Here is a 57,671-nt window from a genome sequence, read left to right as displayed (position 1 = left end):
GCCTTAGCTTGTGCTTGAACCGCAGTTAAAACTGCTACTTTTGCTTCTTGATCTGTTTGAGCTGTAAGAGCTGCTTGGTAAGCAGCCTGAGCTGCGGCTAGTTTAGTTTTAGCTTGTTCCAAGTTTTCTTCTGCATTTTCAAGATTTGACAATGACTCTTTAGCCATTTGCAATGCTGCTTCAGCATCTGTAACAGCTTTTTCAAGATTAGTCTTTCTTTCTTTTGCTGCATTCAAAGCTGCGTCTAGCTGAGCCAACTTATCTGATTCAGTTTTTAGAGCTTCTTGAGCTGCGGCAACTGTCGCTTGAACAGCAGTCAGAGCTGCTTGGGCCTGAGTTAATTTTTCTGCTTTAGTCTTGTCATCCAAGTTTGAGTTTTGCAGGGCTGCTTGTGCTGCTGCCAAATCCGCTTGATCAGCTGCCAAATCCGCTTGAGCTGCAGCAAGAGCTGCTTGGGCCTGAGCAGTTGCTGACTCACCTGCTTGAGCTTGTGCCTGAGCCAGTTGCTGGTTGGCTTGCTCTAGAGCTGCAGCCTTCCGATTGTAAGTAGTCTGAGCAACTCCCTTAGATGCCAGAGCCAGTTGATTAGCCTTGAAGGCAGCGTCATAGGCAGTTTGAGCCTGAGCTACTTCCTGTGGATCTACTTTTGCTGTTGCAGCTTTGCCTGTAATCGGGCTGGCATTGAAGTTCTTTTTGCTGGCATATTTGACTTGATCTTCTGACACCATGGTGAAATGGGCCATAGTGATGTCACCTTCCATTGAGAAATCGACTCCCAGATAGTTTTTCTGGCGACCAGTATTGAGACCAGAAATAGATGTAGCATGCAGCCATTCATAGCCATTAAACATGAATTCAACAACAGAATCATAGATTCGTCTCTTCATTTCAGCCACACTCATTTGGCCAGCTTTTTCTCTCCAAATATAAGCGTTTTCATAATACTGGAGACCTTTGCTCTCTTGCTCAGCACTTGTGGTCATTAAACCATATTCACGCGCTACGCGGTTAATTGCTTTAGCATCGTGATGGTATTTCTCCATCAAATCCCAGTTCCAGTTGTCTTTGCGATATTCTGTCGCCACCTTATCAGCGAAATCAATTGATGACGGTGTCACAGCCACTTCACCAGTTCCCATCTGAGCACGCAGCTGGTTGATGAGTTCTGAAGCAAACTGTGAAAGTTCCTGACGAACATTCTGTGGAATATTGTTGGTATCAATCAAAGCTTTGCTATCTGTAGGATCTGCTACATAACGATTGAGAGCCTTAGCACTGGCATTAAGTGCAGCCAGTCTATTTTGAATCTCATTAGTTTTTTGCTCTGATAAATTCGGTGCGATTAGCTCTCTCAAGGCTGCAATGTATTCCGGCGTCATTGACACACGGTTTTTATTGCTAGAAGCTTCAGTAGTAATTTTTCCAGCTTGAGCCTTTTGCAAAGCCTGTTGAGCTTGGTTCAGATCCGACTGAGTCTTCTCAGCTGCAGCAGTTTTTTCCTGCAAGTTCTTTTGAGAAGCATCACGAGCCGTCTTAGCCTGAGTCTGGTTGGTCTGAGCTTTTGCAACCTCAGCCTGCTTCTGACTGTCAGTCTGACGAGCTGTAGCTACTTTTGCTTGAGCTGTTTCAACAGCAGACTGGTCAGCTGCCACCTTGTCTTGGGCTGCTTTCACATTTTTTTCTGCTTTAGCTGTAGCGTCCCCACTTAGGTTGGCCTGAGCTTCCTTCACGTCATTTTGAGCTTTAGCAAGACGTCCTTCTTGAGTTTTCGCTTGCTCTTGAGCTTCTTTAGTCTTGGCTGCCTGGGCATCGCGCTCAGCTTCAGCCGTCTTAGTTGCTTGGTCAGCTTTAGCCAATTCTGACTTGTTGCTGTCCACTTGAGCTTTTTGATTGCTCTCTTCTTGCTTAGCTGTTTCAATAGCTTCCGGACCAGCTTTATCAGCTGCCTCCTGTGCCCGGTTAGCTTCAGCTTGTGCTTGCTCGACCTGACTTTGAGCGGCAGCAGTATTTGCTTGAGCTTGAGCCAAATCAGCTTTCACTTGTGCAACATTGCTGTCGGCTTCTTTTACAAGAGCCTGAGCAGCATCTACCTGTTCTTTCGAAACAGATTCATCCTTTTGTGTGTTTTCTGCCTGTGGTTGGCTTTGACTAACGGGCGCATCAGAATAAGACTGATTATCAACTAATTGATCAGCCTGAACTCCTTCTGCGAGCACCAAAGACAATGCCGCTGCACTGACAGAAAAAGCACTAAGTGTCTTTTTCATTGTCAATATAATCTCCTCCACTTTTTCATCATTGTTAAAAACATTGACAAACACATTCTACCATGTTTGTCTTCTGGAAGGAAGACGCTAACACATTTTTTTAAGCATTTTTGGACAGATACATAAAAAATGTTGGACAAATTCCTAAAAAATGTCGGTAAAACCGCCTATAATTTTTACCAACCGACCTCAAATTCGTTTTCCAGAGCATCTTGATTTTTTTATTTTTTCAATTCAAAGACAGCCATAAGACTAAAAAATATGTAAATTTGATAAGAAAAAGGCCGGAACCTTGTCCAACCTTTTTGTAGCATCCGCTTATTAACGGCGATATTGGCGCAAGAAGCGCGTCATTTTCTCTTGGATTTGAGCTAGCTCATCTACTCGAGGCAGATAAACGATTCGGAAATGATCTGGGTCCTTCCAGTTAAAGCCTCGTCCATGGACGAGAAGGACTTTTTCCTGCTTGAGGAAATTGAGCACAAACTGCTCATCATCGTCGATATGATACATGTTCCGGTCAATTTTTGGGAAAATATAGAGACCAGCTTTAGGTTTTACAGCTGACAGTCCCGGGATGTCCTGAATAGCCTGATAGATGAAATTACGCTGCTCATAGATACGACCACCTGGCAAAAGCAGTTCATCCACAGACTGATGACCGCCAAGTGAGGTTTGGACGACTTGCTGAGCCAAGACATTGGAGCACAGGCGCATGTTGGAGAGCATGTTTAACCCTTCGATATAACCCTTAACATGATGCTTAGGTCCAGATAGCACCATCCAGCCAACACGGAAGCCTGCGATTCGGTGCGACTTAGAAAGACCATTCATGCTGACACAGAAGATATCAGGAGCCAGACTAGCCACAGACGTATGGACATTGCCATCCATCACCATGCGGTCGTAGATTTCATCCGCAAAGATAATGAGATTATTTTGACGAGCAATTTCCACAATTTCCAGCAGCAATTCCTTAGGATAAAGCGCTCCCGTTGGATTGTTTGGGTTGATGATAATGATAGCCTTGGTATTAGATGTGATTTTTGACTTGATATCGTCAATATCTGGATACCATTCTGCCTGCTCATCACAGACATAATGAACAGCATTCCCACCAGCCAGACTAACTGCAGCCGTCCAGAGTGGATAGTCTGGCATTGGTACCAGCACCTCGTCCCCATCATCCAGCAAGCCCTGCATGGACATGACAATCAGCTCGCTGACACCATTTCCCAGATAAATATCATCAATATCTACATTAGGAAAATTCTTAAGCTGGCAATACTGCATGATAGCCTTACGGGCTGAAAAAATCCCCTTGGAGTCAGAGTAGCCCTCACTGTCACGCGCATTCATAATCAAATCATGAATGACCTCATCAGGAGCGGTAAAACCAAATTCAGCCGGATTTCCAGTATTGAGGCGGAGAATCTTTTCGCCATTGGCCCGCATGCGCATAGCTTCATCCAGAACTGGACCGCGAATATCATAGGCAACATGTTCCAGCTTGCTGGACTTGTCAAATTCTTTCATTCTTATTTTTCCTCTATTCATCAGAATGTTATCATTATACCACCAGAAAAAGCGATTGACAACAATAAAATAAACTCACTTTTCATCTAATTAAAAAGAGAATTATAGGACAAAAAGCCCCATTCTTTTTCTAATCCCTCAAAGTAAAGGAATCTTTTTCGGCTTGCAATTTTCTGACAGCATTTCCATTTTATCTTTACTTTTTTTCTGAAAAGGGTTACAATAGAAACAAGAAAATAGTTGCAAATCACTCGGACGTTATGGACTGATTGATTTTTGGTCAGCCCAATCATTCTGTGAATGATGCGACGTCCTTTGCCGACCATTTTAGAGGAGGTAGCTCTATGACTCAGAAATATGAAAACATTATGGTTGCTGTGGATGGTTCTCACGAATCCGAACTAGCCTTTGAAAAGGGTGTTAACGTAGCTCTCCGAAACGGCTCTCGTCTCACTATCGCCCACGTCATTGATACCCGGGCTTTGCAAAGTGTCTCAACCTTTGATGCAGATGTTTACGAGGACTTACAGGAAGATGCCAAAAAGCTGACAGCTGAGCTGAAAGAAAAGGCTCAAAAATCCGGTATCAAGTATGTTGACATTGTCATTGAGATGGGCAATCCCAAGACTCTCTTGGCTACAGATATCCCAGAAGAGCATAAGGTAGATCTAATCATGGTCGGTGCTACCGGTCTCAATGCCTTTGAACGGCTGCTAGTTGGATCTTCATCTGAATATATCCTGCGCCACGCCAAGGTTGACTTGCTGGTGGTCAGAGACCCAGAAAAAACTTTATAAAAACTAGAGCAGATGACTGCTCTAGTTTTGTTCTTTCTGCTCTATGCTATGCTGGTAGGCCTGAATCTGTCGTTCCAGTTCTTCTTTGATAGCTCCTTCGGGAGCGTATTTTTCTTCCCAGTCATCTGGTTTGAGAATTTTATGGGTGACGGGGTCAAAGTGAGCTTTCCCGTCTGGGAAAATTTTGCCCATATTAGCCCGATGGACAATATCGAACAGCTGCTCTGGATCTACTCCCATCAGGACAAAACTGCCATAAGTAAAATAAAGAGTATCAATCAAGGCATCTACCTGACCGACTAGAGAAACCTCAGCCTGACTCTTAGAGCGAACCTTGTCAGCAGCCTTGTCAAGCGCTTGATGGAGATAGGCTACAGAACTGTTAAAGTCTTCCTCTGAGTTACTAGCTGCTCGCAGAAACTCTACCAGCTCTTCCAGTTTGAAGCCTGCCCGATAGCGAGCGTCCTGAGGCATCCAGGCAATAGGCTCTTCCTGAGTGCTTTCATCCATGACACTATGGAACTCTTTAACCTTATTAAAGTGATGGTCGCTGCTGGTAAAGACCTTTTCCCTCGCTAGGATACCAAAATGCTCCAGAGCCTTATGAATCCCATCCTGACTATTGCTGCTAGTTGTATGCTTGGCCACTTCCTTGACCGAGCTGGTCCCATTTCCCATAGCAATGGATAGGCCAACTCCCGATAGCATTTCCAAGTCATTGTCAGAGTCGCCGAAGGCCATGACCTGATGAATGTCAAAGCCGTATTCCTTGCCGACTCGGCGAATTCCCTCTAGCTTAGACGTGTCTTTATTGATAATATCGACCGCATAGGGGCTGCTGCGGGTAAATTTCAAATCAGGGAAGTCTGCTTCAATCTTACGGCTTTCTTCTGGGCTTGCCAAAATCAATGCTTGGTAAATTGGCTCCTGTATCAACTGCAGGAGATCCTTTTCATGCTGTGGTAAGGCCTTACTGATAACCTTATTAAATCCATGACTGACTGTTCGCGCCATTCGCTTAGGGATGAAGCGGCTAGTCCACTGGGAGAAAGGGCTCATGCCGAAGGACATAATCTTGGAGCCCAGCATAGCCTCAGCCGTCCCCAAGGAAATTTCTTTCCGATGCTTCTTAGCATAGGCGATCAAATCCCGCAAACTCTGCTTGTCAATGGGACTGGCAGAAATCACTCTGTCTCTTGAAAAAATGTACTGGCCATTATAGGTCACAGCAAAATCTAAGTCCAATTGCTCCATAAAAGGTTTGACAAAGAAAGGACCGCGGCCGGTTGCCAAACCGACTAATATTCCTTGCTCCTTTAAACTCTGAATAGCCTTTTCTGTAGATTTCAAAACCGTTCGACTGTCATTGACCAGTGTCCCATCAATATCAAAAAAGACGGCCTTTACTTCCATTGATTTTCTCATTCTTTCCTTTTATGATACAATAAATTATAACACAAAAATGACATACAATCACATGAATTGCAGAAAAGAAAAGCTGGAGTAATATCTATGCAACAGGATTGAAAACTCTATGAAAACAGAATGTAAGCTTTCAAATCTGCATCATAACTACAAGGAGAAAAAAGATTTATGACAAAGAAAATCTTGGTCCTGCACACAGGAGGAACCATTTCCATGCAGGCTGACGGCTCTGGGGCTGTCGTTACCAATGCTGATAACCCCATGAACCATGTGACAGTTCCGCTTGAAGGGATTGAGACAGAAGTCATTGACTTTTTTAACATTCCCAGTCCCCATATCACGCCCCAGCATATGCTCAAGCTCTACCAGAAAATCAAAGCCAGTGCTAACCAATTTGACGGAGTGGTCATTACTCATGGGACGGACACTTTAGAAGAGACGGCTTACTTTCTGGATACTATGCAGCTGCCGAAGATTCCGGTCGTTCTGACCGGGGCTATGCGCAGTTCCAATGAGCTGGGGAGCGACGGAGTCTATAACTACCTGACAGCCCTGCGGGTGGCTAGTGATGAAAAAGCCTGTGATAAAGGCGTGCTTGTCGTTATGAATGACGAGGCACATGCTGCCAAGTATGTGACCAAGACCCACACGACCAATGTCAGCACCTTCCAAACGCCTACTCACGGACCGCTCGGCTTGATTATGAAACAGGAGATTCTCTATTTTAAGACAGCGGAGCCTCGAGTCCGCTTTGACTTGAACAGCATCTCTGGTCTAGTGCCCATCATTCCAGCTTATGCAGGTATGAAGACAGAGCTTCTGGATATGCTGGATTTAGACAAGATAGATGGCCTCATCATAGAGGCATTCGGTGCTGGCAATCTTCCCAAGGAAGTGGCTGAAAAACTGGCTGATATGATAGCAGCCGGACTGCCAATTGCTCTGGTCTCTCGCTGCTTTAACGGGATCGCTGAGCCAGTCTATGCTTATGAAGGCGGCGGCGTTCAGCTGCACCAGGCTGGTATCTTCTTCGTCAAAGAGCTCAATGCTCAAAAAGCCAGAATCAAACTGCTCATCGCCCTGAATGCTGGACTCAAAGACCAAGAACTCCGGGATTATATGGAAGGCTGAGAGAAAAAGTTCCTATTTATTTTCTTTAAATCAAAAAGTGCTAAGGTTGCTTAGCACTTTTTGACTCTTTCATATTCTAAAACTGGGCAAATTCATTGAATCGCTGATCTTAGAAGATAACCTCAAACAGAGACTCTAGAATTTCAAAAATATAATCACTTACCATAGGTCACCTCCATTTTCTGAGCTTGCTTAAATGTCTTCGGATAGTGGACTTTGATTGTAACTTTCATAGTTTTTACCTCGCTTATCATTCATTCTTTAAGAGCAAAAACGAAACCCTTGGAGCGTTTGACCTCAAGTTTGACACTTAATCTTTTTGTTCTTACTTGGATATAAGGATACAGCCCTAAACTTAAGAATCTCTTATAGATTTCTTAGGGAAAGCTTATAGTCAAAGAAGTCCAGCAGCAATCCTTATCTACTATTTGAAACGAACAAGTCTTTTCTGCCACATACAAAAAAACTTCACCGATTGGGTGAAGCTTATGATTTGTTAGGAGATCTATGATGAAAAAATTCTAAATTATTCTGCTTCTTTGAGTGGCTCATACCTCGCAAGTCTTCTAGTCTTCAAGCTTTGGTTACAGGATTTTAAGGGATGTTTACATTGTCATTGGTCCTACCTCTTTCTTTGATTTGACAATAGTATAATCCCTCAAACTTAAAGCCTACTTATAAATAACTTGCAGGAAACTTAATCCAAAGAACTCTTAATCTAGGTAATCTCGCTTGTCCAAATGAAGAGCAATCAAGTGCCAACTAGGATCTGTCCGCCAGTTCGGATCAGCTGTAATCTGACTGGCAACCTTTCTGGCTTCTTCTAAAATCGGATAATCTTCTACGATGTCTGCCACTTGAAACTCAGGAATACCAGACTGCCGAGTGCCAAAGATTTCTCCAGAGCCTCGCATTTTCAAATCCTCCTCAGCCAGCAGGAAACCATCGGTCGTCTCAGTCATGATTTTCATGCGGCGCTTGCCCGACTCCGTCTTAGGATTGGCAACCAAGACCGCATAAGACTGCTTGCTGCCTCGGCCGACACGGCCTCTCAGCTGATGAAGCTGGCTGAGTCCGAAGCGGTCCGCATCCATAATGACCATCACCGTAGCATTGGGGACGTTGACTCCGACCTCAATGACCGTGGTAGAGACCAGAATATCAGTCCGTCCTTCCTTGAAGTCCTGCATAATCGTCTCTTTTTCCTCGCTCTTCATCTTGCCATGAAGCAGAGCCACTTGGGCCTGCCGACCAAAATAGGCTGTCAGTTCTTCTTCTAGGGCAATGGCATTCTTAAGATCCAGCGCCTCAGACTCCTCAATCAAGGGAGAAATAAAATAGACCTGAGCACCCTTGTGGAGCTCTTTTTTCAGCCAGTCGAGGACGACTTCCAACTGCTCATGCTTGACCCAGCGGGTGATGATAGGTTTGCGTCCCGCCGGCATCTGGTCAATAATGGACACATCCATATCACCAAATGCTGTGATAGCAAGGGTTCTGGGAATAGGCGTCGCCGTCATCATGAGGACATCAGGATTGTCTCCCTTTTCCCGTAAAATCCGGCGCTGCTCCACCCCAAAGCGATGCTGCTCGTCAATAATGACCAAGCCCAACGCATGGTAACGGACTCCTTCCTGAATCAGGGCATGGGTTCCGACAATCATGTCCACCTGACCCTTTTCAATCGCTGCCAAGGTTTCCCGGCGTTCAGCTGCTTTCCTTCCCCCAGTAAGCAGGGCCAGCTTCAGTTCTGGAAATATCTGAGATAGGCTGTCAAAATGCTGCTCAGCCAAAATTTCTGTTGGAACCATCAGAGCTGACTGAAAGCCAGCTGTATAAACAGCATACATAGCCAAACCAGCGACTACTGTCTTTCCGCTTCCCACATCGCCCTGCAGCAGGCGATTCATGTGTCCAGGCGACCGCAAATCCTGCAAAATCTCTGTCAGACTGCGCTCCTGAGCTGAAGTCAGCTCAAAAGGCAAGCTCTTCTTTTTCTCGGCTACAGCATCCGACTGCCAATCAATCTTCAATCCATTGCTGACAGCCTTGGTTTCTCTCTTTAGCACCTGCAGCTGCATTTGAAAATAAAAGAGTTCTTCAAATTTGACCCGCCGAAGAGCCTGCTTGTAATCACCCAAGTCCTTTGGAAAATGCATGGCTCGCACAGCCTCCACTCTGCTCACCAGCTGGTAGCGTTCCAGCAGAGACTGGGGCACATTTTCCTCTAAGAGCAATTCCAATCCTTGGTCAAAGGCAGTCTTAATCAGCTTGACCAGACTGGCCTGACTAATTCCCTGAGCCAGCCGATAGACAGGCTGCAAGTCGTCCTCTACCTGAGCCATAAGTTTCATGCCAGTCAGACTAGCCTTGGCTTTGTCCCACTTGCCAAAGACGGCTAAATTAGCTCCCACTTCAATCTTGTCCGCCAGATAAGGCTGGTTAAAGAAATTAACTGCCAGAGCGACTTCTCCCTGCTTGATGGTAAAGCGCAGGCGATTGCGTTTGTAGCCATAATACTGGACATTGGCTGGGGTCACGACCTGACCAGAAACAACCGCCTTTTCCCCATCCTCCAAGTCTAGGACATTCTTACTCTTAAAATCCTCATAACGAAAAGGAAAATAAAGCAGCAAATCCTGCAAGGTTTCTAGACCCAGCTTGGCAAATTTTTCTGCTGATTTCGGTCCCACACCAGGCAGAACCGTCAAAGGTTGGTGTAAATTCATAATTCCTCTTTCAGTTCTGATACTGCTGCGGTGCTGACATCACAGACAGGGGGGCCAGGCTAGAACATTATCAAATACTCCAAGTGTTTCCCTGCATTAATCTTCTTAGTCTTTATAGACCCTCGGTACACGGTCGCTAATCAAGCAGACCACCTCATAGTTAATGGTGCCACGCTTTTCTGCCACATCTGTCGCCGCAATGGTCTCCGCTCCGCTATTTCCAATCAACACAACAGACGTGCCAAGGGGATAAGCCTGAGGCAGGCGCACTGTAATCTGGTCCATGGAAACGCGGCCAACAATAGGGCAACGCTGACCATCAATCAAGACATCAAAGCCCTGCATATCGCGTGTCCAGCCATCCGCATAACCCAAAGGAATGGTACCAATCCACTCTTGAGACTTGCTGGTGTAGGTAGCTCCATAGCCAACATCTGCTCCAGCCTCTACTTCCTTGACATGCACCAATTCTGAGACCAGCGACAGAGCTGGCTTGAATTCATAAGGAAGTTCCAAGACTCTTCCGCTGGGGTTGAGACCATAGATGATATCACCGAGCCGAACTGCATTTAGAACGGTCTCGCTGTGCCAGAGAGAGGTGGCGGAATTACTAGCGTGAACGAGAGGAGGTACATTGTCCAGCTCAGATAAAATCTGATGAAAACGAGTCAGCTGGGCTTCAAACTTTTGGTGCTCCGCTTCATCTGCCGTTGCAAAGTGGGTAAAAATTCCCTCCGCGACAGCCCCAGCAGCCTGCAAGCGATGGATTGCCTCCTGAGCTTCCTGACTATCTCGAAAACCAATCCGCCCCATACCAGAGTCAATCTTGATATGAAAATTCAATCCAGTCAAGTCTTCTTCAGCATCTAAAGCTAGATCCAGCCATTCTAAACTGGCTACGGTCAGAGATACCTTTTCATTTCTAGCCAGCGGAAGCGCAGCCAAATCTGACACTCCTAGCACCAGAATTTTTTTTCCAATACCAGCTGAGAGCAGCTCCAAGGCTTCATCAATATTAGACACACAAAATCCATCTACGAGGGGGTCAATGTGCTTAGAAACCTCAATAGATCCGTGGCCATAAGCATTGGCTTTAACGACAGCCCACTTCTCTGTCGTCTGAGGCAGACGGGCACTCAGTTGTCTAATATTAAAAGCAATGGCAGCTAAATCAATCACTGCCTTGCTGGGTCTATGCAGACTAGCTTTCATCATTTTCCTCCAAAATTACGCTGGCTGTAACTAAGCCAGCAGCATGGCTGAGCGAAATCCAAACCTTGCCAGTAAAAGGTGAACGACTGAAATAAGGCGCTCCCTGACGGTCGTTTAAAATCTCCAAGTCCTGAAACCTGAGCTTACCAATGCCGGTTCCCCAAGCTTTAGAAAATGCCTCCTTGGCAGCCCAACGGCCAGCCAGAAATTCGATTTTCCGCTTGCCGGATAACTCCTCAAAACGAGAAAGCTCCGCCTCGGTCAGCACCTTCCTTACAAAGCGGGCATTTTTCAGATAGGCTCGCTCAATGGCAGCCAACTCTTCTATATCAATTCCGTGTCCTTTTATCATATCATTCTCTGGAAAGGCGACAAAACTCAGCTGGGCCGCCAGCTGAGTTCGTCTTCACCCGACAGTTAGTCCTCTTTACAGGTCAAGACTGTCCCTTTCAATTTTCCTTATTTATCTAAAGTGTTGTAAATTTCTTCAATGAGCTGAACAGTATTGTCCCAGCCCAGGCAAGGATCGGTGATGGATTTACCAAAGACTTCCGGCTCATTTTGCCGGCCATCCTCCAGATAAGACTCAATCATAAAACCACGAACCGCTCTCTTAATATTTTCGTTCCAATCCCGATTCAGCAAGGTCTGACGCACAATCCTAATCTGTTCCAGATACTGCTTGCCAGAGTTATCGTGATTGGTATCGATGACGATGAAAGGATTCTCCAAGCCCATCTTTTCATAGTAGAAAATGGCATCCAGCATATTTTCATAGTAGAAATTTGGAATGTTCTTACCGTATTCATTGGTCGCCCCACGCAGAATAACGTGAGCCAAAGGATTCCCAGAGGTTTCTACTTCCTGGCCGTGAAAAAGGAAAGTCTGCTTATTTTGTGCCGCATAGACAGCATTAAACATAACACCAAGATTGCCAGAAGTTGGATTTTTCATGCCGACCGGAGCGTCAATACCCGACGCCACAAAACGGTGCTCCTGGTCTTCGACTGAGCGGGCACCCACAGCATGATAGCTAACCAAGTCGTCTACCAACACAAGATTGGACGGATAGAGCATCTCATCAGCCGTCGTCAGACCAGTCTCTGTAATGACGCGATAGTGCAGCTGACGAACTGCCTGCAAACCATTGATAAGGCTAGGTGCTTTAGAAGTATCCGGTTGATGAACCAAGCCCTTATAGCCATCCCCATTGGTCCGCGGCTTAGCAGTATAGACCCGCATGACGATAAAAATCTTATCCGCGACCTTCTTCTGCAGCTCTGACAAACGGCGGGCATACTCCAGCACAGCCTCTTCATTGTCCGATGAGCAAGGGCCAATCACCAAGAGAATACGCTCGTCTTCTCCACTAAGAATCTCAGCTAGTTCTTGGTCTCGCTTGTTTTTATGAGCCAAGGCCTGACCAGTCAGTCTGGTTCTGGACTTAATCTGCTCAATGTCAATCTTCTGACCTTTTTCAATAAATGCCATACTATTTTCCTAATGTATCATAAATTTCACGAACTAGCTGTTCTGTATTAGCCCAGCCCAGACAAGGGTCAGTAATGGACTTACCAAAGACTTCTGGCTCGTCCTGACGGCCATCTTCCAGATAAGACTCGATCATAAAGCCACGTACTGTAGCCTTAATCTTTTCATTCCAGTCCCGGTTAATCAGAGTCTGGCGAACGATACGCACCTGTTCCAGATACTGCTTACCAGAGTTATCATGATTGGTATCAATGATGATAAAGGGATTTTCTAAGCCCATTTTTTCATACTGGGCAATGGTATCCAGCAGGTTATCATAATAGTAATTGGGAATATTCTTGCCGTATTCATTCAGAGCACCGCGCAAGATGGCATGCGCCAAGGGATTGCCAGATGTTTCTACTTCCTTACCAGCGAATAGGAAACTCTGCTTGTTCTGAGCTGCATAGATACCGTTAAACATGACATTGAGATTGCCAGAAGTCGGATTTTTCAAGCCAGTCGGTAGATCCGCTCCACTAGCTACAAAGCGGTGCTGCTGGTCTTCGACCGAGCGAGCTCCTACAGCCATGTAAGAAATCAAATCATCTACCAGAGGCAGATTTTCTGGATAGAGCATCTCATCAGCCGTGGTCATGCCTGTCTCAGAAATAACCCGATAGTGCAGATTGCGGACTGCCTTAATGCCGTTAATCAGACTAGGAGCGGCCGTCGCATTAGGCTGATGAATAAGTCCTTTATAACCATCTCCATTCGTCCGAGGCTTGGCAGTATAAACACGCATGACCATAAAGATGCGATCTTTTACTTCTTCTTGAAGAGCAGATAGACGCTTGGCATACTCCAGCACCGCTTCTTCATTATCTGAAGAGCAGGGACCGATAACCAAGAGAATGCGGTCATCCTGACCACGCAGAATTGCTTCTAACTCTCGGTCACGCTTTTCCTTGCGAGCGAGCATGTCGCCTTCTAGCTTAGCAAGTTGGCGAACTTCTGCCACATCAATGGGTTGACTGGTTGCTTTAAAGGTCATCTATTCTCCTTCTTTTATACTTACTTTTTACGGCCGTGACAGTTCTTGAACTTCTTGCCAGAGCCACATGGACAAGGGTCATTTCTCTTTACATTAGACAGGTTTACATTCTCAGGCATATTTGGCGCCTTGGCAGAGATATTGCGGGTAGCTGTGGTACTGATAGCCCGCTCGGTCCGAGGGCGCTCTTGCTCATGAATCTGCGCTTTCATCATCAGACGAGTCACATCGAATTCAATGGAGCCAATCATGTCGTTGAACATACGGAAGCTTTCTGCTTGATATTCGACAACTGGGTTATTTTGTGCATAACCGCGCAGTCCAACAGCATTTCGCAGCTGGTCAAGGGCGTCGATATGGTCAGTCCACTTGCTGTCCACCACGCGCAGAATCAAGACCTTCTGGAATTCACGCACAGCTTCTTCGTCTCGCAGCTTAGCAATCTGACTGTCATAGACTTCCAATGCACGTTCAAACAGATAATCTTTGATTTCTTGGTCAGATTTGCCTTCCAAATCGCTGTCAGAAATAGAATCTTCTGAAACCAAGTTATACTTAGCAAAGTTTAAAATCGCTTCAATCTTATCATCCTGATCAGAGTGGCTGCTGCCATCAACGATACGGTTAATCGTCCGTTTAATCATAGCATGGATTTCAGGACTGAGGTCACGGTCAGCAGTAATGACATCGTGGCGCTCAGCATAGATAATTTCCCGCTGCTCACGCATCACGTCATCATACTGCAAGACTTGTTTCCGCGTATCGTAGTTATTTCCTTCGACACGCTTCTGAGCTGCCTCTACCTGACGGGTCAGCATGCCAGACTTGATAACAGAATCTTCGTCACTAAGGTTCATCCGATCCAAGAGGGCTTTAATGCGCTCTGAGCCAAAGCGACGCATCAGCTCATCTTCCAGTGACAGGTAGAACTGTGACTCACCTGGATCACCCTGACGGCCTGAACGTCCGCGCAGCTGATTGTCAATCCGGCGGCTTTCATGGCGTTCTGTACCGATAACACAGAGACCGCCCAGTTCGCGAACACCTTCACCCAACTTGATATCAGTTCCCCGTCCGGCCATATTGGTTGCAATAGTAACCGCCCCACGTTGTCCAGCATTCATGATAATTTGCGCTTCTTTATAGTGATTTTTCGCATTAAGAACTTCGTGAGGAACCCCAGCTTCTACCAATTTCTTAGAAATATAGTCACTGGTCTCAACCGCAACGGTACCAACCAGAACTGGCTGGCCTTTTTCATGACGCTCTTTAACATCCTGAACAACTGCCTTAAACTTAGAATCAATACTTGGGTAGAGCAGGTCAGAATGGTCAATACGAGCTACCGGACGGTTGGTTGGAATCGGAATAACACGAATGTTGTATGTTTCGCGGAACTCTTCTTCCTCCGTCTTAGCTGTACCTGTCATCCCAGACAGCTTCTTATACATACGGAAGAGGTTCTGATAAGTAATGGAGGCAGAGGTCTTTGTTTCTTCCTGAATCGGCACACCTTCTTTGGCTTCAATCGCTTGGTGGAGACCGTCAGAGTAACGGCGGCCTTCCATTGTCCGACCAGTAAACTGATCGACAATCAGAATTTCCTGATCTTCACTGACCACATAGTCAATGTCAAGGAGCATGATGTAGTTAGCTCGCAGAGCATTGTCGATAAAGTGAGTCAGGGCAACATTTTCAATATCGTAGAGATTGTCCAGCTTGAAGTAGCTTTCTGCCTTGTCAATCCCTGAGTCAGACAGACCAATCGTCTTAGACTGAACATCAATGATGTAGTCGTCCTTATCCAGAGATTTGACATAGTGGTCAGCCATATGATAAAGCTGGTTAGTATCTGAAGAAACCGGTCCGGATACGATCAACGGTGTCCGAGCTTCGTCAATCAGGATTGAGTCCACCTCATCGACCAAGGCATAGTTGAGTGGGCGCTGTACCATGTTTTCAGCGCGGACTACCATGTTATCACGCAGGTAGTCAAAGCCGATCTCAGCATTGGTTGAATAGGTAATGTCGCAAGCGTATGCTTCTTTCTTCTCAGATGGAGACTTAGCCGCCAGATTGATACCGACAGAAAGGCCTAGCCAAGAGTAGAGTTCACCCATTTCGGTCGCGTCACGCTCAGTCAGATATTCATTGACTGTGACAACGTGTACTCCTTTACCTGCAAGGGCATTTAAGTAAACTGGCATTGTCGCAGTCAAGGTTTTTCCTTCACCGGTACGCATCTCTGGAACATCACCATGATGGAGAACAATCCCTCCCATAACCTGAACCTTATAAGGGAAAAGGCCCAACACTCGCTTAGCTCCTTCACGGACAACCGCAAAAGCTTCAAATAAGAGCTGATCTAAAGTTTCGCCATCAGCATAGCGTTTCTTGAATTCTTCTGTTTTTGCCTGAAGTTCTTCATCAGACAAAGCTGCCATTTCGTCTTCATAAGCCAAGACCTTGTCAGCCATTTTTTCTAATTTTCTTAATTCACCTTTATCATTTTCAATGATAGTCTTTAAAATATTCGCCATTTTTTTCCTTACTATATAATAATCTTTCTGATTTTTAGAATGTTCTTTTCATTATAGCATGTTTTCCTATATCTTTCAAGAATGAAAAAATCAAAAAAGCTCCATTAGACTGTGCTTACAGAACTGGGAGATAGCAAGATATTCGAGGATAAAAAAGAAAAGGCAGAGGTCTTACTCTGTCTTTTCAAATACGAATAACTGATAGACGATTCATCTTCTTTTTGACCTAGTTAAAGTCTAGTAAGCGCATGGTGTCTTGGGCAATCATCAATTCTTCGTTGGTTGGAAGAATGAGAATTTTAGCCTGCGACTGGGAATTTTGAATAAAGAGCTGTCCTTGCTCGTTAGCTGCCTGATTCAAAGAAAGTCCTAAGCAATTGAGCTTTTGAACGACCAAGCTGCGGATCAAGGTTGAATTCTCCCCGATTCCAGCAGTGAAAACCAAGGCATCCAGACCATCTAAATCTGTGATGTAGCTTGCAATGGTCTGAGCGATACGGTTGATAAACATATTGACTGCTAGACTAGCTTTTTCATCGCCTCTGTCACAAGCTTCCAGAACATCTCTTAAATCATTGCTGATCTGAGAGATAGCCAGCAGTCCGGATTCTTTATTGAGGACATCGCTTAATTGCTGAGCTGATAATTTTTCCTGTTCTAGCAGGAAAGGAAGAATCATGGGATCTATGTCACCGGAGCGAGAGCCCATCATCAGACCAGCCAAGGGTGTGAATCCCATCGAAGTATTGACAGACTGACCATTTTTAATGGCGCAGATACTAGCACCATTGCCCAAATGGCAGTTGATAATCTTCAAATGCTCCGCAGCTTCTCCTTGCCCTTCCCAAATCTCCTTTACCTTTTGAGCAATATACTTGTGACTTGTTCCGTGGAAACCATACTTTCTCAAACCGTATTTATGATAATATTCCCAGGAAAGAGGATAGAGATAATAGGCTTCTGAAAGGCTTTGATGAAAGGCAGTATCAAAGACAGCGACTTGTGCTGTCTCTGGCAGCGCCTTTTGAAAAGCTCGAATTCCGACTAGATTGACAGGATTATGGCTAGGAGCTAGGAAAGACAGCTTTTCAATAATAGAGAGAACTTGCTCGTCTATCAAAGCAGAATCATCAAAGGATTCTCCGCCATGGGCTACGCGATGACCGACTCCATCTATCTCGTCCAGAGATGCAATCAGCTTCCGCTCCAAAAGAAAGTCAAGCAAGTAATCCACGGCAAATTGATGTGAAGGGATGGCCAGCAGTTCCTTTTCTTTTTGACCTTCAAATTCAATCTTAAAAATACCTTCCTTTAAGCCAATCTTTTCAAAAATCCCTTTCACCAAAAGGCTTTCATCAGGCATACTGAGCAGTTGAAATTTTAATGACGAACTGCCCGCATTAATCGCAAAAATTTTTTTAGACATATTTTTCTCCTGAGCAATGAAAACAGTGATTTTTTCAAATAACGTTTTTTGAAAACTGAAATTTTCCATTGCTACTTGTTAGATAAATAAGCTAGCTTCAACTGGTCGGCTAGCTTATTTACTATTTTATATATTACATAGCATTGACTGCCAAGACAGCCAAGACAGCGCCGATAGTCGGTCCTACAATTGGCACCCAAGCATAAGCCCAGTTTGCATCTCCTTTATTCGGAACTGGCAAGAGGGCATAAGCAAGGCGCGGACCGAAGTCCCGAGCTGGGTTGAGGGCAAAACCTGTCGTCGAACCCAAAGACAAGCCGACCGCCATAATGAGGAAGCCAACTAAGAGTGGAGTGAGTCCAGGCGTGATTTCGCCGTGCGTTATCATCAAAAGTGCAAAGATGAAGAAGAAAGTCGCAACGATCTCGCTGAGCAAATTAAATGCTGGATTCTGGATGGCTGGTCCAGTAGCAAATACGCCAACTGAGTTGCCTTCTTCTGCCTTGGTTTGTTTGAAATGGGGATAATAGAAGAGCACTACAATAGCCGCTCCGACAAAAGCCCCTAGAATCTGAGCGATGATATAGCCCACCACTTGTTCCCAAGGGAAGATGCCACCCACCGCAAAGGCAATAGTGACAGCTGGGTTAAGGTGACCGCCAGTATTATAAAATCCTGCCGTATAGACACCCAAGGTCACTGCCAAGCCCCAGCCAAATACAACGGTAAACCAATTGGGAGCGAAACCTTTTGCAAGACTCTTATTAAGACTAATAGACGCTCCGATTCCATTCCCAAAAACCATCAGAACCATGGTGCCTAAAAATTCACCTAGATATTTTTCCATACTCCATACTCCTTCATTTCGAAATACTTTATACTCTCTCCTCTATATTGCTTCTACAGCGCAATATAGAGTCTAAGAAAGTATAAGAGAAATATGCTCGTGAAATAGGAGAAAATCCCTAGCTCCAAAGCATGGATTGCAAGCGGTATTCTCTCCTCTGATATTATTTAATTTGCTAGATTGCTTCTCTACAGTCCTACAGCATACTCAGCAATGGACTGGTCTTCCTCAGAACTTCCTCCGCTGACGCCGATACCGCCAATCATCTCTGACTGGCAATAAACAGGAATGCCACCAGCTAAACTAACAACCTTATTGTCAGTCATCGTTTCCAGCTGATAGAGCCACTGGCCAGGCTGAGTTAAAAGTGCTAAATCCTTGGACTGCATCCTCATGCCAACAGCTGTGTAAGCTTTCTTATAAGCCATATCGTTACTCACTAACAAGGCATTTTCCATACGATAGGTCATCACGACTTGTGCTGCTGGATCAACCACCGTTATCACGACGGCTAGTCCCAGCTCTTCAGCCTTGTGTCTGGCCCTTGTTACCAATTCCCAGGCATCCTGATAGATATTTGTGAAAAGAACAGGCTCTTTATCCAGTAAGGTTTGGCATCTGGCAAGGACTTTTTGGATGATGATGTCCTGAAATTCTGAGTTTCCTTCCCAGCTTGATAGTTCTGGACTGCTGAGCTCGTCTTTCTCTCTATCTCTAGCCATCCATTTCACCTCTTTTCAGTAGTTAGCTCGGCCATCTTTTTGAATCGATCGGAACAAGTCAAAAAGATGTTTCTAACAGGTCAGATTTTTTAAACGGGACTCCCTTGACCAAACGCGCTGCATTTGAGCCAAATAGGCGCAAGACGTGGTCCGGTATAGCGGAATAATCTTTGATACGATAGATAAATTTTTCGAGTGGCAAGTTACGATAATGAAGAACGGCATCTCGCCCGTCACAGGCAATCCCTACTAAAAGCTGGGATTGAGTTGCAGCCACATGCGCTAGTGATACAGGATCGCTAGGTTCATCTGGGCAGACCAGACTGAAAGGGATACCTTCCTCTTCGATACCGTAGCCGATTTGTGCTACCTTATCCGCAGGAGCATTGTCCGTAGCTATCAGCCTAATGGTTGGCTTTCTAGTATAAGCTAATTCCATAGTCAGCCCCCCATTTCTCTCTAACATAGGTCAAAATCAGTCCGGTCGCTACTGCATTTCGAGGTCCCACCAAGCCACGCACATTGCCTCGACCAGCTACAATGGCATGCTGAGAGAGGGCTTCGGTCACTAGCTGAGGTATTTCAAAGTCCAAAGCTGAGCCACCTACGATGACAACGAAAGGAATGTCTCGAATATTCTGAGTAGGGCTGACACGCTTGAGAGCTCGCACCGCATTGGTAACAAAGACTCTTTCCTTGGCAGACTGCCGAACAAGTTTGATTTTCTCAATAGAGTAGTCTCCGTCATCAATAGGAACAAATTCATCATTTTCCTTGACGATGACAACTCTGGCAAACAAATCTCCAGACAACGGCTTGTCAAAAAATTGAACAGTGCCGTCTTCATGCCGGATATGGAAAAGACTTTCTACCTTGGCCAGAGGATAACGTTTGATGTCCTCTGCCAGATGATGATTTTCCAGTCCCAACTCCGAATTGATCAGCATGGTTACCATATCACCGGCACCGGCTAGATGGACAGCCAAGATTTGACCCCTGCTATCAATAATGGAAGCATCTGTCGAGCCTGCTCCCAAGTCCAAAATCGCTAAAGGGCGATCCGTCCCTGGTGTAGTCAGGGCCCCGAGGATAGCTGATTCAGCTTCTGCTCCGCCGATTTCTACAGTGATACCCAGCTCACGTTCGACTTCTTGGGCAATGATGGACATTTGTAGCTTGTCAGAATTTACCATAGAGGCAATGCCGACAGCCTGCTCCATAGAAAATTCTCCAGCCACACCACCGCGCACAGAAATCGGAGCAAAAGTATTGACGGCCAGTAAGTCACGGATATAAATATCGGAAGGCTCTTTCTCGGTCAGGTCAGCCATGGTTTGACGAACCTTCTCCAGCATACCACCAACATTGGTGCCCGCCTCTCCAACAACATTGCTAATCTCGCCAGCGTAAACGATTTTCTCCATAATCTCATCGGCACCCTTGGAAATATCCACCTTTAAGGTATGCTCCTTGCCGATAATTTGGATACTGCCTGCTGGAATCGTCCGAGCCTGAACATCACCTGCTGGTGTCTTAATTACGACAGCCGAGCGGTTACCAATGAGGGCACGGGCAATGGGAACGATGCTTTTCGTCTCTTCTGCACTCAAGCCAAAGACTGTCGCAATGCCATAGGGATTGGATAATTGAGAAATCACCTTCCCCTGCTCCACCACTTCAACAGCAGCTTGCATGCCCAAAGGAACCTTGTCAATAAAAAGTATCTCATCCACGATTGGAATCTTCTGGCTAATGCGGTTATTGACCAGAACCCCATCATCCGCCTGCAGAATGGCAGCGGTAATCTGATAGCCCTTGGCTAAATAGGCATTGATCAGCTGGGCAACCAAGTCAAAATCAATGATCTTCGGCACTACCACGATGTATTTCCCATCAATCGGATGATGAACCAAGTCGAGAATATCTACTGTCAGTCCAATCCCCAGACCCAGACCGCCTGGAGTACGGGGATTATGACCAATCATGGTAGACTCTGTAATGACTGTCTCTGTGATGGTTTCCATGGCAACATCACCGATAACAGGCGTCGCTTCATTGATCCGAATCAAATCAACTTGTCCCAACTCAAGCGGTGTTTGCTCCATCAATTTTCTCAGAGATTGATAAATTCCGTGGACATTTTCCTTGGTCCCCTTGATGCCTGTTGTATCCGCAATGGCTGAGGCAAGAAAGTGAATGCTTCCATCATCTTGCACTTCAGCTAAGGCAGACTCGGTCGAAGAATTTCCTATGTCTACTCCAATGATTCGTTTCACATTTTCACCTCCGCCAAGATTAGGCTATTTTGAGCAGCATTTATAAAAGCAGTGATAATAATCTTTTTTCAACCCAAAATAGCCTTGATAAAACCAAATTAGTTGTCGCCTTTCAACTTCTTGCGGCGCTCATAATTTTCAGCAGCTTCTCTGACAAAGCCCGCACAGATAACAGCTCCATATTGGTTTTCCAATTCATTGGCAATGTCCAATAATTCCTGTTTGGAAGACCGGTAAGGGCGCAGGGCATTGTAGATTTCCAGCACACGCGCATCCGGAACCTTGGTCAGTTCCGCAGCCCGAGAAAAGTTATACTGGATTGCTTCGCGGCCGGCATTCTTAGCAATTTCACCTTGCTTGATCAAAATCTCCGGCTTAATCCGCAAATCCTCTGCAGTCACATAGCCAGACAAGATATTTTCCAGTGTAATATCTTCGAATTTCTTATCCTGACCAACCTTTATCCAGTCTGGGTGTTTTTTAGAAATAGGATAATCAGCCGCTGTCGCTTCATCAGAACTGACAGGACGACTGGCTGCTCCTTGACTAGCTGAGCCGCTGTCGCTTAGCTCGGCTAATATTTGTTTTACTAATGTTTCTACTGATTCACTCATTCTGATTTCTCCTTGTAGACATCATATGCATTAAATCACCTGACATTCATCAGCTGGTTTTCCTCTTTTAACCAGTTTCGTTTCCTTGATATGCAGCAAGGCTGAGTATGCCTGGTACTTAGGACGAGCCATTTGGTCGTTAAGGGTTGGCACCGGATTTGGTGTTTCACCCTTGGCATACTTAGCAGCATTTTTACCAATCAAACGATAGGTTTCAGGAGTTAACAAAGGTGCCTGTGGGAAGAGTTCCAGATTACTGAGCGGTGGCAAATCACGTTGGTGAATAACCGTTGTTCCCTTAGACTGAACACCGATAGAAATGCCAGAACCAGACAAGTGGTCTCCTTCTACTGCTACAAAGGCAACGTCAGAAGAACGATAGACCTTGACAATGCGAGCCTTGAGCCCTTCTTCTTCGATACCAGCCACCAGCTGACGCAGTACTTCCGTATGAGGAATGTCCACCATCGTCTTCACCTGCTGTTCTCCAAAGGCAGGTCCAACTGCAATAACGACCTCATCCGTTGACTGGCTAGGCTTAGCCACACCAACTGTACGGATGACAGCTTTTTCATTGGACACAGACTTTGTGGCAGGCTTTTCGCTTGTTTTAGCAGCTGTTTCGTTGGTATTGGCGCTCATCTCTTTCATCACTTCTGCAATAATGGAGCGCAGTAAAGTTTCATTTATCTCTGTCATCTTAGCTCCTCCTATACATCACGCGGGTCAATCGCTTTAGGAATGTCTTTGACTTTTTCCCATTCTTCGCCGACCAGACGATGGCCTGTACCGACACCAACATAGTCATTCGGTGAATTCACCGCTGAAATAACATTCCAATCTCGATCAAAGATAGCAGATGTTTGCAGGAAATCCCCTGCTACACGTTGCTTGAACAAATTGAGCAGCTCATTGGCAACTTCTGGGAAGCCATTATTAGCCAAGGCTTTGATCAAATCAGCCCCTTGAACTCCGCGTTCCAGAATACCTTGAGCAGCCTTGATATCTTCAACCTTATCCCGTTCTGGCATATCTTTAGAGCCATGAGCATAGGTCGCTGCTTCGACTTCTTCGTCGGTAATCGGCGGCAGACCCAAGCCCTTGAAAAGAGCTTGCATAACGCGTGCTGCCTTGTTCCGAACCTTTACAACTTCCTCTTCACGTACAGGACGAAGACCACCGTCTACCCGCAGGTCACGTTGCAAGACATTGTAGTCGTCAAAGTCTTCCGCATCCCAGTTAGATCCGGCAAACATATTGTCATAGTTTGGTGTAGCAGAGTAGCCAGAATTGATAAAGTCTGTACCTGGCGCAAACTGCATCAAAGTCCGAACAGAGCGACGTAAGTCTGAGTGAGTAAAGGTTTGGTCATTTGATGATGCACATTCCAAATCCAGCATGCTGGCAATCAAGTTTTCAGCAACGACCGCCCGAATACCACTCGGAACAGCTGCTGGAATACCGATACAGCTAACTGATCCATTCTGAGTTCCTTGAACTCCAGCTGCTTTTGTGACATAAAGACAGCGAGCTTCCAGATAGAGCATGGACTTGCCTTCGGCTTGTCCCATCTGTACTTCAGACCCTGTACCGGAAGTGAAGCGCATCTTGAGTCCACGAGAGGCATAGGCAGAAGCCAGAAAGGCCTTGGACCAAGGTGTATCATCTCCATCGGTGAAGACATCTTCTGTACCATAAACAGAGATGGTCTCAGCATAGGCCGTAAAGCCACGCATACCAAATTCTAGCTCTGTTGCTTCTTCCAAAGAGCACTGAGTCAGTACCCCAGGACGGCCCACTTGTGAGCCAATCATCAGAGACAGGGCGTTGAAAGGAGCATAACGCACTACGGCAACCGTTGTTTCCTGCTCTGCAAAACCGCGCAGAGCCCCTTCAGCTGCATCTGCTGCAATCTGCACTGGATTATCATTGACATTGGTAACGTGGGCTTGTGTAGCTGTTTGCTTACGGGTCCGCATCTTTTGCAGACACATCATGATTTCCACGACATTCATCTGATTGACTACTTCAATGATTTTAGCCGGAGTCATGGCCTTGGTCAGCTTGATAATTTCTGTCCGAGGTACATTCGGTGTCAATATTTTATTGGCAATCTCTCGTGAGTCCATCTGAATGACTTCTTCAGCCCGGCTCAAGTCAATCCCGTAGTTGGCAATGAACTGGTCAATCAGGTCAAATTCTTCTTTTGGTTTGCCGTCTAACTCAACCACTTTCCCATTTTGAATTTTGATACTGGGTTTAGGGTCATTGGGACTTTCCATAGCCACCAAACCTTCTTCAACCCATTCTTTTACAAATCCATCTTGGTTGATAGGGCGTTCGCTTAATACTTCAAAACGTTTGGATCTCATACCGTTTCCTCCCTCTCACTCTTAAATGTAAGATGGCTGTGAGTTGGTTGGCTCGTCACCCATACTACCTAAAAGTGCCAGTCCAACTTCACGCGCTGAGATAACTGATTGTCTAACCGCTCCAGAATCCCCACTGATAAAGAGGATGGCTTCGTTTGAGTGGCTAGTACCACCATTTCCTGGAGAAGCATAGCCAACAACAGTAACGTTGGCAGCCTTGACAGCTGTATCCGCCATAACAACACCAATAGCTGCAGGTGCTCCGACAATCAAGCCAAAAGCACGACCGTATTCAGCACCAAAGGCAGTCTGACAAGCATAGCTAGCACGCGCAGTATACTGAAGTTCAATATGCCCTGCATCATTAGCATAAACATCGCCGAAGGTTCGATCCACTTCCTTCAAGGTTACTTCCACAGCTCGTCTGACATCTGATACATCTTCACCGCCGAAGATGATCAAACTTCCGTGTCCAGCACCACCCTTAGTATCACGAGGTAATTCGATTTTAACAATTTCTGTATTGGTTGCTTTGACCGCTTCATCTGCGGCCATGATATGAGGACCCGCACCGGTACGAGCACCGACTACACCAATTGAGCGATAGCTCTTTTCTAGCTTCATAGCATCCAGCACCTGCTGATCCACATTGGCAATGACAAGTCCAATTGTATCGCCTATCGGATTAACACCGACAAATTCTGTAATATTGCATTTGTTTTCCATAAGACAGCTCCTTTCGCTGACATATTTTTTGAAGCGCTTACAATTTTAAGGAATAGGAAAATCAGATAAGAGAAACACCATAGCTATTCGCCTCTTTCTGATTCCTTTTTTTAACTTTTTTTGGGTCAAAAGAATAGATTATTCTAAGGTTTTCTGTTAAAATGAGTATGGTTGTTTTTTAAAAAGGAAGATTTTTCCGCGTTCTCCAAAAAAGCCTAACCAACTTTTTTAGGAATGCCAAGCTAAGCCTACAAGAAATATACTTGACAGGCCTTTCCCTTCAGAAATAACAATCGCAGAGGCAGATAACAGATGATAAACTTTTCGCAGGGTTGCTCATCTTTTATCTGTTTTTTTATTTTCCATCATTACAGAATGGCAGGACAGCAGGCCGCTGTCCTGCCATTCTAGTAAATCCGATAGTTCAAATCTCCAACAAACTAGCCTTGCCAGTCAGCCGGATAGGTCACATAGATAAAGCGGGCCTTATCTCTGACAGAGAACTGAATGTCGCTGCCTTTAGGGATAAAGAGTACTTCGCCAGGGCCAGCTGTCATGACTTCGTCACCAACGATAATATCAAGACGCCCTTCAATAACATAGTCCACTTCATCATAGTCCAGATGCCAAGGGAACGTTGTCTTTTCCATGGTCATCAGACCCAAGCCCAATCTTGGACTCTCGTCTAAGGTCAGCAAGTCTCGTGTATAAACTTGATGGCTCGCATCACCTGTATCCAAGCGATCTTCTGGACGAACATCCAGACCAGGCAGGGCGATAGAAGCTACACCTGCCTTGCTGACTTTCTTCCCACCATCTTTAGTGGCTAATTCTTCCAATAAAATCTTACGAACCAATGTTTCTAGGTCAGAACGATTAATATCTGCCATACTTCATACCTCCAAGTCTAAGCTTCCTTCTTCGTTAAGAAGAAAGCCAGTAATACCGCTGTGATACCGCCGACAAATTTACCAATCATCATCGGCACAATCATTTCCGGTTTTTGACCAGCTGTGAAGCCTAGGTGATCTCCGATAACAAAGGAAGCAGATACGGCAAAGGCTACGTTGATAATCTTACCGCGTTTGTCCATATCCTTCATCATCTGGAACATGGCAATGTTATTAGCCAGAGAAGCTACCAGACCAGCTGCACCAACTTCGTTCATTCCTAGGGATTTTCCGATAGCAGAAAGCGGTTTGTTGGCTACCTTGGTAAAGACAGCTACCAGACCAAAAGCTCCAGCCAAGGTTACAGCAATTGTTCCGACAACTTCAAAGGCTTCTTTCAGTGTTTCAGCACCTTTTGGATAGATGCTAATGAGCCATTCATTTCCAGTCAGAAGCTGCGCTGCACCAAAGGCCAAACCAAGCGTTGCCAAGATAACAATAATCTGACCAAACACTTCAAAACCTTTAATCATGGCATTAGGTGCCAAAAGCAATCCTACGAAAATCAGAGCTGATACAATGATAATCGGAATAAGATTGACAATCAAGGTTCCAAAAGGCAGGCCTGGTACGAAAAATCCTCCGAGGAGACAGCCAATCGGAACAGTTACCAAACCGTATAAGATTCCGCGAGCCAAAAACGGACGGTCATCTTTTTCGATAATACCCAAGGCAACTGGAATCGTAAAGACAATTGTTGGCCCCATCATAGAGCCCAGTACAAAGGCAGCGAAATTTCCTACTGCTGGATCCTGAGCCAGACTGAGAGCAAGAGGAGCTCCTCCCATATCATTGGCAATGAAGGTTGTCGCAAAGATAGACGGGTCAGCGCCCACCAAGCCATACAAAGGCACGACAATCGGTTTCAAGACATCCGCCAAGAGGGGAGCGATTACCATAATCCCAGCCATAGATAGAGCCAAAGCTCCCATAGCCATGATACCTTCTTCAAATTTTTCACTTAGTCCTAGTTTGCCACCGATACATTTATCCACTGCACCGATCAGCATGAATAGAACCATGATATAAATGATAATTTCATTGATACTCATAACATTACCTTAGTTTCTAATATTCTTCATCACTGTGATAGTCAACCTTGTCAATGATAGCCACAACGACCATATCCACAGGTATATTTACCTTATTCAGGCTCATACGGGCAGAACTGCCAGTGGTTACCATTACTTGGTCTCCTTCGCCTGCACCGATGCAGTCGGCCACAATAAGCAGAGCTGGGTCACTTTGATGTTCATTTAGCTGCCGTTCGACCACTAAAAATTTCAAACCATTTAAATTTTCGTCTTTTCTAGTCGCCCAAAGGCTTCCTTTTACTTTACCAACAAACATCTCTACCCACTCCTTTATTCTATGATTTCTATTTTTTGACGTTTTAGATAATCTCTCGCCAAGGCTGTCACAATCATTCCTTTTTCTATTTTAAAGCTTCCATTTTCAGGTAAGCCCATTTCTCTCAGCCTCTTCTCTGTAAGCAAAACCGGCTTGCTCGGAGCCTTAGTCTTCTGGCTGACTTCTTCTGCCACCGCCCGTTTCACTTCCGGGCGAGGCTCTTCAGCCTGATCGCTTTCTAGGAGTGCTAAGAGTTGGCCTTCTTTATAAAATTGCAGACCGTAGCGAATCAGCTTTTCGCGCTGTCCTTGCAGTTCCTGATACAAGTGCACTTTAGAAGATTGCTTGTACTGCTGAATAGCAAAGGCGCTGTCTGACACTAGGACTTTTTTGCCTTTCAAAAGACTCTTTAAAATGACTGCTTCCTCCACCGCCAAAGGGCAAAGGGATGAGAGTCTTAGAAAAGCATCAAAGCCAAGTGTCTCAACAACAATAATCTCTGCTGTGCAAGAATCTTTTATGACTTGAAAGCCTTCCCCTTCTAATAAGTCAGGAATCTTATCGCCTCCAATGACGTATACTGAGGGTTTCTGAGGCTTTTTCTTCAACTTTTCCATCAGGCGGTCTGTAATCAAATCTACCAAATGATCTAGATTTTCCATTCTTTACCTACCTTTTATTTGCTCATAGGACTTATTTTTTAATAATCCGTCCGCGTGTTCCTTTTTTGAAACCACAAGCATTGGCTTCATCGTAGTCAATATGCATATAGGTTGCAAATTTAGGACTAACACGGATGACCACATCATCAAAAATCAGCGGACGAGCACCTTCTACTCTGACTTGTACAATCTCGTGATTTTTCACATTCAGACGTTCGGCATCTTCCGGTGTCATATGAACATGACGCTTTGCTACAATCAGGCCTTTATCCAGACAAACTGCCTTGTCTCCATGAGCCAAGATGACACCTGGTGTTCCTTCAATATCGCCACTTTCGCGAATGGGAGCCTTGGTGCCCAGCTGCAAACAGTCTGTCAAGGAAACTTCTACCTGAGAATGTTTGCGAACAGGTCCCAGAATAACCACATTGTGAAAAGCGCCTTTTGGACCAACAACTGTCAGCCTTTCTTGACTAGCGAACTGGCCTGGCTGTGATAGGTCTTTTGCTTTTGTTAATTGATAGTTGGGACCAAACAAGGCTTCCAAATCTTCCTGACTCAAATGGACATGACGTCCGCTCGCTTCTACCTCAAATGACCCCTGCAATTCTTCCTGAACTTTATCAATTACTTTATTTACCAAATTTTCTAAAGTCATTGCTGTTCTTCTTTCTCTTGTTATTAGCTTGCTATCAACCAGAGCAAGACTTCAATTGATTTTAATAATTGAGAAACCTTACAAGCAAATTGATCTCTGTCACCATCAGCAGCCTGCTCCAATTCTTTGCGCAGGAGGGTCGTTTCGATATATGTTTCATAGCAATTCAGCTGCCAAGTCGGCTCTTGATAACTCATCATGACCGTTTCTTGATCTAGCTGTCGACTGACCCGAATAGCCTGCAATTCCGCATTGCTAGGCAGGTCTGTCTGGTAATCAGAAATATCATCCAGAATATGCTGGCCAACGATTTGTTCTACTATGTTCATCAGTTGGCCAACTTGCTCACACTTTTCATCCTGAAAAGCCTGATGCAATTCTCTCTGGTTCTTCAAAAAGCAAGTATAAAGTTTAGTCAGTCTAAATAGTCGTGGATACACAGCAGAGTCCTCAAGGTTTGTAATCGGCACCCTGATAGCATCAGCAGCTGAGTCTATTTTCCCTTTGGTCTGACCTGAACAGACAATTCGAATATGGTGATCATTGAGAAAACCTCTGGCTGCTGGCGTCAGTTTTTCATCTTTGTTTAATTCAAAGACACCGTTATCAGCGAGAACGGATTCTCTATAAAGCTTTCTGATCTTAGCTTCTGTAAAAACTGACATGTATTCACATCCTTCTACTCCGTTGATACTCTGTGAAAATCAATCTGATACTCTTCGAAAATCAACATTTTCGTTTACGTATAGAGCTACTGCCCATAAGCTTCATTTTCACTGAGTATTCTATTTGCCTCAGGGGCCTGTATCAGGCCTAAACGCTACAATACAGGCCCTTTCAGCAAATATTTATCTGTCCCAGATTATTTGGGCAGAATGACTTCCACTTCAGCATGTGGACGTGGAATTACGTGAACTGAAATCAATTCACCAACGTTTTCAGCTGCAGCTGCTCCAGCATCTGTCGCTGCTTTGACTGCGCCTACATCACCACGAACCATTACAGTTACCAAACCAGCACCGACTTGTTCTTTACCAATCAAAGTTACGTTAGCGGCTTTGACCATTGCATCAGCTGCTTCAATTGCGCCGACGAGTCCTTTTGTTTCTACCATTCCTAATGCATTTGCGTTTGCCATGTTTATTTCCTCCAATTATTTTCTTGTTTTTAATTTTATCCGAAAGTCTGTAATCTTATTCTTGATGAGGCAAGATTACTTCTACTTCTGCGTGTGGACGTGGGATTACATGAACTGAAATCAATTCACCAACGTTTTCAGCTGCAGCTGCTCCAGCATCTGTCGCTGCTTTGACTGCGCCGACATCACCACGAACCATTACAGTTACCAATCCTGCGCCAACTTGTTCTTTACCAACTAAAGTTACGTTAGCGGCTTTAACCATTGCATCAGCTGCTTCGATTGCGCCGACGAGTCCTTTTGTTTCTACCATTCCTAATGCATTTGTGATTGCCATGATTGTATCCTCCAATTTTAATGTTTAATATTGACTATTTTAGTTTTTCCAATACGCGTTGAACCAACAAGGTTACCAGTTCTTCTTCGTTTGATCCGTCAACAGCTACTGCTTTTGGTTCTTCCACCGCCATATTTTCTGCTTGTCGCAGGTCTGACAGTTCTGATGTACCGTAAGCTACACGACGGATATTGAAGAGATTGAGCGGACTGACATTATCAGATGTCGCGCTGCCACCCACTGCTCCACAACCCAAAGTAAAGGCTGGGAAGAGACCAGTCGTTGCACCGACACCACCCAGAGCTGCTGGCGTATTGATCAGCAGACGAGATACTGGTTTTTTCAGTGCAAATTCACGAATAATTTCTTCGTTTTGACTATGAATAGCAAGAGTGTGGCCTGCACCTTCGTGATGCAAAATCTTAATGCTCAGCTCACAAGCTTCCAACCAGTCCTTGACAGTGTAGAAGCCTAAGACTGGAGCCAGTTTTTCCATAGAATATGGATACTGCTTGCCGACGCCTGTTTCTTCTGCAATCAAGACCCGAGCATCTGCTGGAACTGAAATACCAGCTAACTCAGCAATCACCTGAGGTGTTTTACCAACCATCTTCGGATTCATCGCACCACTCGGCTGGATAATGAAGGAGCCTAGTTTCTTAGCATCTTCTGCTGGAACAAAGTATGCACCTTGTTTCTTGAACTCTGCTACAACCTTTTCCTTCATATCTTCTTCGACGATGATAGACTGCTCAGATGCACAAATCACACCATTGTCAAAGGTTTTAGAATCCAAAATCTGACGAACTGCTTTTGGCACATCTGCTGTTCTTTCGATGAAGGCTGGACCATTACCAGGACCTACACCGATTGCTGGTGTACCAGATGAGTATGCTGCTTTGACCATGGCATTTCCGCCAGTCGCCAAAATCAGATTTGTATCCTTGTGTCGCATCAACTCATTGGTAGCTGCGATGGATACCCGATGAATCGCACTGATGGCTCCATCCGGACATCCAGCTGACTTAGCAGCTTTCTTGATGATTTCCACTGTTTCCTCAATACTCTTAAGAGCATTTGGGTGAGGAGAGAAGACGATACTGTTTCCTGCCTTCAAAGCGATCAAAGCCTTATACATAACTGTTGATGTCGGGTTGGTTGATGGAATCAAGCCAGCGATGACGCCGACTGGAACCCCAACTTCCAAGACTTTCTTTTCCTTGTCTTCGCGGAGAACCCCAACAGTTTTCATATCCTTGATTTCTTCAAGAATACCTTTGGAAGCAAGAGCATTTTTTAATACCTTGTCTTCCCAGCGGCCAAAGCCAGTTTCCTGAGCCGCCATTTTCGCTAGGCGTTCACGCTCATCATAACAAGCTTTCGCTACTACTTTTACAATGGTATCAATTTGCTCTTGACTCATTTTAGCAAGTTCTGCTTGGGCTTTCTTTGCATCCCGAATCAAATTCCTTACTTCCTGAATCGATACCAAATCTTTATCTTCTAAAAACATCCGCAATTACTCCTCTCCTATTGTTTCCATCAAAGTCTCAACTAGAAGTTTCTTGTTGGCAAATTTGATTTCTTTCTTGCTGAGACGGATACCTTCTTGATGATAGGCAAGGCTGCGTAGTTCGACGACTTTTAGTTTTTCCAGTTTTTCTCTGGTGTAGGTCCTTGTCTCTCCTTCAAGCTTCTCTGCTGGTTCAGCCTTAGTTTCCTTTACAGGCTGAGGCTTTTCTTCGATTTTTTCTGAAGGGATTGTTTCCGCCGTAGAAGCAATCTCTTTTTTAGCTGTTTTACTGTTTCTCTTTGGTACAAAGAGAATGTCTGTCTGGTTATCCAGCCTAGAAATTACATGGCTGGCCAGATAGTAAGGTTTATCCTGTACCAACTCAACTGCCGCATCAACCGCTGAGCGGACTGCACTGACATCGCCTATTAATTGAACTGTGTTCAAACCAGCTTTGACCGTTTCAATATTAAGCAATGATACATTGGCAGCCTTCAAAGCCGCATCTGCCGCAACTACAGCACCTAGATAACCTTTTACTTCAATTAAACCTAGTGCTCTATCTGCCATTTAATCAACTCCTAATCAATAACTTTTAGGATCATTTGCTACTGCGATGACTGCATTCGCAAATGCGTCGCAGGCAGCTCGGCAGGCTGACTGTGATCCAACCAGAAGTCCGCCGGCAAAGTTGGTTTCACTCGGTGGTCCGTAGAAGGCGCCAACCTGCACATCTGCCGCTTTCAAAGCCGCATCCAGTGCTACCATAGCTTCACCCGGTGGAGCAATCAAGTAAGCAATTGCTGTTCCTTCTTCTGCATTAGCACCCTCTGATAGGTAAGAACCTGCACGAGAGATACAATGTGCAAAATAAGGAATGCTGTCATCGTCATTAGCACTGTAGAAGCTAGCCCCATTTTCGATTTCATAGACTACTACATCCAGACCGCTGCGAACTTCTTCTGGGTTTGGACCAGCCAAGATACCGATGACTTCACCAGCCAGCTTAGTTGAAGCGTTGCCTGCACCAGCATACATACTGCGAGCATAGACAACTTCGACATCTGCTGCCTTGGTAGCTTCATCCAAGGCTACATAAGTGACATCATCACAGTCAGAAGTGATAATGCCCAGGCTTCTGTGATGTGGTTTAAGCTCCAAAGAAGCTGCCAAACCTGCATCCACGTTTGAAATCAGAAGGGCACTTAATACACTTGCACCTAATCGATCATTTTTCAAAGCCACTACCTCCTATTATTTCAAATCAATTCCTGATTTCTTATTATCAAGAATCTTCTTAATGATTTCTGCTACATAGGCTCCAGCTTCAACGGCTGGTGTTCCGCCTTTATGAATATTGGAAACAACAGTCCGTTTCGCTTCCGGCATACCAACTGTTGGCTTGTAAGCCAGATAAGCACTCATGGACTCAGCTGTTACCAGACCTGGACGCTCACCGACCAGCATACAGATAACTTCTGCTCCAGTCAATTCTGCTATTTGGTCCATAGCTGCAACCCGAGCATGCTTGATAAAGAGTACTTCGCCAAAGTCCAGTCCGAACATTTTCAGACCTTGCTTCAGAGCTGGCAAGAAGTCTTTGACATTAGCCTCGATAGCTGATGAGCTAAGACCGTCACCAACGACAATCTGAACTTTGGCATTAGGTTTGCATTTTTCTTTGATAATCGCCTGCTGATCTTCAGGGAAGACCCGACCAAAATCTGGACGTGTCAAGTACTCATCCTTAGTTGCTGCCTTGGTCTGTACAGGAATGAAGCCCATTTCCTTAACAAATTCATCAGATACGTAAGAGAAGACCGCATCCTGAGCTGCCGCATGGTCTGCACGGAAACGCAAAACACTTTGTGTCTTGTAGCGATCACCTGCCCGCCATAAGCCCAGACGTGCCGGAGTAAATTTCTTAATCTTCCTGTAGGCTTCTTCATTGATGGCATTCGGAACCAAGAACTGTTCCTGAATATCTACTTCTGTTATATCAGGAATGATGCCATCTTCAATCACCGAAGTATCTTGTTTGACTTCTTCCTGCAGAGAAACCGCAGGTTTTGCAGCTTTGTTCTGGTCAGTCGCTGCTGTTTCTTTAACAGCTGAGTCGCCGCCCATCTCATTTAACAATGAGCGAATCATTTCTTTTAATTGCAATTCATCCACAATGATTTCCTCCTTGCTAATTTGATTTCATAAAGATGGATCCGTCTCCGCCGATTTCTGTCAGGTGACCATCTTCCATCAAGCCCATCTTTTCCATCCACTCTTCAAATTCCTTGATCGGACGTTTATTGAGAAGTGAACGCATGGTTGCTGTTTCATGGTAACCAGTTGTTTGATAGTTAAGCATGATATCGTCACCATGAGGAATCGCCATGATGTAGTTAACATTAGCTGCTCCGAGAAGAACCAAGAGATTTTCAGCGTCGTTTTGGTCAGCCTTCATGTGGTTAGTGTAGCAGATATCACAACCCATTGAGATACCAGTCAGTTTGCCCATGAAGTGGTCTTCCAAACCAGCACGGATAACTTGCTTAGAATCATAGAGATATTCAGGTCCGATAAATCCAACAACGGTATTTACCAAGAATGGATCGAAGCGTTTAGCGAAACCATAACAACGAGCTTCCATAGTCACTTGGTCTGCTCCATGGTGAGCGTCAGATGAAAGTTCAGAACCTTGACCTGTTTCAAAGTACATGACATTCGGTCCAGCAGCTGTTCCCACTTTCAGAGCTGTATCCCAAGCTTCTTGAATGATTTTAGCATCAAAACCAAAGGCTTCATTTCCTTTTTCAGATCCAGCGATAGATTGGAAGACCAATCCTGTCGGAGCACCTTGATTCATGGCTTCAATCTGAGTAGTAACGTGAGCCAGCACACAGTGCTGAGTTGGAATCTTGTACTCTTCGATGAAGTCGTTAAACTTATGCAAGACACGTTTGGTACTTTCCACAGAGTCGTCTACTGGGTTCAATCCTAAGAGAGCATCCCCACATCCATAAGCAAAACCTTCCATAGTAGAAGCCATGATACCGTCTGGATCGTCTGTGGTATGGTTTGGTTGAAGACGAGAAGAGAATGTTCCCGGCATACCAATCGTTGTATTGGCATGTTTAGTAATGACAATCTTATTGGCAGCTACAATCAAGTCCAAGTTGGTCATCAACTTAGCAACCGCTGCTACCATTTCCGAAGTCAACCCACGAGACAGCCACTGAATGTCCACGTTCTTAGTCTTGTTATCCAAGATCCACTCACGCAATTCTTCTACTGTCCAATTCTTAATCTTTTCGTAAGTACGAAGATTGACGTCGTCAATGATAATCCGTGTTACCTCATCTTCTTCATAAGGCACTACCGGATTATTGAACAAATCAGACAGTTTCAGCTGAGCTAGTACAACCTTAGCAGCGACACGCTCTTCAGCAGATTCTGCTGCTACTCCGGCTAGCTGGTCTCCGGATTTGTACTCATTGGCTTTGGCCAGCACTTCTTTTACGGATTTAAATTCGTAAAGCCGACCAAACAATTTTGTTTTCAAAATCATGGATTACTTCCTCCTTTGTGTAAATAAAAGTTTAATTAAACACCAATGTTTTCACGACAATCGGTAGGACTGAGCCTTCAATGACTGGATTACCAATATCGATATAGTCGCCATTTTGAACATCAACTGAGTCAATGCAGACAAATGGATAATCCTTAGGCAACTGAGCAAAGAGACATTGACCTAAAACTTTGGCCATATCTTCTCTGACCACCACTAGCAGCGGAATTTTCTTTTCAATGCTTTCGCTCATTCCGCTGACAATAGCCTCTGCGTATTCCAAAACCCGGGCGAAGCTTGGGCTTTTTTCTCCATTGATTGCCAAAGCTACCTGCTGGACTTCATTTTCCAGTGTGAACCAGGCTACCTTGTCCTTGATAATCTGCTGCAACCCCTCCTTATCCTCATGCTCATCAGAAGCAGCCAGTTTGAGAACTGGAATGTTCTTAATAGGGAGGATATCGGAGATGTAGGTAATGGTGCTGCCGCTGACATCGGTCGTATGGCTGCCCGCTCCAACAACGGTTGCCCGAATGGTCTCAGCTGACTGGATGACTTTCTTTTGATCAAAAATCTTGGATTTGCTCAGCGCTCTGCCAAGCAGGATACCGATATCCCCATAGCGGAAGTCATCCGCCGAGGTCGTTTCCAAGTATATTCCATCAGCTACACCACCAGAGAAAGATACGCAGTGGAGATCATAGTTCAACTTGAGACCGTGGTTGGTCTGTAGGAGCTCATAGTAAGGACTGTGATTGTCAATTCCTACAGACTGTTCTAATACGGAGACCATTTCTTGAATCAGCCGATCCAAATCAGCCCGATGGACCGTTTCACCAACTGCCAGCTGAAGCCCCTGCTCTGCAATGATAGTCTGCAGTTTCGGAGCAATATAGCTAATCCGCTGGGTCTGCGGATCCATCTTTATCAGCCGACCTCCGATATCAAAACACCCTGTATCAATCACATCTCCTTCTCGGAAGACCGCCAGATTGGAAGTCCCCCCACCAATATCAATATTGACTACTGATGTATGATGCTCTTGAGAATACTGATGACTGCAGGCCCCTTTACCAGCGATGATGCTCTCAAGATCTGGACCAGCCGTCGCAACGACAAAATCACCAGCATAACCACTCAGTGCTTGAAGCACCTGACTGGCATTTTCCTTGCGAGCCGTCTCACCAGTAATGATGACTGCCCCCATCTGAATATCTTTTTTCTGAATGCCTGCTTTCGCATACTCATTCAGAACAAAGTTTTTGATCTTATCTACCTCGATCAAAAGTTGATCCGAAATTGGTGTGAAGATAATTTCACTTTTATAAAGAACTTTTTTATCTGTAATATAGACACGAGGAATAGTAAACACAGAAGCAATATTCTCGATGGTAAGCTCTGACAAGATCAGCTGTGTAGTGGCTGTCCCGATATCGAGCCCCACACTCAAAATTTTATCTGACATACTAAAAACCTCCAAAAAAAGACGCTCAAAGCAATGCAAACAAACAGAGTTCATTTACATTCTTCAAGCGTCATTGCTTTTTCGACTGACATCATTGTTAGTCTGGTAGTATTTATTTTTTAAAACGAATGGTCGTTGTCGTCCCCTCATGGTCTGAGTGGATAGACAAGGTTCCAAACAATTTTCCTTGGACAAAGCGCTCCACCAAGAGTAGACCCAAATGATTCTCAAAGGAATGCTCTTGGTTGTAACCGCTACCATTATCCAGTACTTTTAAAGTTATTATATCATTTTTAAATCCAACCTGCAAATGGATTTGCGGTTTTTCTGGATATTTTTTGTCCTTAAAAGCATGTTCATAGCTGTTCTGCAGTAATTCATTGACGATTAGCGCCAGTGAAGTAGCCCGACTGCTGTCAAGACAGAGTTCCGGTTCCAAGCTGTAGGTCAGGGCTATTTCCCTATGCCCGGAAAAACAGCGCTGAACATTTTCGATAACTTTTTTCAGCAGATGCTCAATCTGAATGCTGTCATCCTGCTGAGAAGACAGGAGCTCGTGGGTCGCTGCTATAGAGAGCACACGATTCATACTGTCATTAAGAGCTTTTTTGGTATCTGCTCCTGGACTTTGCTGAGCCTGTAGTCGCAGCAAGGAAACAACGGTTTGCAAGTTATTCTTTACCCGATGGTTCATTTCACGAATGGTAGTTGTATGGGTTAAGAGCTGCGCTTCCTTTTCCTTAATATCTGTAATATCCTTACAGATCATGACCACATTTTCACTCTCAGCCAGCAAATAGCGTTTGACCAAAAAGCAATAAGTGCCATAATGTACCTCAACTTGGTGAGGTTTTTCTTGGGGAGCTTGCGGTCCCAGTTGCTGGATTTCTTCAAAAGTCAGACTATCTAAGACCAGATTGCTGTAGTGCATTCCCTCAATCGAGTCCATATAGCCCAACTTATGGCGATAAGAATCGGCAGCTGCTTGATTGAAATACTTGAGATAACCTTGCCGGTCAAAGACCAGACAAGCTTCATCTATATGATCAAATAAAACAAACTGCTCTTGCGCCGAAATCTCAGGAGTGCTCCGTAACTCAAAACCGTCGTTCTCTTTATCTAAAGAAAAGTGGTCCGGTAAAGTCTGAGGAGCATTTCTTTCGATAATCAGCGTTCCAATGACGCGCTCTTCTCTCACTATCGGAAAGACCGTCTGATGGATGGCTAAGCCCTCCTGCGATCTGGCCGAAAGCCCTATCGAAGGAGCGCCCGTCTCCAAGGTCCGGATAACACCTGGCTCATTTTCCAGATAGGCCATAGCACCTACAACCGAGTTTTCGTACAAGCTGAGCTTGCTTTCCGGTTTTTTGTGAAAGATGACAATGGCATGTTCCGAAAAGATGTTCTTTACATCAATGAAGACATCTTCATTAGCATAAGCTGAGTTTTTCAATAATTCGTCAGCCTGTTGGACAAGATGCTCGATATCAGCCTCATCCAAATTTGTCTGTTCCTGACAAAGCTGCTTTATCTTATCTTTATACATCATTACACATCATCTTGGAGCACCAGCAATTTAGCAATCTCAATCATCGGCACTCTCTTTTGCATACTAATTGTTCGAATGCGCTTAAAAGCTTCTGGCTCTGACAAATGATCACGAGCCATCAGCAAGCCTTTGGCCTTTTCAATCACAATCCGATCGTCTATCTTTTTCGACAGCTTGACCATTTCATTGGACATCTGCTGAAGCTGGCGGCCCTTCTCAATGCAGACCTCTACCATTGGAATCAAGGACTTGGCATCCAAAGGTTTAACCAAGTAAGCACTAATTCCATTGGTTTTAGCTTTTTGAACATAGTGTTCATCACTGTAGGCTGACAGTAGAATCACACTGTAGGCTAAAGCATCTTCGAGTATCTTCTTACCCGCTGTCAGGCCATCCAGAAGCGGAAGCTTGATGTCCATCATGACCAAGTCACAACGATATTTCTGACACAAATCAATAGCCTCAAAGCCATCGGATGCCTCAGCCACCACTTCATAATCAGCTGCTTCTAATATATTTCGGATATCTAATCTTACAATTGGATCATCATCAACAATTAGTATTCTGCCTTTCATACTTCCCCTCGACAGTTTGATTTTTTATGTCCGCGTTACGACAGTGCTGGAGAAGCCCAAAATCTCTTCCAGACCTTGTAAAACGGCAATGAGAGCTGCCTCAACAGAAGAAACGTCACCTGTCATCACGACAGAGCCGCTGAAACGATCCACAAAACCAACTTGAACATCCGCAGCCTTGGTCGCAATATCAACCGCAATGATAGCCGCTTCACTCGGAGTGATCGTCAAGATTCCAATCGCATCCTTGATTTCTGCCTGCAATCCTAACTTTTCAAAAATGACTTCATCAGGATTGGCGATAAGGTGCGCCAAGGTCACTTGTTTCCCAGGAACGTATTCCTGTATCATTCTTTGTTTTTCTTCCAATTTAGTAAACCTTCTTCATGATTTTAAACGTTCAGAAGTGTACTGCATGCTCTTAATCATTATACAATAATTTTGGCATAACAGCAATTCAGAGGATTAAAACGCTTTCTCTAATACTTTAAGCAGTTCTTCTGCCGTAGGGACACGAGGGTTCGTCGGAGTACAGCCATCATGCAGAGCAGCTTCTGAAATTTCTACCTTGTACTGAGCAAAAGCATCTGCTTTCACACCATATTCTCTTAGAGAAGTTGGCATCTCCAGCTTTCTTTGTAGTTTCTTGATGGCTTCAACCAGCTGTCTTACTCCTGACACAGGACTTGAAGCACTGCATCCCAGTAGTTTGGCAATATCCTGATAGCGGCTCGCTACAGTCTTGTCTGTCGCCTGCCGGTTCCGATTGTTGAATTCGATACCAGCATTATACTGAATGACATGGGGCATTAAAATACTGTTTAAACGACCATGAGGTACATGGAACTTAGCTCCTGCCGCATGTGCCAGACTGTGATTGATACCCAAAGAAGCTGTGTTAAAGGCCATACCAGCCAGAGTGGATGCTGCATGCATCTTTTCACGCGCTTCTACATCCTGACCATTTTTGTAGGCTTTGGGCAAGTATTCAAAGACCAGCTTGATTGCCTTTTCAGCCAAGGCATCAGAGAAGTCCGTAGCCTTGGTCGATACATAAGCTTCAATGGCATGGGTCAGTACATCCATTCCAGTGTCAGCCGTGATGTTACCAGGAAGTGACAGAACCAAATCCGCATCTAAGATCGCAACATCCGGAAGGATTTCTTTGGTCACTAAAGGATATTTGGTACCTCTCTCTGCATCCGTGATGACAGAAAAGGACGTTACTTCAGATCCAGTTCCGCTTGTCGTCGGAATGGCGATGAGAATGGCCTCTGAGAAAGCACCCTGCTTCTTGGCAAAATAATACATAGCCTTGGAAGCATCAATGGCAGAGCCTCCGCCAATAGAAAGCACAATGCTGATTGGCTTGTCTCCTGCACTCTTGATACCAGCCACAACCGTTTCGATTGGCGGATCAGGCACAATATCTGTGAAAACAACAATATCATTGCTGTTATCAAAGTTGGCTAAAATAGCATCCAGCGTGCCAGATGTCTTCAAAAAAGGATCGGCAACGACTAAAATATGCTCGTTTTTATAATAGCTTAATTGCTGCAGAGCGCCCTTGCCCACATGCAATTCAGTCTTATAGTAAATCTTATACATCTTTTCTCCTTTCTGTTGTATCTGTTTTTAAACAAAAAGAAGCTATATGAAAATAAGACTGCTCCCCTACACACGTCACAGCATTTTCATATAGCTTCATTGCTTATTTATCTTCAGTACCCCTTTGTACTATATTGAATTATAACACAAAAGCGCTTTCATGGCAATGAAAAAGTCATTAATATAAGAAGTTTTTAGTGCCGCATCCCCTTGCAAAGCCAAGCTTATTTGAAGGATTAAATTTCTATTAAAAATTGATTCATTTTCCTTGTAATTACCTGTGAAAGGTGTTACAATCTAGTTACTAGGAAATTGATTTTAGTACTTTTAAGGATATGGAAGTCTGGTGCAAATCCAGCGCGGTCCCGCCACTGTGATAAGCTTTTCAGCTTTAAGTCAGGTCTTTATTCTTAAATTTTAGTAGATTTCATGCCTCGATGTAAGGTAGTGATGTCAGTTTGGAACAAACATTTTAGCTTAGTTTCCATTATTGACTCTACGTTTAAGTACGTTAATTTTCTAAAGATGAGGTTTCTCTTGTCTTTCTGCAAAGGAGCAGAGTCAATAATTGGAAAGCTAGTGCTAATCAACGAAGCTTAGCATGAAGATACAATGATGTATAGGCGGCTTTCTTTTTTTAGAAGATTAAAATAAGTTCTGTCCTTCCAAGACTTGGTAAAAGTCAATTTGGAAAGACAGAACTTTTTCTGTTTCTTTTTATCACTGGCGCTTGCTTGCCCAACGCTCAACATCCGCCTTGGTGATATTGTGGAAGACCTTGGCACCTCTTTCATAGGCCACGTCTTCTTGATGTTTGGTAAAGTTGATTACTCGAGCCAAGGCAAAGAAGTAATCTGACAAACGGTTGACAAAAATCAGGACATTATTGTTAATTTCTGTAGTCCACATGGTCCCTACGATATGACGCTCTGCCCGTCTTGCAATGGTCCGAGCCACATGAATCATGGAAGCAATCTCGTCACCGCCTGGCAGGATAAACCTTTCCAGAGCCGGTGGAATTTCTGCGTAGGTATCAATCCTCTCCTCAATCCAGTCAATCAGCTGCTGATCGACCTTATAAGGGTAAACTCCCTGAGGCGTAGAGAGGTCTGAACCACAGTCAAAGAGATAATGCTGCAGCTGGAGCAGCTCATCTCTCAGCTTATCATCCTTGTCCAGCTTGGTAATGGTATAACCAATCCAAGAGTTCAGCTCATCAATGGTTCCGTAAGCATTAACTCGCTCTGCATCCTTGGCGACACTTTGGCCGCCAACTAGCTTGGTCAAGCCCTTGTCACCTGTTTTTGTATAGAGTTGCATATTTTTCCTCCTTTAAGTCACATTTTTGCGAATATCAACATAATCTTCTTCTTTCAAGCTGCCTTCTGCAAAGGTTGGCATGTGCTCCATGGTATAAACAGCATTTTCCAGCAGAAAGAAAGCCAAAGGACAGCCCGAGCCTTCACCCAGTCGCATGTCCAGCAAAAGCATGGGATCCAGTCCTAGAAAGTCACTGACCAGTCTATAAGCAGGCTCCGTCGAAGCATGGGAAGCAAAGCTATAGTCCAAGACATGAGGAGTCAGCTGATGGGCAATCAGAAGCCCCGTCAGAGAGATAAGGCCATCCACTACACATGGCAACTGATAGCGGGCACAGGCAAGATGAGTGCCTGCCATAGCCAGCATATCTAGCCCACCAAGCTTGGCGGTCAGATCCAGAATATCTCCATAAGGAGCGTGGCAATCCAAACACTGCTGGATAACGGCAGTTTTATGAGCCTTCATATCCTGAGTCAGACCAGCTCCATAGCCTGTGACATCTTCTGCTTTTAGACCGAGAACTGCAGCAATGACAGCAGCCGAGGTGGTGGTGTTGCCAATCCCCATTTCTCCTGTTCCAAAGAGACGATATCCGTCTTTAATCAAGGCCTCTGTCTTCTTGTAGCCGACTAGAATTGCCGCTATAGCCTGCTCATGGGTCATGGCTGGTTCCCTGAGCATATTGCGCGTCCCATGACAGACCTTGTCCTGATTTTCCTCAAAGATATCTTTCTTGCAGCCAATGTCTACCAGGCAGATGTCTGAACCTGCATGTTTGGAAATAGCACATAAGCCTGACTTCCCAGCTAGAATATTGCGAGCAACAGTATAGGTCGTTTCCTGAGGGTTGGCAGAAACGCCTTCAGCCACAATGCCATTATCTGCCACATAGACGAGGACAATCTTCTTCTCTAGGTCAATAGGTCCAGAAAACATGGCATGCAAGCGAGCATAGATAGTCTCGAGCTTTCCCAAGGACCCCGGAGGTTTCCCTAATTGATCACAATAGCGCTGGCCTTCTTGAACCTTGTCTTTGTCTATCGGAAGAATCTGCTCAATAATTTTTTCTAAGTCTTTCAAACTAGTCTGTCTCCTCCCTGACCGGCTGCACCCCTTCAAAAATAATCCTGCTCAAGGTCCGAGTCTGATAATAAGCCCCACTGGCTGAGCGAGCTAGTTCAGCCTCTAACTGAGGCAAGACTTCTAGCTGTTCCCTGCTCAGCAACAGACCAACCAATGTACCACTATGGGCAACATTAAGGCCTAAACACTGGTATTCTTTTACCAAAGCCAGTAATTCTTTCAGATAGGGTTTGGGTAGCCGTTGGTTGTTCAACAAAGCACTATAGCTCGCTAAATGGCCAAGTTTTTCCAAACTCTTCTCCTGACAAGCCTCCTGAAAGAGAGGAAGCAAACGCTTAGACTCCTCAGCCGGATAGCTAGAACTGTCCTTCATCCGAACCAAGTCAAGAGTTGTCACCATTTCCACAGGCTCCAAGATATAGACATAGAGCTCCGGTTGCCAGTCTGTCTGCCAGACCACTTGACCAGTCAGGGGCTCAATGACCGTCCAGTCCGCAAAAGCCACCGAGTCAGTAGGCTCAATCTTGGCACAGAGACGAGTCAAATCTGCCGCTCTCAGAGGCTGCTTTTGTCCCAGAGCAGCTGCCTGCAGGCAGCTAACCATATCAGCTGTGCTGCTAGAATAGCCCTTGCTGATAGGCAGGTCTGACTCCTGAACAAAAGAGAAAGCATTGGCCACAGGCAGGAGCTTCAAAGCTCGCCGTACCTTTTCACCTTGGGCTTGCCTTGCGAGAGACGAAGCTCCATCCAATATCACTCGACTTCGCTTCTCAATCCCATAGGAGAGCAGGACCTCCTGCTCTCCTACTAAACCTTGAAATAATTCACCGCAGGAACCCGGACAGGAAACAATTCCCTTAGTCATAAGGAGCCTCTTTCGCCAAGACCTCTGTCAGACAAGCCAGAAGCTGTTCATTTTCCTGATGGCTGCGGATGGCTATGCGGTAATGCCGGTCTGTCAGATCATGATAATTTTGACAGGAACGAATAAAAATCTTTCTCTGCCGAAGCTCCTGACGCAGGTCCTGCTGCCCCAAATACTCAAAGAAGATATAGTTGACACTAGGCTTGACCGGCCGAATCTGTGAAAATGCAGTTAGTCCTTGAAAAAGGAAATCTCTTTCTACTCGAAGCCACTGCTTGGTAGCTTGCTGATAGTCCTGATCCTCCAAAAGGACAGGCAGGGTGTGATCCGCCATAGCATTGACCGACCAAGGAGCGCGGCTCCCCTCTATCTCATCAAAGCAAGTTGGATGACAGCTGAGAGCATAGCCCAATCTCAGACCAGGAATGGCATAAAACTTAGTCAGAGACCGCACCACTACTGCATTTGGATAGGTAGCTAGACAGGAGACAAAGCTATAGTCCTCCTCATCGTCCAGAAAGTCCATAAAAGCCTCATCCAGTATCAAAAAGATTTGCCGCTCCTGCAGGTCCTCAGCTAGCTTTTCTAACTCAGTACGCCGAATCAAGGTACCCGTCGGATTATTAGGATTGCAGATGAGCACAGCGTCTCCTGCAGTCAGTGAATCCAAGGCTGGCAACATGTCAGCTAGATTCCACTCATAGGATGGAGAAGGTAGGCTAAAGCGCTCCACCTTGGTCTGCACTTGCAAGAAGGCTTTTTCATATTCCATGAAAGTAGGGCTCAGAGTCAGGACCGTTTTTGGACGCAGGAAGCGGGCCAGCTCATAAAAGACTTCTACCGCACCATTTGCCAGCAGGACATTGTTCTTTTCTAGGCCATGATGATGTGCCAAAAGCTCTCTAGAGCGGCTGTAGCTGATGTCTGGATAATGAACCAGCCAATCAATGGACTCGGTCAGACAAGCCCTCAGCCGCGGAGAAATCCCCAAAGGGTTGATATTGGCACTAAAATCCAGACAGTCTTCTAGAGAAAAACCAAATTCCTCAGCCAAAGCTGCCGCATTTCCACCGTGCTCTACTTTCATAAATAGACATTCCTTCCTCGTTTCCTTGTTAGAATCTAGTATACCATATTCGGCTTTTCGTCCCTAGTCTGCCTCCAGATAAGCCTGGAGACGGTCAATTCCTTCGTTTTCCGTCGCTGATATTTCAAAAATTTCCTTGGCTCCAGCCGCTTTCAGCTGCCGCCGTGCTTTTTCGATTTGCTCTGGCTGTTTAGCCATATCAATCTTGGTGACAATGCCAATCACTTCTTTATTGAAGAGGGAAGAAAAGCCTTGAGGAAAGGTCTGCATCTGATTGGAAGCCGCCACCAAGAGACCAATCACATCAGCTTCTGTTGCTGTCACGTTCAGAGCATTATAATACTTACGATGCTGGAGAAATTCTCCGGGCGTGTCAATGATGGCATCATAGAACTCAATAGCCTGAGTCTTAAAGTAGCTTAGCTCCAAGCCTTTCAGTCGCTGGGTCAGAGTAGTCTTACCCACTCCGACTGGACCGACAAACATGATTTTTTTCATATCTTGCATCCATTCCTCTCTATGACAGGGAACTGCCTGCTATCTGCTTAGCTGGGCTTCCTTACTATCTAGTTTGATAGTTTCCCTGCCGTTGAGCAGTACACCTTTATTTTCATCGCGGCCTTGCAGGTAGTAAAGGGCATCTTCCTGACCGTAAGTTTCAATTGCCTTAGTTTGCAAAAGACCGATTCCCTTGCTAGGATCTCTCAGAAGATTGAAGATGATACCCATTTGCAGTTTAGGGAAATCCTTGAGCATAGCATAGTCACCATTACTGTCACCAGCAATCAGGATTGGTTCTTGATTGTCATGATTGACAGCAATCAACTTCTTGATGGTCTCTGTCTTGCCCTCACCTTGAGTCTGAGCATAGTTGGTATCGTATTCCGGCTGAATCACACCCTTATCATCCTTTTTCAGGCGCATACCAGTAACATTTTCTTTAGGAATATTGTAGCCATACTTAGAATTGCTAGCATAAGGGATAATCACATCGATATAAGACGCTGAGCAGATATAGACATCAATGCCGTTAGCCATCAGAGTCTTATAGAGATTTTGCATTTCCTTGACTGAGCGAACACCGCGCTTGAAGGTCACAGTGATTTGGCCTGACTCACCTTTCAAGCCTTCTGGACTTTCCCAAGTTTCAGAAGTTAGCTTGTCTTGAAGAGCCTGGTCAATAGACTTTTCAGATAGGGCTTGAACTTCTTCAGAAGTCATACCTGCATAGAGGTAGGTCACCCATGGATAGCTGATGTCAGAGCTGAAGGTATCACCAATCGCTTCGTAAAGATAGCGGAGTTTAGCAGCAAAGTCTTGGTATTCATCGGTCTTTTTGACTTCTTCCAGAGACTTGTCCCCTTGCATTCCCTTATAGCTATTGTAAATAGCTGTGTAGTCAGAAAGCAAGTCGGCCGCAATCTTGTCAATGTTCACTGGTTCACCATCTTTGTTATGGAAATCTTCAACAAAATCGTCGCTCGGTATATTGGTCCGCACTGCTTGATCAAATTCTTCCGGCGTCATTTTAAAGGCCAGATTTTCAATTTGATAGGTAAAGGTTGCTTCGCCAATGTCGTTAATAACGGTCGTATTGTCCCAGTCAAAGACGGCATAAGGTTTTTTATTTTTATCGTAGGTAGAGCTGGTGTTCCCATTCTCCTTGATGAGCTTGGTCAGGCGGGCATAAAGCTTGTCTTCCCAGACGCCCTTATCCAAAGTCTTAGCCTTGTCCTTATCCGTTGTCTCTGTCTTAGCCGAGGATGACTCCGTCGTCGTCTTATTATTCCCCGCTTGACAAGCTCCCAGAAGCAAAGCCAAACTACAAAGCAGCACAATTCCTTTTGTCCGCATAGAAACAATCCTCCATAAAAAAATAATAGTGCGCAAAAAAATGGCATAGAAAACCCCTTTGATTCTGAAACACTCGCTTCATTGCGATCAAATCAGGCTTCCTTGCCATTTTCTATACTGTTATTATATTATAAACTATCTGATTGACTTTGTCAATGAAGCGCTTTCAAATCTGTAAAAAAATAAAGGCAGAGAAAAATTATTTCTCTGCCTTAGCAAAGTTTTAGAATATAAACGCTATAAATGTTTAACTACATAGGACATATTCGGAACACCACTCAACTTTTTGTCAGTTACTAAACATACCTCAAATAAGTTCATCACTTTTCGGATGCTTCCTTATATAAATAGCTGCATAAACCGCATCTACCATAACAGCTGGCAAAGTCAAGGTAAATAAAATTCCCAATAAAATACCAAAGGCATTCTGAATATAGCCTGTTAGGAGGGAAGGAATGATTGTTGCCCCAGCAAAAGCTATAGCAAAATTATTCCACCATGTTTTCTTTCTATCTCCCTCTTTTACTTGATTAAAAGCCCAGACTTTCCCCTGATTCTTTGGGAGGTAGTACCAAGCATAGAGGCCACAAGCAAAGATAAAAAGTAACAACATTGGTATAACATAAAATAGACTCAAATCTGAATCATAGACAGTTCGTGCACTAATAGAATCTCCGTTTGAGATGAACATCAATAATCCGATAAAGGTTAGGCAGACCAGTACTGTCCAGGACACTAAAGCAATTAAAATATAAGTCAACGACTTAAAGCGATTGATTAAAGAGTTAAAACAAGCAAAAAAAACACTAGTCACATTAATAATAATGCATATAAGAAATACTTCTTTAATAGTGCCAATATTATCCTCATAGCCCCCACCAAAATATAAAAATAAACTAATTGGTAAGCTAATCCATGGATATAATTTAATATAACCTAAACTGACACCATGTGTGATCAAAGGGCCATGGTATCTTTCTCTTTCTATGTTAGTAATCTTCGCTTTATCTTTTCTATTTATCTTTACCATTAAAGAAACAAACCTCCTTCTGTTTTAAGCCATCAATGTTTTTCTCAACACCTCTTTTGCTTGTTGAACAATAAATAACTGTTCGTTCTCTTTGGCCAATTCCTCAAAATAAGTCAGCGCCTTTTCTTCATCATGATTGAGCTGCGCATTTATGCCTTTGTAGTAAAGATTAAACAAATAAGAAAACCTGTTTTTAGCAGTATGAGTCTCAAAAAAGGAATTAGGTTGTTTATTTATTACTAAATCATGAATCGCCTGCATTTCTTCTAGCAAAGAATCTTTGAGCTTTAAAAGAGACTTTCTATTTTTCGCCACTCCTTGCAAACGAGACAGCCAATATTGATACTTCTCTTCGTCTGCTAAATGAATAGAACACAGTATCAATTGTCTAAAAATCGTTAGCTGTCTAAAAGTAGTTACTTTCTATAAACTATGATTTGAAATCATTGTTTCCAATATACTCAGAGCATCTTTAAATCTTCCTTCGGCAAGCTCTATCCTACATTTTCTAAATGTAGTAAAATAAATGGTTTCCGCTTTTTTCCCAAGTTTGCAAATCCCTACAAAGTATCTATAGGCATCCAAATCAATATCCTCTAAAAATAGATTATTAGTCCGAATACTCAATTGTATACCACAAAAGATAAGATAAGCCAAAAGAGAGAGATAAATTATCCAAAACAATACGCTAATATGGGGGAGGCCAAGCCATATATACCCAAGCCATATATAAAATAAGAAAATCCAAAAAATAATACCATAAATCATTTGATAAATACTTTTTTTCTTCAATGCTTTATAGCGCTGCTCACCAGTTCCTTGTCTTTGCATCGGCTGACTCCTTCTATCGTTGATTTTCCCTTAACTTGAGTTTCTTGTAGCGATTACTACCTTTCTGATCAAAAAGAATTATACTATAGTAATATCTTTTCTTCAATTCGCAACTCCTGTATTGATATTTTTGTTTCTTCTAAACATCTCAGCATAATTATTATCCATTTTAAATTTTTCTTGATAAACAATCCAGTTATAGCGGATGCATTGACATTTACTTCTTCACTCTTAATAAAAAAAGGGAAATCGTTTCTTCGACAATCCCCCTTCAATTCTACCATTTATCAGGCACTTGATTTCTCCAGCCTGTGAAAACTTGTGCATAGCCCAATAGATACAAGGGCGTCAATGCAATGCTCAAGCCTACTAATGCAATAATCATATAGATTCCTGACAGCATAAACAGGCGAGTGATGACTGCTACTCCTGCTGACAGGCAGCACAGGACGATGGCGTGAATCTGCAAAATGTTGATCTTTTGTTTCTGTTCAAAATATCTCAATTTTGAAACAATCACCATCTGATAGAGCAAATTGATCAGCTGGTAAGACAAACTGAGTATGATAAAAATCAGGAAAAATGCTAAGTAGTTCTCACCAAAAAAGATGGAGCCCCAAAAAAGCAATTCAAAATGCAGAAATAGGTAAGAACTGGTCGGAACGACCTGCAGCACCTTGGTATCAAAAAACTTTTGGAACAATAAGAAGGCTAGCAACAAGATAGCGATGTGCCCAATAGTAAACTGCATGACCATCATGCTCCGCTCATGCATCTCACCGTGTAGGAAAATCGAAACGATAAATACCAGCGAGATAAAAAATAACTCAATCAAACCGGCTTTATAAAAATCCAAATTTCTGATTGGACTATCATCCGTAACAAGAACGTTCAAAAATTCATAATATCTCTTTTTCATTTTGTAAACTCCCATTGTTTATCTTTATAAAATTTCCCCTAAACTTTGCGGAATTTTCTATAAAAAAATTCCACATTTCATTATATCATATAGGCTATAGGATTAGGAAGTCTTATAAAATATTGGTATATCTATATAGGAGACAACCCTTTCTCAATTATTCGCCAAGTTGGCATTTTTCCGTTATAATAGTAAGGATGAAGATCAAAGAAGAAATTATTAATTTAGCAAAAGACATTGGGATTTCTAAGATTGGCTTTACGACAGCGGATGATTTTGACTATCTGGAGAAGTCGCTGCGCTTGGCTGTAGAAGAAGGGCGAAATTCAGGATTTGAGCATAAGAACATCGAGGAGCGAATTAAGCCCAAGCTGAGTCTAGCCTCTGCCAAGACTATTATCTCTATCGCAGTCGCCTACCCCCACAAGCTCAAGCAGCAACCTCAGAAAACAGCATACAAGCGGGGGAAATTCACCCCTAACAGCTGGGGACTGGACTACCACTATGTCCTGCAGGACAAGCTGGATCGGCTTGCCAAGGGAATCGAAGAGCTGACCGCTGACTTTGAATACAAGGGTATGGTGGACACGGGCGCCTTGGTCGATACTGCTGTAGCCCAAAGAGCAGGAATCGGCTTTATCGGCAAGAACGGTTTGATCATCTCCAAGGAATTTGGCTCCTATATGTTTTTAGGAGAGCTCATCACCAATCTGGACATTGAGCCTGATCAGCCCGTCGACTACGGCTGCGGAGACTGCAATCGCTGCGTGACAGCCTGTCCTACTTCCTGCCTGATTGGCGACGGCAGCATGAATGCCAAGCGCTGTCTGTCCTTTCAGACTCAGGACAAGGGCGTCATGGATTTGGAATTTCGCAAGAAGATTAAAACGGTCATCTATGGCTGCGATATCTGTCAAATCTGCTGTCCTTATAATAAAGGCTTAGACAATCCGCTCGCAACAGAAATTGACCCCGACCTTTCTCATCCGGAGCTCCTGCCTTTCTTGGAGCTTTCCAACGGTCAGTTTAAGGAGAAATTCGGTCATGTGGCCGGCAGCTGGCGGGGGAAAAATATCCTGCAGCGCAATGCCATTATCGCTCTGGCAAATGCCAATGATCGCTCTGCTATTCCCAAAATGCTGGAAATTATCGACAAGGGGCAAAATCCCATTCATGTCGCTACAGCTATCTGGGCTCTGAGTCAGCTGGTGCGTGAAGTCCATCCCGAAATGATAGAACTAGTCATGGGCATCAAAAATCCAACTCCGCAAATCCAAGAAGAGCAAGGCCGTTTCCTAGAGAAATTTGGCCTAGAAGAAAAACTTGTGATAGAAAACTAAACCGCTGAGACGTAACTATCTCAGCGGTTTCTTTATTTTTCTTCTTGTTTGCGGATTTCTTTTATAATGGAGCCCATCTTGACCGACTCGTCGTTAAAATAGCGGTAAAGCCGGCCATCTCCATCTCCCATGTAGCTGATAGGAGAAAAGCGGTCACTGCGGAAAGCGTCATTCTCATCAATCAAGTCTTCATCAACCACGCGCCGAGTGACACGGGCAATGACATTGGTCAAGGCACCGCATTCGACCATATCCAGCACCTGACACTCAATGGATACAGGGCATTGGTCTACCAGCGGCGCATCCACGGTCTCGCCAATTGTGTAGCTGAGACCGGTCAGGGCAAACTTGTCCTTGCGGCTGTTGAAGCCAGCAATTTCAGACTCTTTGGTCAAATCCTTCTCAGGGACATTGACAGTGAATTGCTTGTGCTTGGTAATCTCTGTAATGGCATTCCCCTTGGTACGCATGGCAATAACCATCATACTGCCCAAGGAATAAACCGAGCTTGAGGTTGAAATATTATAGCCGTGCACATCGTCCTTATAGCCTAAAAAGAAGACTGGAAAGCCGAAGTAAAGTTTTCTCGTTTCAAAAGTACGTTTCATATATGTTCCTTTATGTTTAATTTTAAAATAGATCAGCTAGTTAAGATATTCGTCATCTGAAATGTCCCTTGTCGCCTATCAATTTTTTTGTCACAGGGTGATGAGCCTGGATAGGAAGCTCAAAGTCCTTTATCTCATCGACGATTTCCCCATCTGCCATGACCAAAATCCGATGGCAGAGAGCGTAGCTCAGCTTGAAGTCATGCGAGATAAAAAGATAGGTCAGCTGGTATTTCTCCCACAAATCATACAGGAGGCGTAACAACCTGCCTTGAACAATGGGATCCAGACCGCTCAGAGCCTCATCAAAGATGAGAATATCTGGCTTTAAGAGCAGGCCGCGGGCGATGCAAATCCGTTGGAGCTGGCCACCACTGAGCTGGCGTGCCGGCTGACTCAGAAAGCTTTTGTCCAGGCCGACATCTTCTAGAATGGCTTCTATCTCTTCTCTAGCAACATCCTTTGGCAAGGCTTCTGTCAAGACCTGCTCGACTGTAAAGTGCGGATTGACCGAATGAAGAGAGTCCTGAAAGACCAGCAAGATTCTTACCCCTGACTTTTTGACTGAGTAGGGCTGGCCATCCAGCAGGATCTCACCCTGGCTAGGTTTTTCTAGACCAATCAGCAATTTAGCCAGGGTGCTCTTGCCACTGCCACTCTCGCCCATTAGACCAATCATTTCACCTTTATGGACGGTGAAATCACAGTCTTTGACAACCATTTTACCATCGAATTTTTTAAAAACATGTCTACATTCCAGCATCGTCTTTCACCAACCGTTCGTAAGGATTTCCTAAGATAAGGTCTTGGCTATAGGATTGCTCAGGGCTTTCAAGGAGCTTGGCCACTAGCCCTTCCTCCATGATAGCCCCTTGGTACATGACAAGTATCTTGCCTCCTAGCTCTCGCGCCAAATGATAATCATGGGTCACTGTGATGAGTGTCTTGCCTTTAGCCAGCTGCTCCTTTAAGATGAGGATAATCTGCTCGCGATTGTGGATATCCAGCGCTGAAGTAGGCTCATCCAAAATGATGGTCTCTGGCTCTAGGCAAAGCAAGATAGCCAGCATGACCCGCTGCAACATACCGCCACTGAGCTCAAAAGGATATTTCTTCAACAGTTCTTCCGGCTCTCCCAGTCGCACCTCTTTCATGGAAGCTACTGCCTTATCTATACAGGCGTCTTTTGAAATCTTGCTATGGCTGCGCAGGGTCTCCCAAAAGTGACTTTGAATAGTCTGAAAAGGATTAAACATAGCCATAGGATTTTGCGACATGTAGGCCACTTGACTGCCTCGTAGCTGCTGCCAAGCTTTGAGAGAATCCGGCTCCAAAGTCATGGTGTCGTAGTGAACTTCTCCTTGCAGGCTTAAAGATGAAGGTAGCTGCCCAATCAATATCTTGGTTAAGAGGGTTTTACCAGAACCACTCTCCCCAATAATGACCAGAGACTGACCTGCCTCCACTTCAAAGCTGATGTCCTGCAGAATGGTCTTTTGCTCGATTTGGGCTGTCAGTTTCTTTACTGCTATTTTTTCCATATCTGTTTCCAGCCTTTCTCTTCAAAGCATTCGGCAAATAGATTAAAGGCGACCACCGTCAGAAAGATAGCCAGTCCGGGCGCCAACATCATCCAAGTTGCCGTTTGAAAATGGCTTCTAGCATCATGCAGCATCATGCCCCACTCGGTAATGTTGGGCTGGACACCGATTCCCAGAAAGGAAAAGCCAGAAATCATGAGAATGATATTCCCGATATTCATCAGCACAATAATCAAAATAGGCTTGTAGATAAAGGGCAGGATATGGGTTTTGAGGATATGAAACTGAGAGAGTCCCATAGTCTGGGCAGAAATGACATAGGCTTCCTCCTTGGCACTCTTGACCAGATTGGCCGTCACCCGAGCATAGTAGACCCACTCTATGATGACAATGGCTAAAATCATATTGGTCATTCCCTGTCCCAATATCCCAACGGTAGCTAAAGAGAGCAGGAAGCTTGGAAAGGCAGAAATAACATTTGCAAACCATAAGAAAGTCGCTTCAGCCTTTCCTTGGTACCATCCAATCAGCAAGCCGACTGTCACACCGATAACCACTTCCAGCAGACTGATGGTCAGGGATAAGAAGAGGGAGTAACGAGCCCCATGCAGCAGACGAGACAAGACGTCTCTGCCCAGCTGATCGGTTCCCAGCAGATGAACAGCATCAGGCGGCATTAGTTTGTTTGAGATTTCTACATGCTGGGGATCAAAAGAAGATAGATAGGGAGCAAAGAGAGCGCAGATGAAGAGGGCCAGCAAAATGACACTTGAAAAAATAAATCGTTTAGACATTGCTCCTCCTTTTTCTGACTCTAGGGTCTATCCAGAGCGGCAGCTGCTGGGTTAGAATATTATTTCCCAAGAATAATAGACCAAATAGCAGCATACAGCACTGAATAATCGGCAGATCCACAGCCTGCAGCGCATCTACAAAGAGAGAGCCGACACCGTTCCAAGAGAAGACTTCCTCGACAATCAAGGAGCCTGTCAGGAGATAGACCAAGGTCAGGCTCAGGCCTGTCGCAATAGCTGGCAGGGAATTTCTCAAGAGATGATTCTTGACCAGGAAGAACTTGCTGACTCCGCGCAGGAGGGCATTTTCGACATGGACACTTTTCATCTGCTCGATCACGGCCTTGCGAATCAAGGCGGTATATTGGCCAATCAAAGACATGCCAAGGCTCAGACTGGGAAGTATCAAGCTGCTAAAATCCTGCTTGCCCGAAACCGGCAGCCATCTGAGCTGAACAGCAAAAACTACAATCAGCATGTAGCCTAGCCAAAAGCTGGGCATGGAAACGCTGGAAAAGGATAGGAAGCGAACGACCTTATCAAAGAGAGAACCCTTGTAGACCGCACTAAAAATTCCCAAAGGAATGGACGTAAGCAAAATAAGAGCAAAGGATGTCAAGCCCAGAGAAAGGGTCGACTGGAAACGCTCCAGCACCAAGGGCAGGACAGGAACCTTTAATAGATAAGACGTCCCAAAATCCCCACGAAGGGCCTTAGTCAGCCAACCCAGATACTGCTGGGGCCAAGGTTGATTGAGGCCCAGATATTCTCTGGCTTTTTCCAAGGATTGAGGAGTCACTTGAATCTTAGATACCCTTAAATAATTTTCTGCTTGATCCGCCGAGGATAGCTTGGCCAAGAGAAAGGTCAATACTGATATCATCAATAGGGCAGCAAAGAGAGAAACTATTGTTTTAAATAAATCTTTTTTCATAGTCCTTAAAAGAAAAGGGGCGGCTGATAAGCTTTTAACCTTATCAGCACTACTCCCTTTATATGCAAATTTTTATGTATGAAGTTAGCTTTTATTTTTTCTCAATGTAGCGCAGCGGGAAGGCATTTTCCTCTGGAGCAAAGCGCATGCCATCGAGTTCTCCCTTACGATAGACAGAGACAACAGATTGGTAAGTGATTGGGATATAGATAGCTTCATCATGGAGCATAGTGAGGACTTTCTTGTAGCCTTCATCAACTTTTGCTTCGTCTGGCTCAACCAGAGTCGCCTTGATAATGCTGTCCATTTCTGACTTAGATGGCAGAGCTTCCAGGGAAACATTTTCTGGGTGACCATGGTCTGCTGGTGAAGTCAGGGCAGTCATCCAAGCATGCGGATCCCACGGTGCTCCCCAAGAATAAGTCAACATCAGGTCAAAGTTTCCTGTCTTGGCATTTTCCCAGTAGTCATCTTCTTCCATAGCTTTAAGCTGAACGTCGATTCCGATTTTCTTCCATTCGCCTTGGAAGTACTCAACTAAGTCCTTGTCTGTCGCCTTAGACGAGATATAAGGAACATTTAGGCTTAATTTCTTGCCGTCTTTTTCGCGGATACCGTCAGAGCCTTTCTTCCAGCCTGCTTGATCCAGCATCTTTTCAGCCAGCTCGATATCATACTCATACGGAGTCAGATTGGCATCAGAGTGCGGTGTAGACTTAGAGAAGATGGTGTCAGCTGGTGTTTCTGTTCCGCGGAAAATGTTTTTCGCGATAGACTTCTTATCAACTGCATGGTTCATCGCCTGACGAACAGACTTGTCTTTGAAGATTTCTTGCTTGGCATTCAAGAGCATGAGGCGGCTGGACATTGGCTGAGATACGTCTGTCGTGTACTTGTCATCCTTGGCATACTTGGCAAAGTTATCCAGACCAATAATGCCATTTCCATAGATTAAGTCAACATTGCCAGACTCAAACTCAAGAGCGCGGGTTTGTGGATCTGGGATAATCTTGACCGTTACTTCTTTCAGTTTAGGCTTTTCACCCCAGTAGTTTTCGTTACGGGTAAAGGTGATGTACTCATTTGCCTTCTTGTCTTTGACAACCCATTGACCAGTTCCGATTGGCTTTTTGAGGTTGTCCTTAGTCGTGTCGTCTCCGTCAGGGAAGGCAGCGTCAGCTACGAAACGGATCGGACGAATCATTGATAAATCATAGAGAGTCGCACTGTAGGCTTGTTTGAGCTTGATCTCAAAGGTATGCTCATCTACAACTCGATAGCTTTCCAGTTGGTTAGTAAAGTCAAACCATGTGTGGTTCTTCTTATTTTCCTCTGAAAAGACTGTATCGAAATTGCGCTTGACATTCTCTGCGTTAAAGTCAGAATCGTCTGAGAATTTTGCCTTTCTCAGCTTGAAGGTATAGGTTTTACCATCTTCGCTGATATCCCAGCTTTCAGCCAAGGCTGGCTCGATTTTCCCATTGTCACCGTAGCGGACAAGGCCTTCATAGACCATATCTTGAATGACAAATTGGTCTGGATTGTAGCGGTGAGGATTGACATCCCCAAAGTCCTCTCCCCAGACCATAGTGAGTTTGTCTTTCTCATTGGCTTGTTTGGAAGAATTTGAGTTTTGCTGGCAGGCTACCAAGAATAAAGGCAGCAAGAGGACAACTAATAAAAATAATTTTTTTCTCATTTTTATTGAATCACTTTCTTGTATTCATATTTTTTGTTTGCAGTCCCAAAAGATAGGGGCTGCAGTTTAGCTGGTGATTTTTGATGATTAACTCATGCGATTGTACTTGCTGTTGAGTGCATCTCCGAACTTGGTAAAGAGGAGAATGGTCAGAATCAGCAAGATACAAGGGAAGGCCACAATCCAAGGGGCTTCCTGGATGTAAATCCGGCCGTCATTAATCATGGCTCCCCACTCAGGCGACGGCGCCTGAGCTCCTAGTCCGACAAAGCTGAGACCAGCGATTTCCATGATAATGGTGCTGATGTCAAAGCTCATGGTCGTCAGAATCTGAGGAAAAAGGCTGGGGAAATAATAGTTTTTCAGAGTTGTCCAAAAACTATTGCCATACATTTTCGAGGACTGGATATAAGGTTCATTTTTCAGCTGCAAGGTCATGGAGCGCATCAGGTAGGCGTACTTGGTCCAGGCCGTCAGGCAGATAGCGATGAGGGTCTGCTGGAGACCGATGCCCAAGATACTGACGATGGCAATGACCAAAATGATAGATGGGAAAGACTGAAAAGCCGTGATAACCAGCAAGATGAGCTGGTCGAATTTTCCGCCGATGAAGGCGCTAGTCACCCCGATAAAGGAGCCCACCGCCGCAATCAGCATTAGAATCATCAGGGCTGGTAGGACTGTTTCCGCACCTCCGCTTACTGCACGCGCAAAGACAGACCGACCCAGAGCGTCCGTTCCGAACCACTCACTGCTGCTCGGTCCTTGCAGGGCTTGTCCCAGATTGACCTTGGTCAAACTATCACCCAAGAGACGAGGAGCCAAGGAAGATAGGAGCAGGGCCAGGAAGATAAGGCCGCCCAAGATCAGGAGTTTTCGATTAATTTTCTTATCCATACGAACCCTCCTTGCTTGCTTTTAATTTCTTCGTGCGCGGCAGCAGTTTGGGATTTTCCTGAGCCAGTCGGACGCGCGGATTGAGCCAAACCGTAAGCAGCTGAAAGACTAGATTTACAGTCAAGACACCAGCTGTGATAAAGAGAACCGCCCCCTGAATAAGGGGATAATCCCGCTTGGCAACTACACCAATCAGCATCTTACCAATGCCCGGCCAGGAAAAGAGGTGCTCGATGATAGCCACACCGCCTAAGAGCGAGCCCAGAGAAAGGCTGACTAGGGTCAGGAGAAAGGGCAGGACATTGTAAATCACATCGTGCAATAGGATATGTCCTTCTCGAATCCCCCGACCTCGCGC

Annotated in this window: 56 protein-coding genes, 1 pseudogene and 1 riboswitch (2 of these 58 cut by a window edge); of the genes and pseudogenes, 3 read left to right on the top strand and 54 right to left on the bottom strand. The window is 44.7% G+C overall.

Annotation, left to right across the window (positions count from 1 at the left end; all coding sequences use genetic code 11):
* Both RYK49_RS01940 and RYK49_RS01935 read right to left on the bottom strand, forming a co-directional pair.
* Positions 1–2,267, bottom strand: the 5' portion of a protein-coding gene (locus tag RYK49_RS01940) for an SEC10/PgrA surface exclusion domain-containing protein (protein WP_111676296.1). Its footprint begins 319 nt before the window's first position; only the first 2,267 of its 2,586 coding nucleotides appear in the window; the start codon lies at positions 2,265–2,267; the stop codon falls past the left edge of the window.
* Between the two features lie 321 nt (positions 2,268–2,588).
* On the bottom strand, positions 2,589–3,803 hold the full coding sequence (locus tag RYK49_RS01935) for a pyridoxal phosphate-dependent aminotransferase (protein WP_009659361.1): 1,215 nt from the start codon (positions 3,801–3,803) through the stop codon (positions 2,589–2,591).
* A gap of 344 nt (positions 3,804–4,147) precedes the next feature.
* Between RYK49_RS01935 and RYK49_RS01930 the strand changes: the two genes are divergently transcribed.
* Entirely contained in the window at positions 4,148–4,600 is a 453-nt protein-coding gene (locus RYK49_RS01930) for a universal stress protein (RefSeq protein ID WP_002896311.1), read from the top strand.
* A 21-nt stretch (positions 4,601–4,621) separates the two neighbouring features.
* Here RYK49_RS01930 and RYK49_RS01925 read toward each other — a convergent pair whose 3' ends face one another.
* Positions 4,622–6,013: a Cof-type HAD-IIB family hydrolase gene (locus tag RYK49_RS01925; RefSeq protein ID WP_314864722.1), complete on the bottom strand. Its 1,392-nt coding sequence runs from the start codon at positions 6,011–6,013 to the stop codon at positions 4,622–4,624.
* 180 nt (positions 6,014–6,193) lie between these two features.
* Here RYK49_RS01925 and RYK49_RS01920 point away from each other — a divergent pair, with 180 nt between their 5' ends.
* Positions 6,194–7,156 carry an asparaginase gene (locus RYK49_RS01920; RefSeq protein ID WP_314864678.1) on the top strand — a complete coding sequence of 321 codons (963 nt, stop codon included), beginning with the start codon at positions 6,194–6,196 and terminating at the stop codon, positions 7,154–7,156.
* Positions 7,157–7,869: 713 nt separating this feature from the next.
* Here the strand turns inward: RYK49_RS01920 and recG are convergent.
* From recG to RYK49_RS01705, 43 genes and pseudogenes are all read right to left on the bottom strand, one after another.
* Positions 7,870–9,885, bottom strand: a complete 2,016-nt coding sequence (gene recG / locus RYK49_RS01915; protein WP_314830413.1) for an ATP-dependent DNA helicase RecG — start codon at positions 9,883–9,885, stop codon at positions 7,870–7,872.
* Between the two features lie 105 nt (positions 9,886–9,990).
* The gene (gene alr / locus RYK49_RS01910; RefSeq protein ID WP_314830423.1) at positions 9,991–11,097 is read right to left on the bottom strand and encodes an alanine racemase; all 1,107 of its coding nucleotides are present in this window, start codon (positions 11,095–11,097) and stop codon (positions 9,991–9,993) included.
* Positions 11,087–11,449, bottom strand: coding sequence for a holo-ACP synthase (gene acpS / locus RYK49_RS01905; RefSeq protein ID WP_314830412.1), 363 nt, complete (start codon positions 11,447–11,449; stop codon positions 11,087–11,089). Before acpS ends, alr begins: the two co-directional genes overlap by 11 nt.
* 107 nt (positions 11,450–11,556) lie before the next feature.
* Positions 11,557–12,588, bottom strand: coding sequence for a 3-deoxy-7-phosphoheptulonate synthase (locus tag RYK49_RS01900; protein WP_314830411.1), 1,032 nt, complete (start codon positions 12,586–12,588; stop codon positions 11,557–11,559).
* 1 nt (position 12,589) lies between these two features.
* Positions 12,590–13,621 carry a 3-deoxy-7-phosphoheptulonate synthase gene (locus RYK49_RS01895; protein WP_002901054.1) on the bottom strand — a complete coding sequence of 344 codons (1,032 nt, stop codon included), beginning with the start codon at positions 13,619–13,621 and terminating at the stop codon, positions 12,590–12,592.
* A gap of 20 nt (positions 13,622–13,641) precedes the next feature.
* Positions 13,642–16,161: a preprotein translocase subunit SecA gene (gene secA / locus RYK49_RS01890; protein WP_314830410.1), complete on the bottom strand. Its 2,520-nt coding sequence runs from the start codon at positions 16,159–16,161 to the stop codon at positions 13,642–13,644.
* Between the two features lie 226 nt (positions 16,162–16,387).
* Positions 16,388–17,587, bottom strand: coding sequence for an acetate kinase (locus tag RYK49_RS01885; RefSeq protein WP_314830409.1), 1,200 nt, complete (start codon positions 17,585–17,587; stop codon positions 16,388–16,390).
* Between the two features lie 133 nt (positions 17,588–17,720).
* Positions 17,721–18,434, bottom strand: a complete 714-nt coding sequence (locus tag RYK49_RS01880; RefSeq protein ID WP_002910465.1) for an MIP/aquaporin family protein — start codon at positions 18,432–18,434, stop codon at positions 17,721–17,723.
* A 188-nt stretch (positions 18,435–18,622) separates the two neighbouring features.
* Positions 18,623–19,156, bottom strand: coding sequence for a heme-binding protein (locus tag RYK49_RS01875; protein ID WP_048774151.1), 534 nt, complete (start codon positions 19,154–19,156; stop codon positions 18,623–18,625).
* 58 nt (positions 19,157–19,214) lie between these two features.
* Entirely contained in the window at positions 19,215–19,595 is a 381-nt protein-coding gene (locus RYK49_RS01870; protein WP_314864675.1) for a glycerol dehydratase reactivase beta/small subunit family protein, read from the bottom strand.
* Positions 19,576–21,432 (bottom strand): diol dehydratase reactivase subunit alpha, encoded by a 1,857-nt coding sequence (locus tag RYK49_RS01865; protein WP_061592158.1) that lies wholly within the window; start codon positions 21,430–21,432, stop codon positions 19,576–19,578. The genes RYK49_RS01870 and RYK49_RS01865 overlap by 20 nt, the downstream gene beginning before the upstream one ends.
* A gap of 98 nt (positions 21,433–21,530) precedes the next feature.
* The gene (locus tag RYK49_RS01860; RefSeq protein WP_314364418.1) at positions 21,531–22,046 is read right to left on the bottom strand and encodes a diol dehydratase small subunit; all 516 of its coding nucleotides are present in this window, start codon (positions 22,044–22,046) and stop codon (positions 21,531–21,533) included.
* 30 nt (positions 22,047–22,076) lie between these two features.
* Positions 22,077–22,745: a propanediol/glycerol family dehydratase medium subunit gene (locus RYK49_RS01855; protein WP_314830406.1), complete on the bottom strand. Its 669-nt coding sequence runs from the start codon at positions 22,743–22,745 to the stop codon at positions 22,077–22,079.
* Between the two features lie 11 nt (positions 22,746–22,756).
* Positions 22,757–24,418, bottom strand: coding sequence for a propanediol/glycerol family dehydratase large subunit (locus RYK49_RS01850; RefSeq protein ID WP_002896348.1), 1,662 nt, complete (start codon positions 24,416–24,418; stop codon positions 22,757–22,759).
* A gap of 21 nt (positions 24,419–24,439) precedes the next feature.
* Positions 24,440–25,150, bottom strand: a pseudogene (gene pduB, locus RYK49_RS01845) (propanediol utilization microcompartment protein PduB); the annotation flags it as partial.
* Between the two features lie 434 nt (positions 25,151–25,584).
* The gene (locus RYK49_RS01840; protein ID WP_002896350.1) at positions 25,585–26,034 is read right to left on the bottom strand and encodes a cupin domain-containing protein; all 450 of its coding nucleotides are present in this window, start codon (positions 26,032–26,034) and stop codon (positions 25,585–25,587) included.
* 17 nt (positions 26,035–26,051) lie between these two features.
* On the bottom strand, positions 26,052–27,146 hold the full coding sequence (locus tag RYK49_RS01835; RefSeq protein ID WP_002929479.1) for an ethanolamine utilization protein EutH: 1,095 nt from the start codon (positions 27,144–27,146) through the stop codon (positions 26,052–26,054).
* Positions 27,147–27,162: 16 nt separating this feature from the next.
* Positions 27,163–27,444, bottom strand: a complete 282-nt coding sequence (locus RYK49_RS01830) for a EutN/CcmL family microcompartment protein (RefSeq protein WP_011836570.1) — start codon at positions 27,442–27,444, stop codon at positions 27,163–27,165.
* Between the two features lie 14 nt (positions 27,445–27,458).
* Entirely contained in the window at positions 27,459–28,106 is a 648-nt protein-coding gene (locus tag RYK49_RS01825; RefSeq protein WP_314830405.1) for an ethanolamine utilization protein, read from the bottom strand.
* Positions 28,107–28,137: 31 nt separating this feature from the next.
* Positions 28,138–28,764 (bottom strand): ethanolamine utilization phosphate acetyltransferase EutD, encoded by a 627-nt coding sequence (gene eutD, locus RYK49_RS01820; RefSeq protein WP_002896361.1) that lies wholly within the window; start codon positions 28,762–28,764, stop codon positions 28,138–28,140.
* A gap of 23 nt (positions 28,765–28,787) precedes the next feature.
* Positions 28,788–29,429, bottom strand: coding sequence for a hypothetical protein (locus tag RYK49_RS01815; protein WP_011836568.1), 642 nt, complete (start codon positions 29,427–29,429; stop codon positions 28,788–28,790).
* Between the two features lie 197 nt (positions 29,430–29,626).
* Positions 29,627–29,902 carry a propanediol utilization microcompartment protein PduA gene (gene pduA, locus RYK49_RS01810; protein ID WP_002896373.1) on the bottom strand — a complete coding sequence of 92 codons (276 nt, stop codon included), beginning with the start codon at positions 29,900–29,902 and terminating at the stop codon, positions 29,627–29,629.
* A gap of 55 nt (positions 29,903–29,957) precedes the next feature.
* Entirely contained in the window at positions 29,958–30,239 is a 282-nt protein-coding gene (pduA, locus tag RYK49_RS01805; RefSeq protein ID WP_314830404.1) for a propanediol utilization microcompartment protein PduA, read from the bottom strand.
* A gap of 34 nt (positions 30,240–30,273) precedes the next feature.
* Positions 30,274–31,752, bottom strand: a complete 1,479-nt coding sequence (locus tag RYK49_RS01800; RefSeq protein ID WP_227964264.1) for an acetaldehyde dehydrogenase (acetylating) — start codon at positions 31,750–31,752, stop codon at positions 30,274–30,276.
* A gap of 6 nt (positions 31,753–31,758) precedes the next feature.
* A complete protein-coding gene (locus RYK49_RS01795; protein WP_314830403.1) occupies positions 31,759–32,322 on the bottom strand; it encodes a BMC domain-containing protein in 564 nt (187 codons plus the stop codon).
* A 15-nt stretch (positions 32,323–32,337) separates the two neighbouring features.
* Positions 32,338–32,991 carry an ethanolamine utilization microcompartment protein EutL gene (eutL, locus tag RYK49_RS01790; protein WP_185761310.1) on the bottom strand — a complete coding sequence of 218 codons (654 nt, stop codon included), beginning with the start codon at positions 32,989–32,991 and terminating at the stop codon, positions 32,338–32,340.
* Positions 32,992–33,006: 15 nt separating this feature from the next.
* Positions 33,007–33,927, bottom strand: coding sequence for an ethanolamine ammonia-lyase subunit EutC (eutC, locus tag RYK49_RS01785; protein WP_314830402.1), 921 nt, complete (start codon positions 33,925–33,927; stop codon positions 33,007–33,009).
* Positions 33,928–33,943: 16 nt separating this feature from the next.
* A complete protein-coding gene (locus tag RYK49_RS01780; protein WP_002903902.1) occupies positions 33,944–35,314 on the bottom strand; it encodes an ethanolamine ammonia-lyase subunit EutB in 1,371 nt (456 codons plus the stop codon).
* A gap of 31 nt (positions 35,315–35,345) precedes the next feature.
* Positions 35,346–36,779, bottom strand: a complete 1,434-nt coding sequence (eutA, locus tag RYK49_RS01775) for an ethanolamine ammonia-lyase reactivating factor EutA (protein ID WP_004188103.1) — start codon at positions 36,777–36,779, stop codon at positions 35,346–35,348.
* 112 nt (positions 36,780–36,891) lie between these two features.
* Positions 36,892–38,328 carry a histidine kinase N-terminal domain-containing protein gene (locus tag RYK49_RS01770; protein WP_314830401.1) on the bottom strand — a complete coding sequence of 479 codons (1,437 nt, stop codon included), beginning with the start codon at positions 38,326–38,328 and terminating at the stop codon, positions 36,892–36,894.
* The gene (locus RYK49_RS01765; RefSeq protein WP_002902510.1) at positions 38,328–38,903 is read right to left on the bottom strand and encodes an ANTAR domain-containing response regulator; all 576 of its coding nucleotides are present in this window, start codon (positions 38,901–38,903) and stop codon (positions 38,328–38,330) included. Before RYK49_RS01765 ends, RYK49_RS01770 begins: the two co-directional genes overlap by 1 nt.
* A gap of 24 nt (positions 38,904–38,927) precedes the next feature.
* Positions 38,928–39,272, bottom strand: coding sequence for a BMC domain-containing protein (locus RYK49_RS01760; protein ID WP_002898216.1), 345 nt, complete (start codon positions 39,270–39,272; stop codon positions 38,928–38,930).
* Positions 39,273–39,368: 96 nt separating this feature from the next.
* Complete coding sequence (locus tag RYK49_RS01755) at positions 39,369–40,511, bottom strand: 1-propanol dehydrogenase PduQ (protein ID WP_314830400.1); 1,143 nt, start codon at positions 40,509–40,511, stop codon at positions 39,369–39,371.
* Positions 40,512–40,821: 310 nt separating this feature from the next.
* Positions 40,822–40,970, top strand: a riboswitch (adenosylcobalamin (AdoCbl) riboswitch).
* Between the two features lie 261 nt (positions 40,971–41,231).
* On the bottom strand, positions 41,232–41,831 hold the full coding sequence (locus RYK49_RS01750) for a cob(I)yrinic acid a,c-diamide adenosyltransferase (RefSeq protein ID WP_002915832.1): 600 nt from the start codon (positions 41,829–41,831) through the stop codon (positions 41,232–41,234).
* Positions 41,832–41,843: 12 nt separating this feature from the next.
* Positions 41,844–42,911 carry a nicotinate-nucleotide--dimethylbenzimidazole phosphoribosyltransferase gene (cobT, locus tag RYK49_RS01745; RefSeq protein WP_314830399.1) on the bottom strand — a complete coding sequence of 356 codons (1,068 nt, stop codon included), beginning with the start codon at positions 42,909–42,911 and terminating at the stop codon, positions 41,844–41,846.
* A gap of 1 nt (position 42,912) precedes the next feature.
* Positions 42,913–43,779, bottom strand: a complete 867-nt coding sequence (locus RYK49_RS01740) for a kinase (RefSeq protein WP_314830398.1) — start codon at positions 43,777–43,779, stop codon at positions 42,913–42,915.
* Positions 43,772–44,866 (bottom strand): threonine-phosphate decarboxylase CobD, encoded by a 1,095-nt coding sequence (gene cobD / locus RYK49_RS01735; protein ID WP_314830397.1) that lies wholly within the window; start codon positions 44,864–44,866, stop codon positions 43,772–43,774. The genes RYK49_RS01740 and cobD overlap by 8 nt, the downstream gene beginning before the upstream one ends.
* A gap of 63 nt (positions 44,867–44,929) precedes the next feature.
* Positions 44,930–45,364 carry a EutP/PduV family microcompartment system protein gene (locus RYK49_RS01730; RefSeq protein WP_111676956.1) on the bottom strand — a complete coding sequence of 145 codons (435 nt, stop codon included), beginning with the start codon at positions 45,362–45,364 and terminating at the stop codon, positions 44,930–44,932.
* A gap of 39 nt (positions 45,365–45,403) precedes the next feature.
* The gene (locus RYK49_RS01725) at positions 45,404–46,720 is read right to left on the bottom strand and encodes a haloacid dehalogenase-like hydrolase (RefSeq protein ID WP_268689840.1); all 1,317 of its coding nucleotides are present in this window, start codon (positions 46,718–46,720) and stop codon (positions 45,404–45,406) included.
* A gap of 307 nt (positions 46,721–47,027) precedes the next feature.
* Positions 47,028–47,750, bottom strand: a complete 723-nt coding sequence (locus tag RYK49_RS01720; RefSeq protein WP_314830396.1) for a hypothetical protein — start codon at positions 47,748–47,750, stop codon at positions 47,028–47,030.
* Positions 47,751–47,774: 24 nt separating this feature from the next.
* Positions 47,775–48,074 (bottom strand): hypothetical protein, encoded by a 300-nt coding sequence (locus RYK49_RS01715; RefSeq protein ID WP_314864673.1) that lies wholly within the window; start codon positions 48,072–48,074, stop codon positions 47,775–47,777.
* A 99-nt stretch (positions 48,075–48,173) separates the two neighbouring features.
* The gene (locus RYK49_RS01710; protein WP_314830394.1) at positions 48,174–48,581 is read right to left on the bottom strand and encodes a hypothetical protein; all 408 of its coding nucleotides are present in this window, start codon (positions 48,579–48,581) and stop codon (positions 48,174–48,176) included.
* A gap of 277 nt (positions 48,582–48,858) precedes the next feature.
* Positions 48,859–49,515: a lantibiotic ABC transporter permease gene (locus RYK49_RS01705; RefSeq protein ID WP_314830393.1), complete on the bottom strand. Its 657-nt coding sequence runs from the start codon at positions 49,513–49,515 to the stop codon at positions 48,859–48,861.
* 182 nt (positions 49,516–49,697) lie between these two features.
* Between RYK49_RS01705 and queG the strand changes: the two genes are divergently transcribed.
* Entirely contained in the window at positions 49,698–50,840 is a 1,143-nt protein-coding gene (gene queG / locus RYK49_RS01700; protein WP_314830392.1) for a tRNA epoxyqueuosine(34) reductase QueG, read from the top strand.
* Between the two features lie 32 nt (positions 50,841–50,872).
* Here the strand turns inward: queG and RYK49_RS01695 are convergent, their stop codons facing one another.
* The 8 genes from RYK49_RS01695 to RYK49_RS01660 all read right to left on the bottom strand — a co-directional run.
* Positions 50,873–51,448 carry a flavin reductase family protein gene (locus RYK49_RS01695; protein WP_314830391.1) on the bottom strand — a complete coding sequence of 192 codons (576 nt, stop codon included), beginning with the start codon at positions 51,446–51,448 and terminating at the stop codon, positions 50,873–50,875.
* A 52-nt stretch (positions 51,449–51,500) separates the two neighbouring features.
* On the bottom strand, positions 51,501–52,211 hold the full coding sequence (locus RYK49_RS01690) for an ATP-binding cassette domain-containing protein (protein ID WP_314864670.1): 711 nt from the start codon (positions 52,209–52,211) through the stop codon (positions 51,501–51,503).
* A complete protein-coding gene (locus RYK49_RS01685) occupies positions 52,198–52,989 on the bottom strand; it encodes an ABC transporter ATP-binding protein (protein WP_314830389.1) in 792 nt (263 codons plus the stop codon). Before RYK49_RS01685 ends, RYK49_RS01690 begins: the two co-directional genes overlap by 14 nt.
* Positions 52,977–53,783: an ABC transporter permease gene (locus RYK49_RS01680; protein WP_314830388.1), complete on the bottom strand. Its 807-nt coding sequence runs from the start codon at positions 53,781–53,783 to the stop codon at positions 52,977–52,979. The genes RYK49_RS01685 and RYK49_RS01680 overlap by 13 nt, the downstream gene beginning before the upstream one ends.
* Positions 53,776–54,717, bottom strand: coding sequence for an ABC transporter permease (locus RYK49_RS01675; RefSeq protein ID WP_314830387.1), 942 nt, complete (start codon positions 54,715–54,717; stop codon positions 53,776–53,778). The genes RYK49_RS01680 and RYK49_RS01675 overlap by 8 nt, the downstream gene beginning before the upstream one ends.
* 91 nt (positions 54,718–54,808) lie before the next feature.
* Entirely contained in the window at positions 54,809–56,416 is a 1,608-nt protein-coding gene (gene nikA / locus RYK49_RS01670) for a nickel ABC transporter substrate-binding protein (protein ID WP_314830386.1), read from the bottom strand.
* An 87-nt stretch (positions 56,417–56,503) separates the two neighbouring features.
* Positions 56,504–57,313, bottom strand: a complete 810-nt coding sequence (locus tag RYK49_RS01665; protein WP_314830385.1) for an ABC transporter permease — start codon at positions 57,311–57,313, stop codon at positions 56,504–56,506.
* Positions 57,306–57,671 carry the final stretch of an ABC transporter permease gene (locus RYK49_RS01660; RefSeq protein WP_314830384.1) on the bottom strand. 630 nt of this gene lie beyond the right edge of the window, so 366 of the gene's 996 nt are visible here — the last part of the coding sequence; its start codon lies beyond the right edge, outside the window — the gene reads right to left on this strand; the stop codon is at positions 57,306–57,308. Before RYK49_RS01660 ends, RYK49_RS01665 begins: the two co-directional genes overlap by 8 nt.

The sequence above is a fragment of the uncultured Streptococcus sp. genome (assembly GCF_963525625.1).
GTDB lineage: Bacteria > Bacillota > Bacilli > Lactobacillales > Streptococcaceae > Streptococcus.
This window is presented reverse-complemented; position numbering and strand designations above follow the sequence as displayed.

Bases quoted from the DNA above. Each gene is read 5' to 3' on its own strand.
- RYK49_RS01720 (WP_314830396.1), bottom strand. From the start codon at position 47,750: ATGGTAAAGATAAATAGAAAAGATAAAGCGAAGATTACTAACATAGAA.
- RYK49_RS01930 (WP_002896311.1), top strand. From the start codon at position 4,148: ATGACTCAGAAATATGAAAACATTATGGTTGCTGTGGATGGTTCTCAC.
- queG (WP_314830392.1), top strand. From the start codon at position 49,698: ATGAAGATCAAAGAAGAAATTATTAATTTAGCAAAAGACATTGGGATT.
- RYK49_RS01710 (WP_314830394.1), bottom strand. From the start codon at position 48,581: ATGCAAAGACAAGGAACTGGTGAGCAGCGCTATAAAGCATTGAAGAAA.
- pduA (WP_002896373.1), bottom strand. From the start codon at position 29,902: ATGGCAAACGCAAATGCATTAGGAATGGTAGAAACAAAAGGACTCGTC.
- RYK49_RS01870 (WP_314864675.1), bottom strand. From the start codon at position 19,595: ATGGAATTAGCTTATACTAGAAAGCCAACCATTAGGCTGATAGCTACG.
- RYK49_RS01900 (WP_314830411.1), bottom strand. From the start codon at position 12,588: ATGGCATTTATTGAAAAAGGTCAGAAGATTGACATTGAGCAGATTAAG.
- eutA (WP_004188103.1), bottom strand. From the start codon at position 36,779: ATGTCAGATAAAATTTTGAGTGTGGGGCTCGATATCGGGACAGCCACT.
- eutD (WP_002896361.1), bottom strand. From the start codon at position 28,764: ATGACTTTAGAAAATTTGGTAAATAAAGTAATTGATAAAGTTCAGGAA.
- RYK49_RS01695 (WP_314830391.1), bottom strand. From the start codon at position 51,448: ATGAAACGTACTTTTGAAACGAGAAAACTTTACTTCGGCTTTCCAGTC.
- RYK49_RS01740 (WP_314830398.1), bottom strand. From the start codon at position 43,779: ATGACTAAGGGAATTGTTTCCTGTCCGGGTTCCTGCGGTGAATTATTT.
- RYK49_RS01725 (WP_268689840.1), bottom strand. From the start codon at position 46,720: ATGCGGACAAAAGGAATTGTGCTGCTTTGTAGTTTGGCTTTGCTTCTG.
- RYK49_RS01850 (WP_002896348.1), bottom strand. From the start codon at position 24,418: ATGAGATCCAAACGTTTTGAAGTATTAAGCGAACGCCCTATCAACCAA.
- RYK49_RS01920 (WP_314864678.1), top strand. From the start codon at position 6,194: ATGACAAAGAAAATCTTGGTCCTGCACACAGGAGGAACCATTTCCATG.
- RYK49_RS01925 (WP_314864722.1), bottom strand. From the start codon at position 6,013: ATGGAAGTAAAGGCCGTCTTTTTTGATATTGATGGGACACTGGTCAAT.
- acpS (WP_314830412.1), bottom strand. From the start codon at position 11,449: ATGATAAAAGGACACGGAATTGATATAGAAGAGTTGGCTGCCATTGAG.
- RYK49_RS01855 (WP_314830406.1), bottom strand. From the start codon at position 22,745: ATGACAGAGATAAATGAAACTTTACTGCGCTCCATTATTGCAGAAGTG.
- RYK49_RS01830 (WP_011836570.1), bottom strand. From the start codon at position 27,444: ATGTTTGTTGGTAAAGTAAAAGGAAGCCTTTGGGCGACTAGAAAAGAC.
- RYK49_RS01705 (WP_314830393.1), bottom strand. From the start codon at position 49,515: ATGGGAGTTTACAAAATGAAAAAGAGATATTATGAATTTTTGAACGTT.
- RYK49_RS01935 (WP_009659361.1), bottom strand. From the start codon at position 3,803: ATGAAAGAATTTGACAAGTCCAGCAAGCTGGAACATGTTGCCTATGAT.
- secA (WP_314830410.1), bottom strand. From the start codon at position 16,161: ATGGCGAATATTTTAAAGACTATCATTGAAAATGATAAAGGTGAATTA.
- recG (WP_314830413.1), bottom strand. From the start codon at position 9,885: ATGAATTTACACCAACCTTTGACGGTTCTGCCTGGTGTGGGACCGAAA.
- RYK49_RS01675 (WP_314830387.1), bottom strand. From the start codon at position 54,717: ATGAAAAAAGATTTATTTAAAACAATAGTTTCTCTCTTTGCTGCCCTA.
- RYK49_RS01690 (WP_314864670.1), bottom strand. From the start codon at position 52,211: ATGCTGGAATGTAGACATGTTTTTAAAAAATTCGATGGTAAAATGGTT.
- RYK49_RS01755 (WP_314830400.1), bottom strand. From the start codon at position 40,511: ATGTATAAGATTTACTATAAGACTGAATTGCATGTGGGCAAGGGCGCT.
- RYK49_RS01665 (WP_314830385.1), bottom strand. From the start codon at position 57,313: ATGGATAAGAAAATTAATCGAAAACTCCTGATCTTGGGCGGCCTTATC.
- RYK49_RS01835 (WP_002929479.1), bottom strand. From the start codon at position 27,146: ATGAGTATCAATGAAATTATCATTTATATCATGGTTCTATTCATGCTG.
- alr (WP_314830423.1), bottom strand. From the start codon at position 11,097: ATGAAAGCTAGTCTGCATAGACCCAGCAAGGCAGTGATTGATTTAGCT.
- RYK49_RS01750 (WP_002915832.1), bottom strand. From the start codon at position 41,831: ATGCAACTCTATACAAAAACAGGTGACAAGGGCTTGACCAAGCTAGTT.
- RYK49_RS01880 (WP_002910465.1), bottom strand. From the start codon at position 18,434: ATGGAAAAATATCTAGGTGAATTTTTAGGCACCATGGTTCTGATGGTT.
- RYK49_RS01730 (WP_111676956.1), bottom strand. From the start codon at position 45,364: ATGAAAAAAATCATGTTTGTCGGTCCAGTCGGAGTGGGTAAGACTACT.
- RYK49_RS01840 (WP_002896350.1), bottom strand. From the start codon at position 26,034: ATGGCAGATATTAATCGTTCTGACCTAGAAACATTGGTTCGTAAGATT.
- RYK49_RS01800 (WP_227964264.1), bottom strand. From the start codon at position 31,752: ATGTTTTTAGAAGATAAAGATTTGGTATCGATTCAGGAAGTAAGGAAT.
- cobD (WP_314830397.1), bottom strand. From the start codon at position 44,866: ATGAAAGTAGAGCACGGTGGAAATGCGGCAGCTTTGGCTGAGGAATTT.
- pduA (WP_314830404.1), bottom strand. From the start codon at position 30,239: ATGGCAATCACAAATGCATTAGGAATGGTAGAAACAAAAGGACTCGTC.
- RYK49_RS01860 (WP_314364418.1), bottom strand. From the start codon at position 22,046: ATGAGTGAATCAGTAGAAACATTAGTAAAACAAATATTAGCCGAGCTA.
- RYK49_RS01885 (WP_314830409.1), bottom strand. From the start codon at position 17,587: ATGTCTAAAAAAATTTTTGCGATTAATGCGGGCAGTTCGTCATTAAAA.
- RYK49_RS01680 (WP_314830388.1), bottom strand. From the start codon at position 53,783: ATGTCTAAACGATTTATTTTTTCAAGTGTCATTTTGCTGGCCCTCTTC.
- nikA (WP_314830386.1), bottom strand. From the start codon at position 56,416: ATGAGAAAAAAATTATTTTTATTAGTTGTCCTCTTGCTGCCTTTATTC.
- RYK49_RS01780 (WP_002903902.1), bottom strand. From the start codon at position 35,314: ATGATTTTGAAAACAAAATTGTTTGGTCGGCTTTACGAATTTAAATCC.
- RYK49_RS01770 (WP_314830401.1), bottom strand. From the start codon at position 38,328: ATGATGTATAAAGATAAGATAAAGCAGCTTTGTCAGGAACAGACAAAT.
- RYK49_RS01875 (WP_048774151.1), bottom strand. From the start codon at position 19,156: ATGGCTAGAGATAGAGAGAAAGACGAGCTCAGCAGTCCAGAACTATCA.
- RYK49_RS01825 (WP_314830405.1), bottom strand. From the start codon at position 28,106: ATGGAAAATCTAGATCATTTGGTAGATTTGATTACAGACCGCCTGATG.
- RYK49_RS01685 (WP_314830389.1), bottom strand. From the start codon at position 52,989: ATGGAAAAAATAGCAGTAAAGAAACTGACAGCCCAAATCGAGCAAAAG.
- RYK49_RS01765 (WP_002902510.1), bottom strand. From the start codon at position 38,903: ATGAAAGGCAGAATACTAATTGTTGATGATGATCCAATTGTAAGATTA.
- RYK49_RS01815 (WP_011836568.1), bottom strand. From the start codon at position 29,429: ATGTCAGTTTTTACAGAAGCTAAGATCAGAAAGCTTTATAGAGAATCC.
- RYK49_RS01795 (WP_314830403.1), bottom strand. From the start codon at position 32,322: ATGGCAGATAGAGCACTAGGTTTAATTGAAGTAAAAGGTTATCTAGGT.
- RYK49_RS01895 (WP_002901054.1), bottom strand. From the start codon at position 13,621: ATGACCTTTAAAGCAACCAGTCAACCCATTGATGTGGCAGAAGTTCGC.